Raw genomic sequence first — 57,671 nt, forward strand, 5'->3', positions numbered from 1 at the left:
GATTATATCGCTCGTTTGCAAATATAAATAGTTTATTTCATAATAACAAATATTCTCAACGAATTTAATGTGATTGTCCCATGATTCTTATTTGCATTGGATTACTTTTTCTTCGCTCAGCTTAATATTGAGTTATTAGAAGTCTCAGATTATCTTTTGGTAGCTATCAGTCTATTTCCACGGGATTGTAGAAAAGTCGACGCTCGCGTGGGGCAGAGGCATATGGCTGGCTGTAAGCGCTGTGAGGCGGATTTTTGAGGAATTCTCGAAAAATATGCTGATTTTTTCTTAAATTTGCATCAAAAGAAGAAAACAGCCTCATAGCACCGAGAATCATGATAAACAACGACGATATAGCTCCCGACAACGCAGGGTTCATTGCAGAAAGCAACGGCAGCGCCTTTGACAACGATAATAACAGCGAAACGCAGGCAGCCGCCGGCTACAGCGAGGACGACATCAAGACGCTCGACTGGAAGGAGCATATCCGCCGCCGCCCCGGTATGTATATCGGCAAACTCGGTGACGGCTCTAATTATGACGACGGCATCTATGTGCTCATCAAGGAAGTGCTCGACAATGCCATCGACGAATACATGATGGGCTTCGGCAAGCAGGTCACTGTCGATGTCGCCGACGGGACTGTCACCGTGCGCGACTACGGCCGCGGTGTCCCTCTGGGAAAACTTGTCGACGTTTCGTCGCGCATGAACACCGGCGGTAAATATGACTCCAAGGCTTTCAAGAAGTCGGTGGGGCTCAACGGTGTCGGCATCAAGGCCGTCAACGCCCTGTCGACAGAATTCTACATATCCAGTGTCCGCGACGGAATGGGCAAAAGTGTGCTCTACCGCTGCGGCGACATAGTCGAGGAGAGCGACATAGAGCCGACCGACGAGCCTAACGGCACACTCGTCCGCTTCACGCCCGACAACACGATATTCCGTGACTACCAGTATCGCGACGATTTCATCATTCCGCTGATTAAGAATTACACATTCCTCAACACCGGCCTTGCCATAATCTTCAACGGCAAGCGCTACATCTCGCGCAACGGACTGCTCGACCTTCTCAAAGACGCGATGACCACCGATCCGCTCTATCAGCCCATCCATCTCAAGGGCGAGGACATCGAGGTGGCCATCACCCATGCCAACCAGCGCGGCGAGGAATATTACTCGTTTGTCAACGGACAGCACACCACGCAGGGCGGCACTCACCTGACGGCGTTCAAGGAAGCCGTGTCGCGTACAATCAAGGAGTATTTCAAGAAAGATTTCGACTATTCCGACATCCGCAACGGCATGATTGCAGCGGTGTCGATCAAGGTTGAAGAACCTGTCTTCGAATCGCAGACCAAAACCAAGCTCGGCAGCCGCGACATGGGGCCTGACGGGCCTACCGTGGCGAAATTCATCGGCGATTTCATCAAGACCGAGCTCGACAACTATCTCCACCGCAACACCGACATCGCCGATATTATTCTCAAAAAAGTGCAGGAGAGCGAGCGCGACCGCAAGGCCATGGCCGGCATCACCAAACTCGCCCGCGAAAAGCAGAAGAAGGCCAATCTCCATAACAAAAAGCTGCTTGACTGCCGCGTGCATCTCAACGACATTCGCGGCGACGAGGAAAAGAAGCTTGCATCGTCGATATTCATCACCGAGGGTGATTCGGCAGCCGGCTCGATTACAAAAATCCGCGACGTGTGGACTCAGGCCGTGTTCTCGCTCCGTGGAAAGCCGAAAAACTCCTATGGAGTCCCGGCCAAGATTCTCTATGAGAACGAGGAGTTCAATCTGCTTCAGGCCGCACTCAACATCGAGGAGGGAATCGACGGCCTGCGCTACAACAAGGTGATTATCGCCACCGATGCCGATGTCGACGGCATGCACATACGCCTGCTGCTGCTGACGTTCTTCCTCCAGTTCTTCCCCGACATGATAAAGAAGGGGCATCTCTACGTGTTGCAGACCCCGCTCTTCCGTGTGCGCAACCACAAGACCACCAAACGCGGCGCGCGCGGTGCGTCGGGCAGCGGCGATGACACGTATTACTGCTACACCGATGAGGAGCGCATCGCAGCCATCGGGAAGCTCGGCGACAATGCCGAAATCACCCGATTCAAAGGTCTCGGAGAGATTTCGCCTGAGGAATTCCGCGGATTCATCGGCCCTGACATGAGGCTCGACCGCGTGACGCTGCGCAAGGAGGATGCCGTGGCCGAACTGCTTGAATTCTACATGGGAAAGAACACCATGGAGCGCCAGAACTTTATTATCGAGAATCTTGTTGTTGAAGATGATTCTGAAATCAGCTGACAGAGCCGAAATGAACACGATATTATTTCCCGGGTCGTTCGACCCGTTTACCGTCGGCCACCAGTCGCTTGTCGACCGTGTGCTGCCTCTTTTTGACCGGGTCGTAATCGCCGTAGGTGTCAATTCCGGGAAGCGTTCGGGCGAGAGCGTCGACAGCCGCATCGCGCAAATCGAACGCCTCTATGCCGGAGAGCCTAAGGTGAGGGTCATATCCTACGATGGGCTTACAGTCGATGCCTGCCGTCGCGAAGGCGCCCGCTGGATGTTGCGCGGAGTGCGCTCGGCCATTGATTTTGAATATGAGCGCAATCTCGCCGACATCAACCGTCGGATATCCGGAGTGGAAACCATGTTGCTCTTTACTCTGCCTGAATATGCGGCGGTGTCGTCGTCGGTTGTGCGCGAGCTCAGCTCCTACGGCTACGATGTCAGTGAATTCCTACCGAAAAAAACAAACACACTTTTAACCTAAGATATGAAGAAATTTTTAAGCGCCGTGACACTGGCCGTAGTGGCTGTCACGGGATGGGCGCAGATGCAGATTCAGTTCACGCCCGAACGTAAGCTCCGTTATGCCGAACAGATTATCGAAAACTACTACGTTGACAATGTGGACACGGCGAAAGTCGTGACGGAAGCCATCGTGGCAATGTTGAAAACCCTTGATCCGCATTCGACCTATTCCTCGCCCGAGGAGACGCGCGAACTTACCGAACCGCTTGAAGGAAATTTCTCCGGGATAGGAATCCGCTTCCAGATGGTCAACGATACGCTCTATGTGATAGAGTCGGTGGCCGGAGGTCCGTCGGAAAAGATGGGCATAGTGCCGGGCGACCGCATAATCGCATGTAACGATACGGTGATTGCAGGCGTCAAGATGAAAAATTCAGGAATCATGAAGGTGCTTCGCGGACCGAAAGGCACTGTCGCCAATCTCAAGGTGCTCCGCAAGGGAAGCAGTGAGCCGCTTGAATTCCGTGTGATCCGCGATGCGATACCTATCTACAGCGTTGACATGGCCTATATGGTGAACGATTCGGTCGGCTATATCGCGCTCAGCCGTTTCGCCGAGAAGACAACCGAAGAGGTCAAGGAGGCGATGCGTAAACTCCGCAAGCAGGGCATGAAGCATCTGGTGTTTGACCTTACCGACAATGGTGGCGGCTACATGCGTCCCGCTACCGAGCTTTCGGAAATGTTTTTAGGCAAAGGTGACATGATTGTCTATACCGAGTCTCCCAAAAACGGAGTGGCCGAATATATAGCCGAGGCCGACGGCGATTTTCGTGACGGCCGTGTCGTGGTGATGGTCAACCAATACTCGGCATCGGCATCAGAGATTCTCTCAGGAGCGCTTCAGGACAACGACCGTGGAGTTATCGTCGGGCGTCGTACTTTCGGCAAGGGGCTCGTGCAGCGTCCGTTCCCTTTCCCCGACGGCTCGATGATGCGTCTGACCGTCTCTCGCTACCACACGCCCTCAGGCCGTTGCATTCAGAAACCATATGTCGACGGTGACGACGAATCCTATCAGCGCGACATGATTGACCGCTATAATGCCGGCGAACTGACAAGCGCCGACAGCATCCATCATTTCGCCGATTCGCTGAAATATTATACAAAGCGGCTCAATCGCCCCGTTTATGGCGGTGGAGGCATCATGCCTGACCGTTTTGTGGCTATCGACACGACGATGTATTCCACATATTACCGCGATCTCATAGCCAAGGGTGTCATCAATAAATTCTGTGTCAACTATGTCGACACCCACCGTGCGGAACTTAAGAAACAGTTTAAGACGGATGACGATTATGTAAGGGAATTTGATGTCACACCTGAACTTATGGATTCACTCATCGAACTTGGCAAAAAGGAGGGTGTGGAGTTCAAGGAGGACGAATATAAGCGCTCTAAACCGATGATTGAAGCCATAGTCAAAGGGCTTATCGGACGCGATATCTTCGAGCAGGCAACCTATTCGAAAGTTGTGGCGCGCTTCGACCCGATATTCACTGAAGCTGTCGGTATCATCAATTCACCCGAGCGTTATAACTCCTATCTGACAGCGGGCCAAAAGTGATGGCTTACAAGATTGAAGAAATCGAGGGTATCGGTGAAGTATTAAAAAGTTGAAAAAAATCAATGCTCATTGTACGAGATTAGTCAAGTACAATGAGCATTGATTTTTACTCTGGCCTTAATGCAATTTGTAATGCAGTCAGCGATTTATTGTCCAAGAATGTCTTTAACCTTGTCAGCGCCTTTCTGGGCAGCGTCAGCGGTCTTTTCTTTTGCGGCGTCTATCGCGTTTTTAGTTGCATCCTTAGCTTCATTCACTTTGTCGGCTGCAGCCTCTTTTGCGTCCTTGATTTTGTCAGCGGCAGCATTTTTTGCGTCATTTACTGCTGCTTTAGTGGAGTCCGCGAGATTTTTTGCGGCATCCTTGGCTGCCTCTAATGTAGAATCAGCCTGAGCTTCGAGCTTGATGCCGGTGAGACCTATTGCAGCGCTTGCATCCTTGGCTTGTACGGCAGGAGTCACTTCATTGAGGAAATCGGTTGCGGCCTGATCCTTGCCTTCTTTGACGAGGCTGTTGGCATAATCCTTAGCCTGCTGTACATAGATTTTGAGACTGTCGGGATTGTTACAGTTCTCAATTTTAGCCTTGAGTTCAGCGCCTTTGTCCTCGGCTTTCTTCTCTGCGCTGCACGCCGCCATCATGACAGCGCCAACAATTGCGATGGATAGAAATAGCTTTTTCATAAATAAATATTAATAACAGATATTAATATAAAAGCTTAATCGCATCAAATGTTCACAGACACTTGTGTCCGGATCGCAATTTAACATTATCCGATAGATTGGAGCGTGATGGTGCTGCCATTTATTGTGGCGCTACCGCGAGCCGTTTTGTGAGTGACGAGGACTTGCCTCCTGATGAGATTGTCGCACGGTAGAGATAGATGCCGCGCGATACTCTCGAGCCTGATGCCGTGGTGAGATTCCATGTGACAGGAGCTGAGGCATACATGTCGGCGCGTCCGCTGGTTTCAGAGGTCCAGATGAGTGTGCCGTTGAAATCGAAAATCTCGATTTTGACTGTTAGCATGGCGTCAGGGCGGTTATGGTTTACATAGAAATTGGCTTCGGTGGTGGCTGGATTTGCGTCGGAATATATATCGAAAATTTTTGGCGCGAGGTCGGGATTGACAAAGAAATCAATCGAGGCCGATGTGGAATTTCCGCCGGTATCCCAGACTTTGAGGGTTGCGGTGTGGTTGCCGGCTGTAAGTTCAGGGAGCTGGTAGTGGATTGTTCCGGCGGGTGAGCCGTCGGAATCGGGAGTGTAGCGCGACGACACATCCGTAAAGCTCTGGTCTTTGTCGATTGATATGGACATCTGATGTCCGATGCCGGCGCTCGACATATTGAGACCGATATCGTCGCTTACACGTGCGATGAGCATTGGATTGGCATCGACGGCATCAGACGGTTTGAACGACTCATGGTTCAGATACAGATATTCAATCACCGGGGGCACATCGTCGGGCAGTGCGTTCTCGTCATGACCGTAGGCATAGAGGTCGCGGCATACGCCCGATGCTTCCTGTCCGTCGTCGGCTGCGGCGAACATCGATAAAGTGGCCGGACGATAGTTGTCGGCAATCTCAGAGGGCATTTTGATTGTGATTTCAAAAACACCGTCGGTCACCTGAGTGCGTCCTGCATAGAGGCGTTCGCCCTGTTCTTCGAAGGTATGTTTCTTACCTTCATCATCGCCGACTTTACGGCCTAAGCTCGTGACGCTGCGCTCTGCATCATAAAGAGAGAGCGACAGCCATCCGTTGAAATCTTCGATGCGGCTTCCGTCAGGAGCGCAGATTTCACCCCTTACGACGGCCTGCGAACGTGCGGCAATGACCGGCTGTGACTCTTCGCTTACTTCCTCTCCGTTGATTGAAATCAGGCGGATATGATTGGCCGGAGTTGCCAGTCGGAGAGCCGGGTCAGAGAATAGGATGTATCTTCTCACGTTGTCATCTCCTTTGCGGCTGTTTTTTGCGCGACGGAACACTTCGCCTACGGGCTGGAAGTTGCCGTCAGCTTCGCGTCGGGTGAATTCTATTCCGGATTCTTTTGAGAGCGGACCGTTGAGCGAAATGTAGACCGGACGTGTGGCACAGAAACCGCCTATTGCTCCTCCACCGTCGGTCATAATGAGTGATTCCATGCCTGAAGTAGCGTTTCCGTCGAGCTGTCCGAAAGTACATGTCGCACCGAAGAAAAAGAACGGGTGACGTGGATAGATGTTGTTGAGGTAGGTCGAGGTGAATATGCCGTCACCTGACAGGTTGTTGATTGCTCCGTGGCCGATATAGCTCCAGATTACTATTCCGTCATCGAAAAGAGACGAAACCTTCTTCTTGGCTTCCTCCGAAGTGCCGTTGCGGAGCTCATAGGCATCGATGTAGACCTTGTGATATGTAAAACCGCGTCCGGAAGAATTGGTGCGCATTGTATCCTCCATCGCGTCCGACTGTTCCATATGCTGGCCTCTGTTGCCGTCGTCGGCAAACATGAGTACACGGTTGCGCCATTCGCTTTTCGGTGGATTGTTTATATATGAAATCAGGCGGTCGACATAGTTCTTGGCGGAGCTTACACTACGGGCAGGTATACGCCCGACAGCTACACTGAGCCGGTCGGAAGCCATGCTCAGACCGGAGTTGTCTTCAAGAAAAGCCAGTGGGTCGTCTGAACAATATGAACTGCCTTCACCGTCGCAGAGTTCGCTTTGCCAGATCGGCAGTGTGATTGCCGAGCTTCCTGCCATGGCGCTTGTTAGACGGCGGTGGTCGTGATGTGCGCCACCCATAAGGAGCACATATTTCAGTGTGTGTTCCGAGCCGGCGGCATTGCCGCGGTCATAGAACATCTTCAGCATGCGTCGCAAGGCATTCAGGTCAGGCACTCCGGAGCCGAATTCATTATAGGCCTGCTCGTCGGATATCACGAGCACTTCAAGGTTGCGTGGCGCAGCCGAGTGGAGGTCTGCTATCCTTCGGCTCTGTTCGAGCAGCTGGGATGGCGAAATAATAATCATGTCGGGCGTTTGTACGGCATGCAGATTCTGATTTGCGACATTTCCCGCAAAACGAGGATTTGGAAGTCCGGCAGCCGTGGACCAAGCAGCGTAAGTGCGCATGCCGTTATAGTCGTTTGTCCATCCGCCTGTTCCGTCGGCGGCCGATGTCACAGGCATCGCTATCGGTGAGTTCGGATTGGTTACATCCCAGACTCTCGTATCCGCTCTGAATCCCTTGAGCTTTACTGAGCGTTTGGTCGTGGTGAAGACCAATGGTCCTGACGACGGCATTGCGATTTCGCGTGTATAGGTCAGTAATATCCGGTCGAGATTCGCAAGGCTGACAGGAGTGTTTATGTTGATTCCTATTCCGAGGGCGAGAGAATTGCCTGAGAAGGGAAAACGCTTGCGGATGGATGCTGTGCGTCCCCATTCGGCTGTCTTAGGGACATTGTCACCTGAGGCCGATGTCAGTTTCTGGCCGTTGGCTGTGAACGAGAGCTGAACAGGTGATGAGATGCTTCTGGCAAAAAAATCACACTGCATCCATACACTGTCGGCTGCATTTCCCGGCAATTGAAAATTGAATGTTCGGTTGGATGTGTAGCGGAAATCCTCGCCGACAAGCTGATGGCCGCTTTCTGCCGGTGTCACAAGGTCAAGTTCGTGGTAGATGCGTTCAGTGAACGTTGTCGCTGCGTCATTGGTCGGCTCACCTCCTTCGGTCGGTATCGAGTTGTCGGTTTCAGGGCGTGAGTCTGTCAGAAAATAATATCCTTTTGTGGAGTAGGGGTTGAGAGAATGGGTGAATGTATTGTCAAGTCCCTGTTTCCAGACTCCCGGTCCTTGGGCATAGAATACGATTCCGTTGGCCGTCAGTTCGCTTTTGACGGCAGGAAGGTCATCGATATAGTTGGCTCGTGAAAGCTGATCGGAGATGCGTGCCCCTCCATAGCCGAATATTCTTACAGCCGACGGGTCGCTGAATCCCCATGCACGAAGAGTCGAGGTAGGGATGAGGTGGAGTCCGCTTTCAGTCACGCTTACCTTTATCCAGCGTCCCGATGAAAGGACTGATGACTCGGCGTAGGTATCAAGAGTGAAGGCGTGTGTCGGGAAAGCTGATGCAAGAGATATGGTGAATAACGCAAAGATGTGTCGGATGAAACTTCTCATGTAGAATACCGGTGAATTTCGACCTTCGGATTATGGAACAGAGGCCGGATAAGTGGATAATGAAAATGGTTTATCTGATTATAAACGAGTGGATGAGGTGATTTATTGCATGTCGGAGGAAGAGGTCTCCCCTGTAGGTGACAGGAATTCCGCCCACTCAGCCTCCGTCCCGGCAAACGCGTTGATATCGACCGGGTGGTCGATTCCGTTTACACGCCCGTTGTGAGTCCCTTGCCATAGCTTCCATTCGATTCCATGTGGCTCGTCGATAAGAGAACATATCCAGAGCGGATATCCTTCAAGACGGCCTCTTACAAAACGGGCAAAGCCGTTTTTGTTTGTGTAGAGCATCACCCTGTGTCCGTGCGACTCGAGGTGGTCAATCATTTCGGTCAGACGGTTGAGCACCATCGGTGTCGGCTGGCTGTTTGGGTTTGCCCACTCTTCGATGTCGATTATCAGTGGCAGGTCAAGTTCTCGGGACTGTAATGAATTAAGAAAATTCAGCCCCTGCATGTAGCCGGGGGTGTCGAAGCGGAAGAAGTGGTATGCTCCGACTTTCAGACCGGCCTTTCGGGCCTCACGCAGATTGTCGATGAACCTGCGGTCCTTGAATGTCCCCCCTTCGGTAGCTTTTATGATTACAAAAGAGATGCCGTCGGCGGCTACCTTTCGAAAATCAATCTCGCCGTTGTGTGCGCTGATGTCAATCCCTATAATCTTGAATTTGCTCCTGTCCGGATAGCTTTGGGCCGGCGTGTCTCCTCCTTTACCGCAAGCGGTGAGCGTTGCGGTCAGAATCATGATAAAGAGGGTGTGGAGCAGAGGCTTCATGCCACAAATTTAGCAAATATTTCGTGAAAACGTAAGGAAAAGCGTAAATTTGCCATATAAATCTAATTAAAGTTAACATGAACAGACTTATTACCCTATTCGTATCCACGGTGCTGTCAGTAGCTGCATGCGCCCAGACCGCGGCTTTCGAGAAGCCTGCATTTGTCAGTGAAGTTGTCAATATGAAAGCTCCGTCGTTTCCGGACTATACAGTCAGCATAGCAAAGACCGGTGCAAAACCCGGAAAACTCTCGACAGCCGCTATTCAAAAGGCGATTGACCGTGTGGCTGCGAAAGGCGGGGGTACTGTGCTCGTCCCGGCTGGAGAATGGTTGTCAGGGCGGCTCATGCTTAAGAGCAATGTCAATCTGCATATATCTGAGGGTGCGACTCTTGAATTCACGGGCAATATAGCCGACTATCTTCCTCTGGTGGATTCGCGTTATGAAGGAGCTGATGTGAAGTCGCTCGGAGCGATGATATATGCCAACAACGCTGAGAATATAGCAGTTACCGGAAAAGGGCATCTGAAAGCTCCTTCGCGCGAGTGTGAGATTACCGGCAAGATGGATACCGGATTGTCCGTGACAGCTGAAAAGAGCATTGAATCAGGCGCGGCACGCGAGGCCACACTCGACAAGATTTACATGCCGACATTCATCGGTCCGGTCGGATGCAAGGGGATACTTATCGAGGATGTCACTCTTGACGGATCGATTTTCTGGAATATAGCTCCGGTCTATTGCGAGAATATAATTATAAGGGGCGTTACTGTCAACAGTCACGGACATCCGCGTACCGACGGCATCGACATTGATTCAAGTGTGAACGCTCTCATTGAGAATACTACTCTTGATTGCGGAGACGATTGTTTTACGCTGAAGTCGGGTCGTGGAGAAGAGGCTGTCGATCTCGCCCGTCCTACACAGAACATCGTAATCCGTAACTGCCGCGTGAAAAGGGGAGTGGGAGGTATTACGGTCGGTACTGAAACGGCAGGATTTATCCGAAACGTATATGCCGAGAATGTGATTATGGAAGAGCCGCGCATGCCCCTCTACTTCAAGACACGCCGTCCGCGAGGAGGTGGTGCTGAAAACATCTGGATCAGGAACGTGAAGGTTGCGAAAGCCAACGGCCCGGCTATCCAGATGGATATGCTCGGCAGCCCGTCGTGGATGGGTCAGCTGGCCGAACGTCTTCCGGCTCAGCCTGTCGGAAAGGTCACTCCGCGATTCAGCGACATACATGTCGACGACTTTACTGTCGGTGAATGCCGCCTGCTCATTCAGGCAAAGGGTCTGCCGGAAATGCCTGTCGAGAATATGACTGTTACCAACGTGAAATCGGATAACAAGAATATCAAACTTCAGGATGTAGGGACTATTGAGATAACTTTTGCCAAGTGATGAGCTATAAGAAGTTGTGAGATATGAAGATTCCAGATATTTTTGCCGCTGGGGCGCTTGGGCTGCTGGTCATGGCTCTCGGGTGTGCTGAAGCCGAGGCTTCAGTACACCGCATAACCGACTACGGAGCTGTGAGCGACACGACACAGCTCAGCACGGAGGCTGTACAGCGGGCTATTGATGCCTGTTCGTCAGCCGGGGGTGGCACTGTGTCAGTCCCTTCCGGAAGCTATAAAATCGGAAGCATCTTTCTGAAAAGCAACGTGACGTTGAATCTTGAAAACGGTGCGGTACTCTATGGCAGCACGGACATCGGTGACTATACTCCTGTCAGGACGGATTATGTTTCACTCCGTACGCATACGCCGACAATTCAGCTGATTTATGCCGACAAGGCTGATAATGTAGCCATCACAGGCGAAGGCACAATCGATGGCCGTGGCAAGGCTTTCCCTAAATTGTCGTGGAACGACGAGGGTATAACTCGTCCGCATCTTTTACGCTTTATCTGCTGTAAAGGTGTGAAGGTGTCGGGTGTGACGCTTAAAAATTCAGGGTGCTGGATGCAGCATTATCTTGCCTGCGACAAGGTGAGGATTGACGGTATCACGGTCATTAACCGTAATAATTACAATAATGATGCCCTTGACCTTGACGGATGTCACGACGTTACGGTTTCGAATATGATAGCTGACTCGGACGATGATGCTATTACGCTTAAGAGCACTTCGCCACGTCTCTGCGAGGACATTGTCATCAGCAACTGTGTCGTTTCGAGCCATTGCAATGCGATAAAACTCGGGACAGAGACCAACGGTGGTTTCCGAAACATCATAATCCGCGGAATCGCTGTCAAGCCGTCATCCGACCAGTCAAGTCAGTATTTCGGTTATCCCGGAGGCATCGGTCATGGAGCTATAGTGCTTGAGATTGTCGACGGCGGGGTGATGAGCAATATCGACATAGGCGATGTGACTATACGTGGTACGGAATCACCGATATTTATCCGTCTTGCCGACCGTGCACGGCCTTATTCACCCGATGTGCCTGTCAAGGGTGTCGGGATGATGGAGCGAATCTGCCTTCATGACATAATGATCGACGAGGCCGGACCGACGGGGTCGTCAATCACAGGCCTTGAAGGACATCCCGTCTGTGGTGTTGAATTGCGTAATATCCGCATCCGTCATCGTGGCGGACAGCCTGTGACTCCTGCTCCTGCCGATGAGAAAAAGGCTGAGTATCCCGAATCGACAATGTGGGGCATTCTTCCGGCCAAAGGATTTTGGCTTAATCACACCCGGGATATAACTTTTGAGAATGTCACTGTCGAGACTATAGAACCCGATGAGCGCGAGACCTATGTCGCCACAGATTCCGAGAATCTTGTAATACGATAGCGATAAAAAAATAGTGGATGGAAACCTCAGAATTTCCATCCACTATTTTTATTTATCGGGGGAGATTAAAGCTTGTAGACTTCCGAGCCGGCGAGGAGTACGCAGCCTGTGCCGTAGTCATCAAAGTCGGGTTTTGAATCATAGGCGACCGGCTGTCCGTCTTTAGGCTCTTTGCCTGTGCCCTGTACATATCCGATATATCCGTTAGGATGTATGGCTTCGTTGACAATCGCATTCCAAGCCTTGGTGACAACAGGAAAATATTTCTCACGGTCAAGAATGCCGTTGTTGATACCCCATGCCATTCCGTAGACAAAAAGGGCTGTTCCTGTGGTTTCTTTTCCGCCGAAATTACTTTCGTCATGGAGGCTGACATTCCAGAAACCGTCTGTGCGCTGACATTTGGCGGCTGCTTCACACATGGCCTTGAGGTCCTTGATATATACGTCGCGGTGGGGAGCGTCTTCAGGAAGTTCCTGCAACACTTTTACGAGCGCTGCGACTACCCATCCGTTTCCACGTGACCAGTAGCAGTTTTTTCCATTCGGTTCTTTGTAGGGGGGTACAAAGTCCTTGTCGCGCCACCAGAGGCCTTCTTTTTCGTTGTAGAGGCCGCCTGCAAGTGTGTTACGTGACCATTCATACATTTCCCATGCCTTTTCGTTGTAGCGCTGGTCGCCTGTGAGCGCGCTCATCTTGGCGAGGAGGGGCATGCCCATCTGGATTGCGTCGATCCATGTCCAGTCATCGACCTGAGGTGTGTTGATGAGCATGTTCATGCAGGCTTTTGTCTTGGTGAGCATCTTGGGCTCGGGAGTGAGTCTGTAGAGGTCGACGTATGTCTGGCCGCAGCAATAGTTGTCGGCGTTGCGGGTTGTGGTGTCGTCGCGTCTCATTCCCCACTTGAAACCGTCGCCCCATTGATAGGCATAATCATAATAGCGGTTGTCAGGATAAATCGAGTAGAGAGCCATCAGGCCTTCAAAGTAGACGGCACGAGTCCAGATATTGGCTTCATAGACCTTCTTGCGGGAATAGTAAGGTATGCCAAGCAGTGGATCGGGATGTTTTTTGAGATAATGATCGTTGATCTTGATGAGTGTCTCAAGAGTCTTTTTGCGTGGAGGCAGCTGCTCGGCGGCCATTGAAGGGAGCGCAAGCAGTGCGGCTAAGGCAAGTAACAATAATTTTTTCATAATGATTGGTTTTGAATTATCAGAGGGACTGGATTATTTTGAAAGCGTAACAGGTGTCAGTGTCACTTTTGAGTTAAGACCTGACGGTATTGTGGGCCACTCACCGAAACTGAATTTTTTGGCGTTGGTAACAGAGGCGATGTTTGCATCCTTGAATATACGCCAGTTGACACCACGACGTTCATAGTCGGCGATTCGGTTGGCCTGAAGATTGGTCACATCGATTTCGAGTGTGTTGACTCCGGGGCGGAGCAGATGGCCGATACGGAGTGTGAATGGTACGCTCCAGACCTTGCCGGCTGCCTGACCGTTGACTCTGATGTCTGCGCTTTCGCGGACATCCCCGAGGTCGAGTACCCAGTCGTCGGCTATCGACGGATTGTCAATCACGAATTCGACCCTATATCGTCCTGTTCCGAAACAGATGGATGCATCCGCTACCGGAATATTGCACCATTGGGTGAGCGTGTCGGTTTCAAATGTTCCGGCGATAGCCGGTTCGGTCTTCGGGAATGATATTGACCAGCCTTTGTCGATTGCAATCGGTTCGCCTTTGGCTTCGATATAGGCCCATTGCGGAGCGTCGGCGACGGCTGTCGGGAATGCCTTAAGCAACCGTGATTCGCCGGGTTGGAGCTGTAGGCGTAGTTGTGTGTCGCCGTTAGCTGCTTTGCGTGTCTGTGCCATGCCTCTGCGTCCGCTCACCGGGTCGAAGATTTCAACGGCTGCTGCCGTGTCGGTCAATGTGACCCATCCGTCGAGAGGGCGGTTCTGGAGAAGCGAGATGAAATAGTTGTGGCCTCCGCTTTCGTTGCGTCGGCGAATCATCGACAGACCGTTGTCGAGGCGCATGCTTTCAGGTCTGATACCTGTCAGCGTGAGGGCATCGGCAAAGCCGGGGGCGGTGATGATGCGTCCCTTTCCGTAGTGGGTGGAGACGGCCTTGTCGCCAATTGGCGGAAGGTCTGACGAGAGTCGGGCGAGGGCTTCGCGGCGCTCCTTGAGGCCCGACAGTCCGGGGACATCTGACGGCGTAGTGCCTACGAAGAGCACCGTGGCTCCCTGCCGTGCGAGTTCGAGAAGACGGCCGAGTGTCTCCGGCTGCATGAACCGGGCCGGCGGGACGATGATGGCGCTGTAGTTCGCACCTCCTTTGGCCTCTATGCGGCCGGTGGCGTTTACGTTGACAGCGTTGAGAAGATTGTCGGAAATATAGTCGGCATCATAGCCCGCCTTGATGATTTCGGCAATGGCTCGCTTGATGTCAGGCATGCGCTGGTGCATCTTATGGATGTCGAACATGAGATAGGGGTTTCCTCCCTGACGCTGCCAGATTTCCTCGATAGGGAAATAGAGCAGGAAATCATTGTCGGGGACACCTGCCGAGAGAAATGACTGGCAGCGTGCCACGTATCCGAAGAGCGAATCGGCATCCTGCCAGATGCTGTTGGTCGGCGACATGTTGATTGAGGCGTAGAACATCCATCCGGGAAACTCTGCCCCTTTTGGCGAATAGGGCGCTCCGTGGAAATAGACATGGTTCACACCTGAGCAGAACATCTGGTCAAGTTCCGGCTTGCAGCGGGAGAGTGAGGTGCGGAAATGCTCGGTGAGCCATGTCAGTGTCTCAGCCGATGTCAGCCGCTTGCCTGTCAGATGGGCTGCCGATGAGGCGAATTTAAGCACAGCCGGGTCGGCATCGCTCGGGCGTGTCGGACCGTCCTGATTAAGCCCGGGAATGGAGAAATCTGTCTGACCGAATGACTCGCATTCCGGAATGTCGACAGCCGCATAGAGGTCTATTATATTTGCCGGAGAGCCGTGGCTCTGGTTGCGTATGCGCGCACCGTTGCGGTGGGCGCGCGCCATCCACACGTCGGTGAAATTTTCGCGGAGCATGCGGGCAAGCGTTGCGCGGTAGTCGCGGACGAGGCGCGAGCGGAGATCGTCGTGATTCGTATTGTCAAGAAATTCCGGCAGATAGAGTTCGAGGCTATAGCCGTGGTCGCGGCGGAATTCGTCGAGTATGTTGTCGGCCCAGTCAGAACCGTAGACTTCATACGAGTCATTGAAAAATGTGTCGGGAATCGGGCATCCTGAACTTTTGAACGCCCGGTCGAAGCGGTCGAGATAATGGTTGACGGCAGTGCTGTCATAATGGTTGACCACCAAACCCTCACCACCGGGTGCTGCACGCTTAACTTTTTGGAATGTACGTCCCGAAAAGAGTGCGTAGACCGTCCAGTCTCCGTTGCCCTTCGGTGCTTTCCACGATAGGGTTGAATCTTTCTTTAATTTTGACGTTATGTCGAGCCGTTTGTCACCGTTGCAGGCTATTATGGTCTGGAGGGTGGCCACTTTGCTCTGTCTCGCATCTTTCGGTGCAATCTTGTCAGTGATTTTCTTTCCGGGTGCTACAGTCCATGACTCTACGACACGCTTGCGGGCACTGTAATCGGTGGTTACTTCCGGACCGCCGAAAGGCCAGCCTGTGCCGTTGTTCATGTCGATCTGAAGTCCGAGACGTTTGCCCTCGGCTATTGTATGGCCGAGCATTTCCATCCATTTCGGCGAAAGGTAGGAAATGTCGTTGGCTTCATTACCTTTCACACCGTAGATTGGTGTGATTTCCACTCCTCCGAGTCCTTTTTTAGCGAACTCTTCGAGGTTGAATGTCAGACCTTCGCGGTCAACGGCACTTCCGAGCCACCACCAGCGTACGAACGGGCGGTTCTCCACCGTCACAGGATACCAGTCGGTAGCCTGTGTGTTGCTCTTGGCCGGAGTTCCGGCATGTGATGCCGTTACCGACAGTAGGCCGATTGCTAAAAGGCTTTGAAATCGGTTCATATATGAATTTAGGATTGTCAGACAGTTTTTTTGATTGGTTATTCGGCACGCTGGATGGTCAGTCCCATCAGTCCGATGACTACATCACCTGAAAGAGTCTCAAGAGTCATGGATGAAAGTTCACGCGACGGATCGACAGGAAGGTCGAGTACGATTCCCGCACCACCTTCAATGAATCGGTCGCCGACACCTTTGATTCCGAGTTCATCGCCGAGAGTCCGGCTCATGCGTCCGGTCTTCAGATGAAGACGGTAGGGAGGCTGTGCTCCGGGCGCTTGGGCGAAGGCATAATCGTCGTGGTAGAAATCAAGTTCGATCGGAGCCCAGTTGTGAGGATTGATAAGAGGAGTGACATCCTCTGTCCCGTCGGTATATTTTACGCGTAGTCTTCCGTTTTCCATTCCCCACTGCATGTGGTTGGTCGAACCGGCCATGAGCAGATAGAGGTGCGATGCACGGCCTGAAAGCTTGATTTCCGCACTGTCAGGATAGTTGTCCCACAGGGATGTAAAAAGTATGTTGCTTCCCTCTGCGGGCATGGCGAAAGGTATTCCGCTTTCTGTTTTAAGAATTCCGCCTTCCTTCGCGAGACGAGAGCGCAGGCCGGAGTCATCGATTTCGGCCGTGAGTTTCGGATGACACCATTCGCCTATGCCTTGTTTCGGGAGCTGGAGTGTCGTTACATTTGGACGTGGTGACAGGTATTCGTTGCGGAATATATCGGTGACAGAGGCGTTGTATGACGCACTGAGGTCGGTCGGTTCGCAAAGTCCTGCGCGGATGTCGTCGAATCCGTTGGCCGGGACAGCGACAGGCGATGAGATTGGCTTTGCCTCCGGCATCCACCACGTCAGGTCTCCGGCACTCATTTCGCGGAAGCTTACAGGACCTTCCGTATGTAGGCGGCCGGTCGGAGACGGCGTGAAGACGTCGGCTTCGGTGATTTCAATCGTGACTTCAGGGGCAGTTCCGGCATTGACAGTGATACGCGGAGCGCCGATTGCATCAGGTTCTTTGACCCATGTGGTCTCATGGCCGTTGACCTTTACGCTTTTTATACCTTTTGCAGGAACAGAAAGGCTTAGAGACGAGTTTTTGCCGTAACGGTTGCTCACTTTGTAGACCGAACGTCGGCCGTCGCGTTTGAACGAATATGATATGTCGGGAAGTGTTACCGACGCTTCATTCCAATCCGATGGGAATCCCGGGATTAGTCTGACTGTCGGATTTTCGGATAACAGGTCGGGGCGTACGCCGAACAGACCTTCGGTCAAGGCGCGGCTCCAGACTCCTATAGGGTCGGCAAAGTCTCTGTAGCATTCACCGCGGGCTGCATCATAGTGGCTTATCTGTCCGAAATTCAGAGGCGATGCTCCGAGATACATGTTGTCCATCGCTACGGCTTTCATCAGTCTGTAGGCATCGTCGGCACGTCCGGCCTGCCAGTAGGCGAGGGCTGTGTGCATGACTTCTGCGATGGCAACGTTATTGATGCTCCAAGAGTAGGGTTTCCAGTTTGTGGTCGAGATTGTGGTGAGTCCTTTCTCCACACCTTCGCCTTCGACCGGTATGTGTGGAATCTCGCGGTCAATGTAGCATGTCGCTGCATAGTTTTTGAAATTGTCGGCGATTTCCGAGTCGATTGCATGGTAAATGGTCCATACGGCCGGTGATGGATGGAGACGCTGCCGTCCGCCCGCGTCGCGATATTCCGCCCAGTGTCCACGGTCAGACATCCACAGGTTCGAATCAATGGCTGAGGCTATGGCCTCTGCCTCGCGTCGGTATGGTTCGGGGTCTTCTCCGATAGCTTCGGCAACTTGTGCCGCCAGCCGGTTTGCAAACATATTGTAGGCTGACGAATGTGTGACAGCACCTCCGCTGTAGTAAAGAGCGTCGCTCGCCCAGATGCAGCAATATGCGTCATAGAGATGGTCGCCGTCAGGGTCGAAGTTCAGTTTTTCCCATTCGAGATGTCGTTTTATTACGGGGAACAACGATCGCATTGCATCCTTGTCGCCTGTATGACGGAAGTGGCGCAGCATAGCGTCGATATAGACGAGGTTCATGTCGTAGTGCGACATCTCGTCTTTCTTTCCGGGGCGTCGGCAGATGTAACCGTTGCTATACATCGGAGTGCCCCATTTCTTTTCGGCGCGTGCAAGGTTGAGCACTGAGTCCTGACGCGGGTGGGACAGGACTGGAGGTATGTCGGTGATTTGGTTTGAAGCGTATGTGTTGAGGTGGGTAAGTGCGCGGTCATGACGGCCGACGGCATTTCCTACATAAGCACCGCGCCATCCGAGGTGGGGGGTGCGCCATCCGATTGAGCCGTGAAGCCATGCCTGTCCGCTCCAGATTCCGTCGGCGGCCACTGCGAGCGCTCCGCCTATGGGGTTGAGCCACTGGTCGGGAGTATCGAATGTGACGCTTGATGCCAGCTGTTCACGCTCGCTTTCGGCCTTCTTGAAAAGAGATTCAAGTGAGGCTTTCGGTCGGTCGGCTTTAGGGAAAAGTGCGAGATAGACTTTCTTGCCGGGTTTTATGGACAGCACGCCTTCGTATGAAGGCATATCTGTGATTTTATAGCTTTTAGCAGGGATAATGAGGGTGAGATTTGAGCGTTGCTTCTTGCCATACTCGATGTTTATTTTATCACCCTTGACAGTATAGATATTTCCTGTGCAATACTCGGGTTTCAGGTCGAAACATGTCGGATCGTCCACGCCAAGGTCTCCTTCGCGATAGAATTTTTTTTCGGCGACTCCGCCGAAACGCACAGGAATGCTGACTGTCTTATTGGTTGTGTTTGTGATTGCCCAAAGAGCCATATCCTCGCTGCGCATCACCTGAGCTTCGACTTTCACGCCACCCTGTTCGTAGTCCATACGTCCGGGAGTGTAGCGTGCAGTGCACTTTCCTTCCGGAAGTGTCAGGCGCAGGTTGCCTCCCATACGCGGAAGATAGATGCCGAATTCAGGAGTGTCGGAGCAATCCATGCGGAAACCGGAATGTGCGCCGTAGAGGGCTCGGTTGAATTTTGACTTTCCGTTGACCGTGACGGCCGAATTGCCGTCGGCCACATAGTGTTGCTGACGCATTTCGCTTCTTGCAGCCATAGGCTGTATGGCTGCAAGAAGGATTGCGCTTGTCAGAAGCTGTTTAAAATTTATTGTAAATTTCAAGAGGCGTGGTTTTAGAGGCTGTTTAAGAATTATTGTTTGTTTTGAGTGGAGTGTTTTTGAGATAAAATGTTGGTTTTCAGAAGGAGCGATGCGGGCATCGTAACTGATGAACCACAATATTTTAACCAAAAAGACTCCATGAGGCACTCGGTGATATTTTCTAAGGCTGCAAGTATTAATTCTGTTGGCCAAAGTTACCTTTGCCTGACCGTGAATTTTAGATAATTTGGCCTTTTGATTCAGTCATGTAGCTCGCTACATCCCTTCATCCGCAAGGCCAAATTTATCTAAAAGCTCACGGCTCAAAATTTACAGGAATTTTTAAACAGCCTCTTAGATAAAATCATTTTGATTCGTGGAGAGAGTTGCGAAAATCGGTTTAAGGCAGAGGTTTGATGCCTTCCCAACGCACATCCCATGTTCCGTCCTTGGGGAATCCGGGGTTTTCTATCTCACATCCGTCCCATCCGGCACACATGAGGGCTACAGCTGTCAGCAGGCCTCCGTTGCCGGGGAGATAGCAGCGCAGACGGTTGTCCTGATAGTTGTGTCCGTTGGGGAGATAAGTGTTGGTGCGCTTGTCCATAAGCAGTGCGTTGATTGCTTTTTCAGGATGTCCGAGGCGCACTGCGTTCATTGCTGTCGTCGGATAGTCCCATCCCCAAGTCTTGTCCCAGTTCCAGTTGTCATATACCCAGTCGAAGGTGTTGTCCATGATGTCGGATTTTACAAGCGGAGAGTGGGGCAGGATGCCTACGGCTGCGAGCACGGCCATATGGTCGGAGGTCAGGCGGATGTCGCTATAGGTTTCGGGTGCAGTCTCAGCTGCGAGATAGAGGCTGTCTTTTGCTGCGAGTGGCGAAAGGTTTGCAATAATCTCATCCCATTCAGCTACGCGGGGCTGGCCTTTGCGTTCGCGCCATTGCTGCGCTGTGTTGAGGGCGAAGTGCCAGTAGGACAGCTCGAAAGGAGGATTGACAGTCTCGGCTGCGCGGAGTGTTTCCTGCGCGGGAATAATTCCCTTGAGCGTGTAGCGGCCGAGTGAATCCTTGTCGGCGAAGTCGGCCATGAATTCGGCAGTGCCTTGCACGAGGTCATAGTAGCGGTTGACAACAGCGGAGTCATTATCGGCGCGGTAGAGAAGTTCGGCGAGATAGATGAGGTGGGGCTGTTGCCAGATGAGGAATGAGCCAACTTTTGATGGAGCTTCGATGCCTGAAGGATCGGTCATCTTCATCCAGCGGAGACCCTTGAATCCTTGGCGTTCGGCTATGCTACGTGCGACATCCGCTGAACTTTCATACCAAGGAAGTGTGCGGTTGAGCAGATCTTCGTGTCCCCATAGAGCGAACTGTGCCTGATGCCACCAGATCATTTCCATGTGGAACTTTCCGAACCATGAATTGTAGGTGAGACCTGTTTCCTGCGGAGGGGTCGAGCCTGCACACTGGATTGCGAGGAGATACTGCGAAAGCACTACGCGGCGTTCGAGCTCCGATGCGCGGGGATCGGTACAGTTGCTGAAATCGACAACACCGCCGTTATTCCAGAATCCTGTCCAGTAGGCCGAAGCCGCATCGCGTGTCTCTGAAGCTGTCGGATTTGTCTTATCGGTAGCTTCCGGCGAGAAGGTCGCTGTGATTGTCCACTCGTCGGCGGTAGGGGTTATGGTGGCAGTGTTACGTCCGGTCATTACGGGTGCTTCAGCCCCTGTCCATGCGAGATTTATGTAATAGGATGTTGAATCGAGGCTGTGGCGCAGTAATGCGTGGTTGGCATCAGACTCTAAGATTTCTGTCAGATGGAGCGAATCGGCATCCCAGTTGCATGCGTCATCGCAGTGTCCTCCTGTCGGGTAGGGGAGACGGAGTGCGACGGGGAGACGTTTTTCCGACTTGATTGTTGCGGCCATCATGTCTTTTTCCGGATGGACGTAGGTGCGGACGCTCACCGGAGTTCCGTCGACCTTGAAATCGGAGCGAATTTCTCCGTTCCACATGTCAAGTGTCTGGTCGATGTCTGTGAGCTGATCGGGATTGAGGCCGGCGAATCCGATAGCACCGAGATGAAGGCGGTGTGGGTTGACACGATACCAGTTGGCAGCGTCGTTGTTGCGCCCTTTTTCCTTGAACTGGACTGAATAAGGTTCCTTGCGTCCGCGTCCGAAGTCGTAGTCTTTGAGGGTTTCCTCAAATTTCAGGTCTTTAGGATTGGGGAAGCTGTGCCATCCCCACTGACTCTGTGTCCCTAAAGGCACGCCTTTACTGTAGAGTTCGGGGAATGACTGTAGGCCGGTCACATCGACAGTGACTGCAAACTCACCGTTGCCCACAGAGAGCGAGGCCATAGTGTCGATTGCAGTGACATGTGGATTGTTTCGCTCTACAAGAGCTTGACGGTCAATGGCTGCCGAAGCGTTTTGGCATGCCACAAATCCCTGCAACGGAAGTGTGAGCGTTGCAGCATAGAGTAAGTTTTTGAATGTCATCGGTATTTAAGTCTGTGATGGTCTGTTTAAGGCAAAATTGCGATGCAATAATGATATTTTTCGCAAAGTTAACATTTTTCCAAAAAGAAATCAAATTACATGTCTGGATTGCTAAGCGGGTGAGAGCTGTATTATGACTGCTATGATTTATCAACAAATATGATTCTCTATGAAACAAATATGATTCTCTATGAAAAGCGGCAATGCCGATTTTTTTGACGTTAAATGTTAAAAAACGCTAATGAAAAGGCTCTGTCAGGCTTTATGATTAATCTTAAAACAGATATTATGCCTAAATTTGCAGATGCTTGCAACGAAATGATTGCCGTTGCGGCTTGAAAAGTGCTAATAGTTAATTAAAATACCTTAAACAATAATTTGCTATCATGAAATTTATTTCATCATTGCTTGTTGCATTGGCGCTGCCTGTCATGGCTCTTGCGCAAGTGCCCTCCGACACCATAACAGTCTTTATGATCGGAGATTCGACTATGGCTAACAAACCTCTCGACAAAGAGAATCAGGAGCGTGGATGGGGACAGATGCTGCCAATCTATCTCGAAGGCGCTATCAAGGTTGACAACCATGCTGTCAACGGTCGCAGCTCAAAGAGCTTTATCGACGAAGGTCGTTGGGAAAAAGTGCGCGAACAGATTCGTCCGGGAGACTATGTGATTATCCAGTTCGGTCATAACGACGAGAAGGCTAAAAGCCCTGACCGCTACACTGTGCCCGGTTCGACTTTCGATGCAAATCTCAAAAAGTTTGTAAACGAGACACGCGAGAAAGGCGGCACACCGATTCTGATGAATTCTATCGTGCGCCGTAATTTCCCGGCCAACGGTATTGCTGCCGCACAGACCGATGACCGCCAGAAGACTTGGAAAAAGGGTCTTGAAAACTATCCCGCCGAAGGCGATACGCTCGTGGACACTCATGGTGACTATCGCATAGCCCCCAGAAATGTGGCTGAGGAGATGGGTGTGGTATTTATCGACATGAATACTCTCACTCATGAGCTGGTGCAGGGTCTTGGTAAAGACAGCTCCAGAGATCTTTTCATGTGGATGCCTGTCGGGAAATATGAATTCGCTCCCAACGGACGCATAGACAATACTCATCTTAATGTGTATGGCGGTATCGTGGTTTCGCGCCTTGCTGTCAATGCGCTTGCCGAGAAAGTCCCGGCTCTTAAGCCATATATCCGTCGCACTGTCTACAACCTGAACAAGTAAGTCGCGCTCAGAAACGACTTAAGACATTAAGACCTGCTTCAGCCGGCACTCCGATAGTGGCGGTTGAGGCAGGTCTGTTTTTATTGGGTTTGATGGTATTCGTTATCTTTTTTCAAGCCATGCGGTCAAGGAATCTTTGTAGCCTCGCGACACACTGATTTTCGTGCCGGAAAGTGAAAGTATGTTGCCTTCGATACATGTAACTCGCTCCATATTCACAGCGAACGATTTGTGTACTTGCAGGAATGAGTCTTCAGGGAGTTCCGAAAGCAGATTTTTGAGTGGAGTCCTTGTGACCACAACGTCATTGTCTGTAACGACTTTGATGTAGTTTTCAACAGCTTCGATATAGAGGATTTCTGAGTATTTCACCCGGTGGAGTTTCTTGTCGGAGCGCAGGAATATAAAATCACGCTTTGTATCGGCTGTTTTCAGACTGAAATAGTCGCAGGCTTTATTGACTGCTTTCATGAAGCGTGCGAATGATATCGGTTTCAGCAGATAGTCGACTACATTTAGTTCATAGCTCTCAAGTGCGTATTGGCTGTAGGCTGTGGTCAATATGACCATCGGTGGATGTTCGAGTGTCGAGAGATAGTCGAGTCCTGAAATCACTGGCATTTCTATGTCCAGAAAAATCAGGTCGGCCATGTCGCCGGATTTCAATCTTCGGTCAAGTTCCAAGGCATCTTCACATTCGCCGATTAGTTCAAGGGAGTCGATGCGTCCGGCGTAACGCGCCAGCCCTTTGCGGGCAAGCGGTTCGTCGTCGACTATCAGGCATTTTATCTTTCTGTTCATGTCTTTATGGGACTGTCGCTGAGCGTTTTCAGATTTAGGGTGGCAGTGAAACGTTCGGAATCTCTGTCAATGGTGAGTTTATGATTGTTGCCCGGATAGAGAAGCCTGATGCGCCGGCGCAGGTTTTCGAGTCCGAGACCTGTTGTGCCTGTATGTGATACCGTTGCGACTGCCGGGACTGTGTTGCTTACACGCAATTGCATATCCTCGCCGGTTATTTCAAACGAGATGTCGATGCCGAAGTCTCCGCCGACGTGCTTGAACGCGTTCTCAATCAGCGGTATCAGCAGCAGGGGATATATTTTCATACCGTGTGGAATCTGGCCGATGCTGACGTTTAGCTTGAGTGAGCTCGATGCACGCAACCGGCAAAGCTCGATGTATTTTTCCATTGCTTCAAGCTCGCTTTCGACATCTATGGGTGTTTCGGGTGAGTAGAGCTGGTAGCGCAACACTTCCGACAGACATTCGATGGTGTGGCGCGGGGCTTCGTTGGCTTCGTCGATCTGCACGTAGATTGTGTTGAGCATATTGAACAGGAAGTGAGGATGATATTGTGCGCGCAGCAGCCTGAGTTCGGTGTCGAGCTGGATGTTGCGTGTCTTTTCAAGGTCAAGTGTCTGTTTGGCCAGTCTGCGTTTGCGTTCGGTTGCGGTGCAATATGAGTAGTAGAGACACGAAAGCAGAGCTGTGACGGTCAGAGGTGTGATGAACAGTCTTGAATTGACATCTTCGGTATCGATAGAGTGTGATACGGAAATGACAGCAAGCACACATGCGGTAGCGAAGGCTATTACAATAAGATATTCGACCGCCGGACTGATGCGGTGGCGGCTGGCGTAGCCGATGAATACAGGGGTCAATATAACAGCTATAAGCGAGTAGCACCATGTCATCAATATTTCGGCTACGATGAACAGGCTGGAATGGATTGACCAGTAATCTTCGCCAATAGTCACGTCGTATGATAGACGGATGACGGCAAAGAACAGAATAGCCATTATAATGGAGCTTGCGAAGCAGTGTAACAGTCGGTTCATTGACCAAAATTATGTTATTTTGCTGTATTTTCAAAGTCTGTCGAGTTCTTCAGGGGCTTTTTGCTCTCGGATTGCTGATGATTTACGGCCGGTGTGGAATTTGTAGTGAAACGACACTCCGGCTATCCGTCTGTATTCTGTCTCATCGAAGCGGGCAGAGCGACCTTCAAGTTTTATTTCGGTCTTGTTTGTGTTGGTGGCGAGTATGTCTTTGACGAATATTGTCAGTGATGCTTTTCCGCCTTTAAAACTTTTTCTGAGCCCGGCGTCGACATAGCCCGACGGCTTTACGGTCACTTGTCCATAGGCAATATAGCCGGTGTAGGATGCTTTAAGTTCTCCTGTCCATCCAGCCCCGAAGTCGAGTCTGCTGTCAATGCTGACTATCGGAGTGAACCGTCTGGTGCTTGTCTTTACCTTTCCGTCCATCCAGTCATATCGGTTGTGCATGCCGATGGCGGTCACGGTTGTGTGGCAGCGTCGGCCTATGGGTTGATTGGCTAACATGAGGCGGAAGCCGTATTGCATGTGGTGAGGGAAGTTTTCGGACGCGACATAGACGCTGCGGTCCGAAATCTCGTGGTAGCTTTTCATTATCGCGTCGTCGGAGTGAGTGAGGAACACAGCTCCCTGCCAGCGGCCTCCGTATGAGAATCCTAACTGCACATGGTCTGATGTCGATGTGTGGAGATTGATATTGCCTCCTGCATGCGTATATTCGTCAAAGATATATACGAATGGGTTGAGATCGGCGTAGTTCGGGCGTTCGATTCTTCGCGAGCAGTCGAGCATGATTCCGGCTCCGTTGTCGGCGAAATATTTCAGCTCGGCTGTGGGGACTACGTCGATTGTGTTCACACGATATGAAGTGTCGGCGGCAGCCTCGTTTCCCGAAAAACGTCCACGAAGTTTTTCGTGTTCGAGGCGTGCGCCGGCTGTGGCGGTCAGGTGGCCGCGTGTGAAAGAAATCTGTGTATATGCCGCGTTGGTGTTCGCCTTGTAGCGGAACGTTGAGCTGAGCGAACTGTTTGGTTTCCATTCCCCGGCTTTCAGGTTGGAATATGTCCCGGCGTTGCTTATGCTGACAATAGTGCTCTTGATGCCGGCCTGAAGTTTCCATGACGTGCCAAACATCTTGGAAAAATCTATCCGGCCGATGTACCATCTGATTCGTCCGCCGACCGCACCGCGCAGCGTGTCGGGCGACATCGGTTCGAGCAGTTGTCGCTCCGATGTGTTGTAGCGGAAGTGGTTTAAACCTCCGCTTAAGGTTGCTCCTGAACGGAATCGGTGGTCGAGATAGATGTCGGCCATGACGTTGCGCCACCTGCTGCGGTTATGATTGTCGGATCGGTCATTTTCGCCGAGCACGGGTATGAATGCGTCCATACGTCCGAATTCGTTCCGGCAGTTGCGGCTATATCTGAGGTTTGCGCCGAGCCATGTCTGCGATGAGAGCTTATAGCGCCATCCGGCTTTGACTGTGTTGGCATTGTCCGAACGTCGGCGCGTCGACTGTTGCAGCATCCGGTCGGTGTCGGTGATGAAGAAGCGGTCGATGTCGAGACGGATGCGCTGCCTTGCGGCGAAAAACGAGTATAGGAGCGTGAATTCCGACCGCCCCGTGTTATAGGCCATATTGACACTGCCGTTGCTGCGGGCGTTGCGCCATGCCGACGCTCCGCCGTTAAGGCCAAGTGTGAAGCCACGTTCACGTATGCGTCGGGTGGTGATTTCGATTACACCGGCTTTGTCAGAGGCATCGTCTTTGGCGGTGGCAGTTGTACGTAGTCCGATGGTGCTGACTGCCGTTGCCGGAAGCGACCGCAGATAGTTGGCGAGTTCAACGCCTTTGAGATATGTTTTCTGACCGTCGATGACGATCGCCGCGCCACGGTTGCCGTAGAGCGTGACCGCACCGTCACTACCGACACTCACACCGGGGATTGCCGAAAGCGCGTCGATTAGTGTTCCGCTTTGACCCATTACGGTCGATTTCAGGTCATAGACGGTTCTGTCGGGTGTGACCCTTACTGCCGGAGTCTTGGCCGTCACCACAACTTCGTTAAGAAATTGTTCGGCTATGCTGTCGGTTGCCTGACATTCCGTCTTTATGGCTGTTGAGTCGTTGACGTTCATGTCATCGGCCTTATGTGCCGATAGCGGTAATGCAGACATGGCTGTAAGCATGATGGCTGTGATGCGTCGTCCGATTGAAATTTGCCTGTGAATCTGTTTGATGGTCGTTTCTGATGTCTGATTTAATGCCACGTTGTAAAATCTGATTTATTATGCAGGCGAAATTACTTCTCCACCTGAACATGCGGAAATTAAAGTGACCACCTGCGATAATCCTTGCCTGAGATGCATGGATAAATAAAAAACCGGCGTGGATGAGGGTTTCACAACCATCGGCCACGCCGTTTTAAACAATAGCATCAATTTCAAAAATAGATTACAGAAGCCGGCTTTTTCGATTTTTTTTGCTGATTTTATCCTGTGGGATATACAGCATAATAATCTACATGAGTGTTGTAATGGCAATAAACAATGCAATAAGTTCCACAGTGATATAGCAGAAATACCAAAGGGTGTCGAGTAGAGTGTTCATTTCAAATTATCGTTATAGAATTGTTCAAATTTGTTTTTTATCTCATCGCGCACCCGGCGAAATTCTGTCATGACAAACTCGTCTGAACCGATTGCATCGGAAGGGTCATCAAAACCGATATGAAGGCGATGCTCCACGTTACCTACAAACACAGGGCAGCTTTCGTTTGCTCCTCCGCATACGGTTATCACATAATCCCACGGCTCGTTGATATATTCGGATACGTTGTGTGGTGTATGGTCAGAGATGTCAATCCCAGCCTCTTTCATGACTTCAACGGCTTTCGGATTTACCTTCTCGGCGGGTTTAGTCCCGGCTGAAAAAACGTCAATATTAGAACTGAACGACTGGAGAAATCCGTGTGCCATCTGACTACGGCAACTATTACCGGTGCATAATATCAGAACTTTCATACTTATTCTATTTTAGAAGAAATAGCCATATATCCAACCTGAGATTGTGGCCATTATTATTACAAGAGCGACATATATCACTGTTTTCTTCGTCCCCATCACACTGCGTATGACAAGCATATTCGGAAGCGACAGCGAGGGACCGGCGAGAAGCAGGGCAAGAGCAGGGCCTTTGCCCATGCCGGAAGCGAGCAATCCTTGAATAATCGGCACTTCGGTAAGAGTGGCGAAATACATGAACGCACCTGTGAAACTTGCAAAGAAATTTGACTGTAGCGAATTGCCGCCGACAGCCCATTCAACCCAACTGTTGGGAATAATCCCGGGCATCTCTATACCGTCGTGTGTTGAGCCGAGTAGGAATCCTGCTGTCAAGACTCCGACTGCAAGCAAGGGCAATATCAGCTTGGCAAATCCCCATGAAGACAACACCCATTCCCGGTTTTCATCATCGTTCTTGTCACATAACAATATGATGGCAAGCACTGCGACTGAAACAATCATCGGAACAAGTGGCGCCAGTTTTGCATCTGGAATGAAAACATTTGCGACGAAAGCTGAAATCGCGACGGCTATAGCTCCGAGGATAATCCATCGGGCTTTCAGGTGGAGTATCTTCACAAGCATCACACACAGGCCTATTGCGAGGGCCGATGTTATCCACCATTTTGCCCCGTAGATTGCAGCCCAGACACCACGGTCGATTGCTGCCGGTGCGCCCCAGTTGGCGAACACGAGGATTGCCACGAGAGTAAAGAATAACACTGCGGTCTGCCAAAGCGGACGTTTCTCCGGCGGTGGCACGATATTCATCTGTGCCGCCTCTTTATCCCGTTCTTCCTTTCGGAAGATGAACGACATCACAAGACCGATTACTACTGCAAACGAAACAGCTCCTATTATGCGGGCAAGACCCATTTCCAGTCCGAGGATACGGGCAGTGAGGATTATCGAAAGTATGCTGATGGCTGGACCGGAATATAGAAACGCTATTGCCGGACCAAGACCCGCTCCACGTTTGTAAATGCTGGTGAACAATGGGAGAATAGTGCATGAACACACGGCAAGGATGCCTCCCGATACTGAAGCTACGGTATATGACACCCACTTCTTTGCATTAGCACCGAAATATTTTAACACCGCTCCCTGACTTACGAACACCGCAATCACTCCGGCTATGAAGAAAGCCGGGAGAAGGCAGAGAACGATATGCTCACGGGCATACCACTTGGCAAGGTCAAGAGTTGAGTGTATGGCGGTCAACAGCGTTTCACTGTTGGCGGGCATGAAGAACGCTGTCAGAAATATGACAACAGTCCATACGAGAAATTTGACTTCCTTTCTTGTGTTCATGACAGTCACTGTTGTGTTCAAATTATATTCCGAGAGCCTTCTTAATTTCGTCAGCGGTCGGAACGTGTCCTTTGATTTTTATCGTCCCGTCAACGACTACTGCCGGTGTCGTTATAATGTTATAGCTCATTATCTCTGCTATATCTTCGATTTTGGAGAGCTTGACATCAAGACGATTTTCTGCGATTACGCGCTCGACCACCCTGTATGTTTCCTTGCACTTGGAACAGCCCGGACCAAGCACGATAACCTCTTTAGCATTCCCCCCGGCAGTAGCAGTACGGCAGGAAGAAGTCTCTGAGCCACACTCGCAAGAGGACTGCGGTTTGTTATCATTTTCGATGATGATATTGTCGCCACACGAACATTTGGGCTTTGAGGAGAAGAGATTAGCCCAAAATCCTTTTTTTGTTTCTTTGTTATTTCCCATTTGTTTTATTATTTGTTTTTCGCCTTTCAACGAACATGGTTTGCAAAAATTTTTTAGAAGAACATTGTAACGCAGTAATACACTCCGACACCTATGAACAGAAGTCCGACAATAGTATTGAGCCATTTCTGAATGGTACGCAGTTTGCCATAGAATTCTCCGACCTTTTCAACGCTGAACGCGAGAATCCATGCTACTGCAAGCACCGGGAGAGCGGTGGCGACAGCAAACAACACAGGCAAAAGCCATCCCGCACTTGCTGTAACCGACATCGGTATAAGCATCCCGAAATAGAGGACACCGCTTGACGGACAGAAAGCCATCGCAAATAGAACACCAAGCAATACTGCACCCCAGCCACCTTTGCGGGCAAGTCCTTCTCCATTACCGCCGAAACCGAACTGCGGAATATTGAGCTTGTGTCCGAACAGCATAAACAGTCCGATAACCAGCAGGAGCGGTCCGAGCAGCAGCTCGCCCAATTTCCCGATGGTCTTTTGTATGCAGAACACGCTTGCGCCCTCTTTAAGAATTGAGATAAGGATAATGCCCAAAACAGTGTAAGCGATTACGCGACCAATGGTGTAAAGGACACCATTTCGGAAAATACGTCTGCGGTTCTCTATATCCTTGCTGATGTAGCCGATCGCGGCTATATTGGTAGCAAGCGGACACGGCGAAATCGCGGTGAGTAATCCGAGGAGGAAGGCCGTCAGAGCCGGAGTGGTGCTGTTGTCAAGTAAAGTCTGTAACCAGTCCATTATTTCAACGATTGTCGGATTTTGTCAGCAATACCTTTCTTGAAACCGTCCGGATTATTACGGGCATTCCCGAAACCAAACTCAGTGAGGTTATTACGGCTCTCTTTTCCGTCTTTCCATTTGTTGACAAAAAGAGAGGACCATGTCACCTCGTACTTATCGGCAATTTTTTCTCCTTTCGGGGTAGAGATATCGACTGTCTTGAATACGACAGTACCGTTTTTCAGCTCGTTTGCAAAAAGAGTATTCACCACCTCTTTAGCGTTTTTCTCGATGGCCATGCAGGTGGCACAGCGTTGTTTGCCGTGGAAATATATCACTTCCACTCTATTCTTTTCAGGAGATTTCGCAGAGGCGGTATTCTCTCCGCTTGCGCATGACATCAGCCCTATCATAAGGGCGAAGATTATCAGTAACTTTTTCATGTGCTTGAATGTATTTAATTAAATTGTTATTTGCCGAATTACGAACATTGAAAATAAAAAAATAGTGCTTACGAGCAGCAGCTATTCTTTTTTGAGGGACAGCAGTCGTCAAGCATCTGCGAAAACAGTTGCTTAGCCAGTTTCCAGTTTTCCGAATTGATACAATATTTTACTTTCGGAGGCTCGATAGTACCTTGTATCAGACCAGCCTCTTTCAATTCGCTCAGATGTTGTGACACTGTGGCTTTCGCAATAGGAAGCACCTCGTGTATATCGCCAAAGAAACATTCGTTTCTCTGCGCGAGGAAATGCAAGATAGCAATGCGGGTGGGATGCCCCATCGCTTTTGCAAACCTCGCAAGACGCTCCTGTTCAGGTGTTATCTCCAATTTTGACATATCATTCTTTGTTTGGTGTTCGCAAAATTACAAACAAAAATTAAGCTGACCAAATTTTTATGAAATTGAGTATGGTTCAGTCTGATGGTATATATCTATACATTATCTACTCTATATTATATGCTTAAAGATATAATAAGGATATGTAGTGAGACATGGTATATAATGGCTTTTTTCTGATAAATAAAAAACCGACGTGGATGAGGGTTTCACAACCATCGGCCACGCCGTTTTAAACAATAGCATCAATTTCAAAAATAGATTACAGAAGCCGGCTTTTCAGCAGATATCGTTCTGCCTGAGCATGCCTTGTATTGTCCAAGTGTTTTTTATCAAATTTCGTATAAATTATCTAACAGTTGAAGAAGGGACGCTGAAGCGTCTCATTTTCATAATGCAAAATTACTATCTGATTTAATGTTTTGCCATACCTAAATTTAAGTAATTTCATTGTCATTTTGCAGCCTTGCTTAATTAAAAACAATTATAAACCGGCTTCCGACCCCTTCCCGGAGGCTATTATCTCCTTTATTTTCGGCAGAAAACCGGGCTTGCCGTCGCGCTGGATTGCTGCGATTTTTCCATCCGGGTCAATCAGGACCGTCACCGGAATGGAGTTTATGCCAAGAGCCTTTACCGGGTTTGATTCTCCATGATCTGTCGGGTCGTTGAGCAGATTGATCCAAGGCATATCGAGTTTGGCTATGAACGGACGCCATATTTCCTCGCGGTCATCGATGTCGATGGTCAGGACGGTGCACCGCTCACCGCACTCTTCGGAAAATTTGCGGAGTTCGGGGAATCCACGCAGGCAGACTCCACACCATGTGGCCCAGAAATCAATCACAACCCATCTTCCGCGCAACGATTCGAGCGAGACTCGCCGTCCCGTGGAGTCGGGGAGCGCGAAGTCAGGCATGGTTTTGCCCACGGTCATATTTGCGCGTGCGTTTATGCGCGCTTTTGTTTTATGTGCTCTGTAGCGCAGTGCGACATATTGGTTGGCGACAATGCTGTTTTCAAGCTCAGGTGAAAGTTCGTCGAAATATCTTGCCTGAATCGAGTCGGATGCATGGATGAGTGCGATCACTCCAATCGGGGAATCTCGGTGGGACAGGGCGAATGTCGTCAGGAAGCTGTCGCGGGCACTGCTGTTCTTAAGCCGATTGTATGAGGGCTGGTTGTTTTTAGCCAAGAACTCATGTTGCTGCCGTGAAAATGAATCGAGACTGTCAACAAACTGTGTCCCGCTATATCTTCCGTGTTCCAATATTGAGTCAACGGTCAGGGTCATTTCATCGTCGATGCCGAGTGTGACCGGTTTCGAACCTGTGCATAATGATGCGGGATTTTTAACTGAAATGATATATGGCTGGCTTATGTTGAGACGTAGTTTCACTATTGAGTCAGTGACGCTGACCGTATCGCGAAAGAAGTAGCTCGACTGCGGATGGACTCGGTCGGTGAGTCTGCGCTCGACAATAATTTTTTCAGGACGTTCATTCTTGAATACCACACGCAGCACTGCCGCACCGGCGACAGATGTCCCGGCGATTGTTGCAATGGTCATGGCCATTAGCAATCGAAAGTTGAGAAGGAGGTTCATAATTGATTTATTGTTGATTTTGACTGAAGGATGGCCGATATGGTTGCGGTCAATCGTTAAATGTGATTGAAAGAGGTTTGATTGCTTTAAGTGATGTAATTTATAATTAAATGCAAATGTAGTATATTTTAGTTATAAATAAAAAGAATTAAGAGAGAAAATCGTGATTCTAACTGCTGTCTTATGAAAATTAGTATGCGAACTTAAATGGTGTTGTTATTAAACACCCTCTTGGCCGAAAAACAGTATAATGAAAAAAATTTTCATCAAAAATTTGCATAATTCAAAAATAGAGTCTACTTTTGCAGTGTACTATTATACTAATACACCATTATGCTTAAAATAGATAATCTGACATTCTCCTACCGTCGCAAATCCCGTCCGGTGCTCAACGACTTCTCGCTTGACGTCGAGGCCGGGGGAGTCTACGGGTTGCTCGGACGCAACGGTGCAGGTAAATCAACGCTTCTATATCTGATTGCCGGCCTTCTGACTCCAAAATCGGGTAGTGTGCTTTTCCGCGGGTTAAATACACGCCTGCGTCTCCCCTCTGTACTGTCCGATATTTTTATCGTTCCCGAAGAGTTCACTCTTCCCGGCATATCGCTCGGCGACTACGTAAAGGCTAACGCAAGATTCTATCCCAACTACTCCGATGAGGATTTGCACCGTCATCTCGATATATTCGGAATGTCGGCCGACCTCAATCTCGGTGCTCTCTCGATGGGGCAGAAAAAGAAAGCCTTCATGAGTTTCGCGCTTGCATGCAACACCTCTCTGCTGCTTATGGATGAGCCGACCAACGGCTTGGACATCCCCGGCAAGAGTGCGTTCCGCCGCTTCATTGCAGGCAATATGACCGATGAACGCGCCATTATCATTTCGACACATCAGGTGAGGGACGTAGACCGTCTGCTCGACCGTGTGATTATAATGGATGATTCACAGGTGCTTCTCAACCGTCGTGTCGACGAGATTACGTCCCGTCTGAAATTTTTCAACACTGATTCCCGTGAGATTATTAAGTCTGCTCTCTACGCCCAGCCATCGCTTGAAGGAACTAATGTTGTTCTTGTCAACGACGATGACTCCGAGACCGAACTGAATCTTGAATCGCTTTTCGAACTTTCGCTTTTGAAGGGTTCTCTCCTTAAAGAAATGTTTAACCGTTAAAATTCCCGCTATACATGGATACAAATCAGTTTTTTAGTTTCGACCGCATGTCATTGCTGGTCAGAAAAAATCTACAGGAGAACTGGCGACAGATTGCGCTTTCATGGGCCGGAATTTTCGGGTTGCTTGTGATAATCGCTCTGCTTGTCGCCCGAGCAAGCCATTATGATGGGATTCAGCCTGAATACTATTCGTCGCGTAGCATCGCAAATTTTTTAGGATGGACTACTGCGGTGTTTTCAATCTGTGGCGTTTATGTCGCTTCCTGCTCGTTCAAGCGCATGGCCACTCCTCCCGGCGCTCTTTCAACACTCATGACACCTGCGTCGCAGTTTGAGAAATTTGCTTTAAAGTGGCTGGCAGCTGTCCCGGTCTACATCCTTGTTTTCTTTGTCATTGCATATCTTGCCGATTGGATTCGCGTATATGCCTCATATTGGATGTATGATATTGAGGTGAGGCCGGTGAACGTTACGAAGATTCTTTTTCACCCGACTGACATGGGACTCGTCAAAGGGATTGCATGGCGCTCGTTGCTCTATTTCCTTGCCATGCAGTCATTTTTCCTGCTCGGTTCGATTGTATGGCCCAAAAATTCAGCGCTGAAGACGTTTGTATGCATGATTGCAATCAGTTTTATCTATGCCTGGGTTGGAATATGGATTGCCTCGCTGTTAGACATGTCGGATGGAGATTCACATTTATACTATGGCGGACCTGAATTCCTCAACGAAGACAGTGTATTATATGTGGTCGACGTATTTACTGCGATTATTGCGGTGATTAACTACTGGCTTACCTATCGACGCTTCCGTGAGGCTGAAACAATCAGCCGCTGGTAGGCCAAAAATCGAATGCCTATGAAATTCAAGGAAAACAACAAGGCCATATATCTACAGATTGCCGATAAGATTTGCGACGATATTCTGCTCGGTACGACTCTTCCGGGCTCACGCATCCCGTCGGTGCGCGAATGTGCCGCGACTCTTGAAGTAAATGCCAATACAATCATGAGAAGTTACGAATATCTCGAACGCCAAGGCGTGATTTTCAACCGTCGCGGAATCGGATTCTTTATCTCCGACGATGCCCCCGCGGTAATCTCGGCGCTACGCAAGGAGACGTTTATCGAAGGCGAAATGCCGTCGTTCTTCCATCAGCTCAATCTGCTCGGGGTTTCTCCCGACGAGCTAAAGTCAATGTTTGAACAATATTTAGCCACTCTATTAAGGAAAAATTAGAAAATGAAAAAGACTACATATATATTTATAGGGCTTTTCATAGCCGGGCTTATTCTGACGGTGGTGGAGATTTGCCTCGTTCGGGCGTTTCGGAAGCCCTATGAAGAGATTCCTGTGGGCAATGATGAATACTGCACCTTGCCTTTGCAGGAGAGATTCTCGACAATCATAATTGACCGTAATATCGAGAGAAACATATTGCTGACAGGCGAATTGAGCACTCTCGTCATCAAGGAATGTGATTCTGTCGCAGAACCGAGTTTAAAGACCTATCAAAAGCTTGGAGATATTTTCGTGTGTGATTTAGCCAACGACACACTGCGTCTCACTGTCGATTTCAGTCGGCTTGTAGACTCCGATTCTGTTAAGAAATGTGTCAGGTTGGATTTTGACGATAGGAATCTCGCAACCATAATCGTGCCTGAAGGCATGCTCAGGAATGTGAACGACAATAGATCTGAAATAGTGATTGAAGATTTCAAAACATCCTGTCTGAACACAAAGAGCAGCGGCGAGATTATATTGAAATCATGTATGATTGACACCTTGCGCTGCTCTGGCCGCAAGATGAATGAACTCCGGCTTAAGGACACGCAGGTGGGCAGTGCCTACATCACTCAGCCGTCAGGCGCGTTGGATGTAGTGACAGACAAAGTGAGCAGAATCGGACAGATAGAGATTAGTGGCAAGGGTGATACCTACCGTAGTATGCTCGACATTGAGCGTGCAAATGTCGGGGAAGTTCTCTGGATTCCCAAAGATTCGGCTGCAAGAATCGACGTGCGCCTCAGTAGATCTACGGAGCTGAGAAACGTCGTGGATAAGTAAGTGCCGACCAATTACTGAAGATTGACATCGCGGACCGGTTGCGGACCTGTGGATGAAAAACATATATAAACTGCGATAAAACTAACCTTTTTCTCCACACATACATGATACCGCCTGAAGAGTCAGGCATGGCAAAGGTCCGGGCCGGTCCGCTTCTTTCGGCCTATTTCCAAATGTAATATAAGTGTCTGTATCGGTAACAGTCGTTTCCGGTAAGGCAATACAATGTGACCCTGTCAACGTTCAATAGTCGAATGTTGACAGGGTCACATTATTTCTGTAAAGCTTATTCGTCCCACAAGGGCCTATTTTCGTCCGAAGTCTGCGGGAATCTCACCCCACTGGGGTGTGTCCCATGTGAGTATGGGGTTGGTGATTTCGTGGGTCTGTATCCATGCGGTGGCGCGCTGGAGCAGTTCAAAAAGTTTAGCGTTTTTTGCTGTCGGTTTCAGTGTGGTTTTTGGCTGACGGTTGCGCACCCATGAGCGGGCTGTGCGGGAATCTGTGTAGATAGGTGTATAGTATTTGCCTTGCTTGTGCAGGAGTGCAAGGCCATGAACGAGCGCGAGGTATTCACCTATATTATTTGTCCCGTCCTCAATCGGGCCGACATGAAAAATCCGTTCGCCGGTGCGCACCCATACACCCTGATATTCCATCGGGCCGGGATTTTTGGAGCATGCGGCATCTACCGCAAGCGAGTCGAGCTGGATTTCGGGGAACGCTTCGTAATTTACGCTCTCTTTTCTCCCCTTGGCTATCGCCTTGAGCAGTTCAAGTTGCTCTGCAGGATCGCCGCGATAGGCTTCGATTGCCGCCTCCTGCGAATCGAAACTTTTGAATTTTGCATCGGGATAGCCTTTTATCTGTAACTGGCATTCCTCCCAAGAGTCGAACACACCTGTTGCAAAGCCGTTCCACACGACATAAAATTTTCTTCTCGGTGACATCTGCGATACGTTATGATAGAGTGAGGTAAATGCTTATATCGACACTGCGCATTCCGATTGCGCGTGCGATCTGCGGGTTTACAATCCGCCCGAAGAAGGTGAAAGTTGCCTTCTGCATACCCGGCAGTAGTTTCAGGGCGTTGCTGACACCTTCGCAGCTGACAATCGAGCTCATCAGTGTCAGGAAAGTGTTGCTGAGAGCCATTGCAGCCGTGCGCGCCACGGCACATCCTGCGTGAGTGAAACACACCCGTTCGCGGATGGATGCTGAATTCCTTATGGCAAACACTCCGGCAAGGTCGATTGACATCATTGCCGGGAAAGCCGCTCCGGTGTCTGACGACAGGTCAAAGGCGAGCACTCCGCGCTTCATGATGTCGGTCAGTTCGCGCGTCACGGCAAAAGGTTCGCGCGTAGGAGTCACGACAACAACGTCTGCACTTCGCAGGGCATTTTCGAGTGTATGTGGATGAAGGGCCGATGTTATTATCCAAGGGCCGAGTTCCTGCTGTGCACGGCGCAGGGAGTAGACATCGTTGTCATACATTCTCACTGTAGCGCCAAGTCCCATTGCCGAGCGGGCGGCTGCACAGGCCGCTATGCCCGAACCGATAATCAGCACTTCGCAGGGGATTATTCCTGCCACACCTCCCAGAAGGATGCCTTTTCCGCGTGTCGAGTCGGCCAGCAGTGACGACGCCATCGCAATTGAAGCCCGGCCGTCGATTTCGGCCAGAATGTCGGCGAAAGGTGTGCATCCACAGGAATCCTCGACGAGATCCACGGCAATCGAGATGATATGTCTGTGAAGCAGCTCCCGGATTGCGTCTTTGTTCTGGTCCGACGGCTTAAGCAGGGTCAGTAGCATCGCTCCGCGTCTCATCTTCTTGACATCGGTGGATGTCATTGGTGCGAGATGGATGACAATGTCGCTGCGCAGAGCTTCATCGCGAGTGACGATTTCCACACCTACACGCATGTAGCTGTTGTCAGCATAGTTGATGCAATGGGCGGCGTTCTCCTGCATTTTCACACGGAAACCGCGTTCAATCAGCTGCTCCGCCGCTTCAGGGGTCAGTGGAAACCTGCGTTCGCAAGGATAGTCGCATGCAGGCAGCCCGATAGTGAAACCGCGGTGTGAGGTGCATGTTTCCTGCGGTTGTTCCTGTGGTGTTGGGATGTCCTGAAGCATGGTTGTTATTGGTTGGTGGTTTCTGTTTTACGAGGTAGATTGAAACGCTTGATGAATGCGTTGCATTTTTCCTCTATCTGGTTTTCATCTTCGAGCAGTGTGGAGTCGAATATCTCGGCCGATTTGCTGTAGTGGGGCATTCGTTTCTCAAGTTGCTCGTCAATGAATACGTCAAGCTGCTCGTCGGTGAGTGATGCTATCAGCGGGCGCTTGTGTCGTCCGCGTTTCAGCCGTTCGAACAAGCGTTGGTGGGATGTCTGGAGCAATACGGTGATGCCACGGCTGTTCATGAGCGACATATTGTCGCCGAAACAGGGAGTCCCTCCTCCACACGCCACAAGCACATTGTCTTTTTCGCTGACTTCAAGCAGCATGCGGCGTTCGAGGTCACGGAAGGCGGCTTCGCCTTCCTCGGCGAAAATTTCGCGTATTTTTTTGCCTGCGCGGGCTTCGATATAGTCGTCGAGGTCAATGAAATCGACATCGCAGCGCTGCGACAGTGCCCGTCCGAGAGTCGACTTCCCGCTGCCCATGTATCCTATTAGAAATATTGCTTTCATTTTTAACCGGTGTCTAAAAAACGGTTTCTGAGTTATCTGTGGATTGCAAAGTTAAAGATTTTTTTCGGCTCAATTTGCATTATCGCACCAAAAGCGTTTGTTTTCCACTCTAACTTTGCATCGGATTATAATTTGGATATTTTATTGACAACGTAAATTTTAAACAACCCTTTAAACAAATTATTTTTATGAGTGACGATAGTTCAGACCTGAAATAAGAAGCCTGAAAACTTCGGGCAGCCGGATGAATCAGCTCCTGCGGGGGATGAGGTCTCGGAAATTGATTTTTTCGAGCTTCATCGCCATGATGATGTAGCCGATGAGGAGCGGTGTGCGGATTATCATGTTGAGCCACGGACGGTGGCCGAATGCAATCAGTTCGGCAAAGAACCAGAGGACAATGGCGCTGACGAAATAGAACGACAGACGGCCTACGTTGTATCTGATCGGATATTTTATCTGTCCGACCACATAGCTGACTGCCATCATTGTCCCGTAGCAGGCAAACGATGCCCATGCGCATCCCATATATCCGTAGTGTGGGACGAGCAGGATGTTGAGTGCTACTGTGATGGCAAGTCCCATCAACGAGAACCACATGCCCCATGCCGTCTTGTCGGTGAGTTTATACCACAGCGAGAGGTTGAAGAATATTCCGAAGAAGAATTCGGCGATCATCACTATCGGGACGACTTTGAGTCCGCTGAAATAGCTCGCGGCGATGAAGTGACGTAGGATGTCGAGATAGAACATCACTCCGAGGAATATCACCATTGCAAAGATGACAAAATATTTCATCGCGTCGCTGTAGCTTTGCAGCTTATCATCGCCTCTTTCTTTTGAACGTGCGAATATGAACGGCTCGTAAGCGAAGCGGAATGCCTGCGTGAACATCACCATTACGATGGCTATTTTCAGATTCGCTCCATAGATACCGAGCTGCGACATAGCCTCGGATTTGTCAGGAAACAGAATGGGAAACAGTATTGAGTATAGTGTCTGGTTCATCACTCCTGCTATGCCGAGCACAAGAAGTGGAGCGGAATAGACCAGCATCTCTCTCCAGAGTTTTGGATTGAATTTGTAAGGGAAGCCCCGGAGCTCGGGGAGGAGAAGCACCACATTTATGACCGATGTGATCATATTGGCAAGGAATATATAGCCGATTCCGAAGTCAGGGTCATAGAACCATGCTACCAAGCCGGGGGCTTGTTTCCACAGCCACGGGCAGATGAGGATAAAGAAGAGGTTGAGCCCGATGTTGAGCCCGATGTTCACGAGTCTCAGGAATGCGAATCGCATGGGGCGTTTCCGGAATCGCAGATACGAGAATGGAAGGGCCGTAAAGGCATCGCAGGCCACAGCAATGGCCATCATGACCACGTATGACTCATGTAGCGATGAGTGCATCGCGGCAGAAATCGGATTGATGAATATAAGCACCAGCGCGAGAAAAGCCGTAGAGCTGAGCCCGAGAGATATAAGGGAAGTCGAGTAAACCTCCATCGGGTCTTTATAGCGCTCATGGTTGGCGAAACGGAAAAATCCGGTCTCCATTCCATAGGTAAGGATAATCAGGGCGAGGGCTACGATTGCATAGATATAGCTTACAATTCCATATTCCGACGAGGGAAACATCTGGGTGTAGAGCGGGACGAGACACCAGTTGAGGAAACGTCCGATGATGCTGCTCAGGCCATATATGGCCGTGTCTTTGGCGAGTGATTTTATTCCTGCCATAAAATTTAGTAATAGACTAAACGTGAAATGCTTTTTTTAGAAGAGGCTGGCCATTGGTGCAGGCGGATTTATCTTAAGATGTGTGTAGGCGAGCGATGTCACCTCACGTCCGCGCGGTGTACGGCGCATGAAGCCTTCCATAATCAGGAATGGCTCGTAGACCTCCTCGATTGTATCCTGTTCCTCTCCGATGGCAGTGGCGATAGTCGACAGTCCGACCGGGCCCCCTTCGAATTTGTTGATCATTGTCAACAGCAGCTTATGGTCCATTTCATCGAGTCCGTAGCGGTCGATGTTGAGGGCTTCAAGGGCGAATCGTGCGATATTAGGCTCGATGTCTCCGTTGCCTTTGACCTGAGCGAAATCGCGGACACGCCTCAGGAGTGAGTTTGCTATTCGCGGAGTCCCGCGGCTTCGCAGCGCAATCTCGTGGGCGGCTTCCGGTGTGCATTTTACTCCCAACAGGGCTGCCGAACGCATGATGATGCGTTCCAGAACCTCGTGGCTGTAATATTCAAGATGGCAGTTGATGCCGAAACGCGCGCGCATCGGGGCTGTCAGCATTCCTGAGCGGGTTGTCGCGCCGACAAGTGTGAAAGGCGAGAGCGACAGCTGTACGGAGCGCGCTCCCGGGCCTTTGTCAATCATGATGTCGATTTTGTAGTCCTCCATTGCCGAATAGAGGTATTCCTCGACCACTCGTGAAAGGCGATGGATCTCATCGATGAACAGGACATCGTTTTCTTCAAGTGATGTGAGGATTCCGGCGAGGTCGCCGGGTTTGTCTAGCACAGGGCCTGATGTAACTTTGAAGTTTACTCCGAGTTCATTGGCGATGATGCCTGCCAGAGTAGTCTTTCCGAGTCCCGGAGGGCCGAAAAGCAGCAGATGGTCGAGTGCTTCGCCTCGCATCCGTGCGGCCTGCACGAATACCTTCAGATTCTCCACCACCTTTTCCTGACCGTTGAATGAGTCGAAATATGATGGACGGAGAGCCCGTTCAAAATCCTTGTCCGCACTGACGCGGTCATGTATGTCGAAATCTGATTCCATTAATTCTTTAGGGGTAATACAGCCACAGGCGTCTCAGGCCTGATGATGTCAAATGACAAAATTAGCAAATTTATCTGAAAGCATCCCTCTCGCGCCTGAATTTTTCGGTGGCTTCGGATTGAATTTTGGAGATATATCCGATTTTGGTTAACTTTGTCGGAATGTAAATTGAAATTTTACTGACATTGTATGATGACTTGTCAGCAAAGAACTTATTCTTGACAATGAATAGAAAAGATTTTGAAATCATGGCTCCTGTGGGGAGCTACGAGTCATTGCATGCTGCAATCGAAGCCGGGACAGATGCTATATATTTCGGAGTCGAGGGGCTTAACATGCGTTCCCGCTCATCGGTCAATTTTACGCTTGATGATTTGCGCAACATCGCTTCGATATGCGATCAGGCCGGTGTCAAGACCTATCTTACCGTAAATACCATTATATATGATGGCGAGCTTGACAAGATGCGTGCGGTCATTGACGCGGTGAAGGAGAGCGGGATATCGGCAATCATCGCGAGCGATATCGCTGCCATAAGCTATGCCCGTTCAATCGGTGTCGAGGTTCATATCTCTACGCAGCTTAATGTGACCAATATCGAGGCGGTAAGGTTTTTTGCTCAGTTTGCCGATGTCGTGGTGCTCGCACGCGAGCTTAATCTTGAGCAGGTCAAGAGTATTGCCGATGCCATCGAACGCGACGACATACGCGGCCCCAAGGGTGAGCTGATACGCATCGAGATGTTCTGTCACGGTGCTTTGTGCATGGCTGTCTCAGGCAAATGCTATCTCAGTCTTCATGAGATGAACTCGAGTGCCAACCGTGGCGCATGCACCCAGATATGCCGCAGGGGCTACACGGTCACAGACAAGGAGACCGGTGATCAGCTCGACATTGAAAACAAGTATATCATGTCGCCAAAGGATCTGAAAACAATTCATTTCCTCAACAAGATGATTGATGCGGGAGTGAAGGTATTTAAGATCGAAGGTCGCGCACGTGGGCCGGAATATGTCAAAATCGCTGTTCAGGCCTATTCAGAGGCCATAACGGCTATCTGTGATGGTGTGTTTACCGATGACAGGATTGCCCGTTGGGATTCGGAACTTGAGAAGATATTCAACCGTGGTTTCTGGGATGGATATTATCTTGGCCAGCGTCTTGGCGAATGGTCGGCGAAATACGGTTCGTCGGCCACCCGTGTGAAGCGCTATCTTGCAAAGGGTGTGCGCTATTTCCCGAAACTTGGTGTGGGTGAGTTCGTCATGGAAGCCGGCGAGCTTCATGTCGGCGATGAGGTGGTCATCACCGGGACAGACACCGGGGCTATAATTCTAAAGGTGGAAGAATTGCGCCTTGAATATGATCCTGTCCCGATGGTAAAGAAGGGGGATAACTTCTCAATCAAAGTCCCGAGGAAGATACGTCCGTCTGACCGTCTGTATGTATGGGATAAGACAGAATAGCGGCGTCGTATATTTCAGACAAATATCAGGATTACCCCCCAGCGAGGGAATCACATTTCATAGGTTACATAACGGATTGGTTGACCGTTTGGTCGCTAATCCGTTATGTTATTTATAGGCTAAGGAAAAAATTGACCAAAATTCGTCGAATCGGGATTAAAAACATTAAGTTAAAATAAACTTTTAATCTTCAAAAGAGGTTATATTTGCAAGCCCGTTTGTCAATCATCCTGATATATGGGCGATTTGACGTTTCAACTAAGTTTCCAAATAAATTATGGTAATAAGAAGATTTTTCCTGTCGCTATTTGGCCTGTATGCTCTCGGCGCTGCTGCCCAGACAACAGCAGTGCCCGACGGTAGTGTTGTGACACTTGAGCAATGCCGGGAGATGGCTCTTTCCAATAACAAGAATCTGAGGAAGTCGGCCCAGCAAATCAAGGTGGCCGGCTACGAGAAGGATCAGGCTTTTGCCGCCTATCTGCCTGCGATTGATTTTGCCGGCGGCTATATGTACAATCAGAAAGGCGTGTCGGTTTTTGGTTCTGACCAGCTGCTCCCTGTCAAGACATTCAATATTGAAAAACAGGACTATGAGTTCGGTCTTGTCAAGAACCCTGTGACCGGCGAGCCGGTATTGGTCAATGGCAAGCCTATTCCCGAACAGATGGCCTATCTGCCAAAAGAGGCGCTTAGCTACGACTTGCACAATGTGTTTTTTGGTGCTGTCACGCTGACACAGCCGATTTTCATGGGCGGAAAGATTGTGGCTATGAACAAGATTACAGGCTATGCGGAAAATCTTGCACGTGCGATGCACGACAATGCCGCTCAAGATGTGGTCTATGCGGTCGACGCCGCCTATTGGCAGGTGGTTTCGCTGAAAGCGAAGCATAAACTTGCGGTGAGCTTCGTCAATCTTCTCGATACCCTGAGCCATAACGTATCGCTCATGGTAGAGCAGGGTGTGGCCACCAAGCGCGACCAGCTCACTGTCGATGTCAAGCTGAATTCAGCTCAGGTTGACTTGACAAAGGTTGAAAACGGACTTGTGCTTTCACGCATGGCGCTTGCTCAGGTGTGCGGTCTGCCGGTTCATACGATGCTGACTCTTGCCGATGAGGACGCGGAGACAATCAGTGCGACAGCCCCGATTGCCAAGTCATACAATATGCAGGATGTCTATTCTGCGCGCGAAGATCTCCGCGCGCTCGAGCTGGGTGTGAAGATATATAAGGAGAAGGAGAATCTGGCACGTGCCTCGATGATGCCTAACCTTGCGCTGGTAGGGTCATATTCTTTTTCCAACCCAAATATGTTTGACGGTTTCGAGAAGAAATTCTCCGGAATGTTTTCTGTCGGCGCGATGCTGACAGTGCCCATCTGGCACTGGGGTGGCAATTATAATAAAGTGCGCGCGGCAAAGGCACAGACCGTTGCCGCACGTCTGGAGCTTGATAACGCCAAGGATATGATAGACCTTCAGGTCAATCAGGCTTCTTTCAAGGCTCAGGAGGCGGTGAAGACATTCAACATGACGGAAGCTAATCTTGAAAAGGCTGACGAGAATCTGCGTTGTGCCGAAGTGGGTTTCCGTGACGGAGTGATGACGGTCGACAATGTGATGGAAGCGCAGACCGCTTGGCTTAAGGCTCATTCCGAGAATGTCGATGCACGGATAGACGTATATCTGTGTGACGTATATCTCAACAAGGTGCTCGGTCGGCTCGATGTCAGTGCGCCGGCTGTCGAATGAATCCGAAAAAATAAAAATGAAACATCAACCTCATAACATTTCCTGAAATCATGTCAGATATAAAAAACAGTCCCGCTGCTACACCCGAACAGCGCGAAAACAAAATCCTCATGGTGGCCATGGGCATAATGGTGGTCATCTGTATAGTGCTTGCGATAATCGGTTTCTGTTTCCTTAATAAGCCTAAGGACATTGTCGAAGGACAGGCCGACGCAACATCCATCCGCATCTCCGGCAAGCTCCCCGGACGCGTAGTGAAAATCTATGCCCACGAAGGAGATCTTGTCAAGGCCGGTGATACTCTTGTCCATATCCATTCGTCGCTTGCCGATGCCAAGCTTATGCAGGCGGAAGGAATGGAGACCGTAGCCCGTACGCAGAACCAGAAGGTCGATGCCGGTACACGCAAGCAGATCGTGCAGGCTGCCCGCGATTTGGTCAGTCAGGCTGAGGCGGCTGTCGGTATTACCCAGAAGACCTACACGAGAATGCAGAATCTGTTTAACGAGGGTGTGGTGTCCGAACAGAAGCGTGATGAGGCCAAGGCTGCCTACGATGCTGCCGTTGCTGCCCACAAGGCAGCCCAGAGCCAGCTCGATCTTGCGGTTTCCGGCGCTCAGAAGGAAGATAAGGAAAGCGCTGCGGCTATGGTCAATGTCGCAAAAGGCGGAGTGGCCGAAGTGCAGAGTCTTCTCGAAGACCAGTATCTTCTTGCTCCGTGCGACGGACAGATTGATGCCGTCTATCCGGAGGAAAGTGAACTCGTGTCGCTTGGCGCTCCTATCATGAGCCTATTGAAACTTAGCGACAAATGGGTTACGTTCAATGTCCGCGAGGAGCTGCTCAACGACATGCCTATGGGCGGAGAAATCGAGATTATGATTCCTGCTCTTGACCAGAAAAAGACAAAGGCCAAAATCTACTATATCCGTGACCTCGGTACGTATGCCACATGGCAGGCCACAAAGGCTACCGGACAATGGGACAGCAAGACCTTCGAGGTGAAGGCCCGCACTCTTGACACGATTCCGGCCTTACGTCCGGGCATGAGTGTCGTATATTTCAAATAGTCAACCACTGTCCGTCAGTCCTTTCTCCTCAGAGTTGTTTCTAATCAGAAGTTCCCCATGTTGCTACAGATAATAAAACGCGAACTACGTCGGCTCACATCGAGGAAGATTTATATCTTCATGATGCTGATTGTCCCTGTCGGTTTCACCTTCTTCTTCCTTAACCTTATGGGCGAGGGGCTGCCGTTGAAAATCCCGGTAGGAGTGGTCGATCTCGACCGCACTTCGCTCTCACGCAAGGTGTGTCGTTCGCTCAACGCGAGCGAACTCATCGACATCACAGCTGATGCCGAGAGTTTCCACGATGCCATTGAGAAGGTGAAGGGTGGCGAAATATACGGTTTCTTTTATATCCCGTCCGATTTCCAGAAAAAGGCTATCGGGGGGGAGACTCCTACATTGTCGTTTTATTCAAACATGACGATTTTCGTTCCCGGCTCGCTTTCGTTCAAGGGGTTCAAGACCATTGCCGTATCGACGAGCGGCGGTATTGTTAAGACCACGCTTGTCGGCATGGGTGCAAATGAACAGACTGTCGGGGCGATGTTGCAGCCGGTGGTGATACGCAGTCATCCGCTCAATAATCCGTGGCTGAACTATGCGATTTATCTCAGCCCGTCGTTTATCCCTTGTCTTCTGGCGCTCATTGTGTTGCTGATGACAGTATTCAGCATCTGTCAGGAAAACAAGACCGGTACGTCGGTCGAATGGCTGAGGATGGCTCGCGGAAATATGGCTGTGGCGCTTGCCGGAAAACTGTTGCCGCAGACTGTGATTTTCACTTCAGTGGGAGTGGCCATGCAGGCTGTGATGTTCGGTTTTCTCGGATTTCCGCTTAACTGTCATCCTCTCAACATGATTTTCGCGATGCTGTTGCTCGTGATGGCCTGTCAGGCGTTCGCTACTTTTATAGCCGAGATGCTTCCGAATCTGCGTATAGCGATGAGCATTGTCTCGCTGACCGGCATTCTGTGCTTCTCGATTGCAGGATTTTCGTTCCCGGTCGAAAAGATGTATGGCGGAGTCGCTATTTTTTCATATCTTGTCCCCATACGCTATTATTTCCTGATTTACATCGATCAGGCTCTTAATGGCATTCCTCTCTATTATTCCCGCTTTTACTACATTGCTCTTCTTGCCTTCCTTCTGTTGCCTGCATTGGGATTGCGAAGGCTTGCCAAGCGGCTTGAAAATCCTGTTTACGTGCCTTAGTCACAAGTCGTTTAAAGATAGATAAATAATATGAACTGGATAAAAAGATTATTCCGGGTATGGCGTCGGGAGACTCGTCTTGTGTTTACCGATATAGGTGTGCTGTTGTTCTTCTTCGGACTTCCAATCGCATATCCTATCGTCTACACCCTGATATATAATCCGGAAGTGGTCAAGAAGATGGACACCGTTGTCGTCGATAACTCACGTAGCGCCGAGAGCCGGGAGCTTGTGAGGGAACTTGGGGCGACGCAGTCAATCAATGTTATCGGTTATGCTTCGGACATAAACGAGGCCAAACGTGCATGGCATGAGAAGAAGTGTTACGGTGTAATCGAGATTCCGGCTGACTATGCCCGCAAGTTGGGCCGTGGCGAGCAGGCTGTCGCTTCGTTCTACTGCGACATGTCGCTATTGTTGCGCTATCGTCAGTATCTGTTTTCCATCACCGACGTGCAGATGAATGAGACATTGCGCATCACATCTCAGCGCCTTTCACAAGGAGGGCTGATAACCAGCACGATAGAAGGTCTGCCGGTCAACTCACAGGCCAATTTCCTTGGTGATGTCACTCAAGGTTTTGCATCGTTTGTCATGCCGGGTATCGTCGTGCTTATTCTGCAGCAGAGCATGCTTCTCGGCATCACAATGATTGCCGGTACTTCTCGTGACCGCCGCCGTCGTAACGGAGGTGTCGACCCTCTCGACTACAATGCCGGGCCTCTTGCCACGGTGCTTGGCAAGTCGCTGTGTTACATGATGGTCTATATCCCGTTGGCCTACTATATACTTGAGATAATCCCTTATATGTTCGCGCTGCCCCATGTGGGGACGTTCTGGAATTTCATGCCTGTGGTGTTCGTGTTTCTTCTTGCCACGACCTTCCTTGGACAGACTTTGCAGATTTTTGTCAGAGAGAGGGAGTCGAGTCTTCTTGTCATCGTCTTCACCTCTGTCGTTTTCCTGTTCCTATCGGGACTCACATGGCCTCGATATGCGTTCAATAAGTTCTGGTATATGATTTCGGAGCTAATCCCGTCGACACTTGGCATGGAAGCTTTGATACGTATCAACAGCAACGGTTCGACCATCTCGCACCTCGGCCATTACTATTGGGGGCTTTGGGCTCTGACCGGATTGTATTTTGTCACTGCTGTGGCGCTCCGTTATTTCGCTCAGGGACGCAGGTCGCAGGGAGATGCCGTCGTGCCTGTTTCAGAATCGCATCCCGACAATGAGTGTCAGCGAAGAGAAGGTGCTGAAATGGGTGAAATTTGAATTGTAATAAAGAGAACCGTGTGATCTTGCCTGTGCGGAGGCGAAAAGCGCTCCGTGGTTATAGACACAGCTTAGCGACAGCCGGTAGCTATTCGCAACCATATTGCGGACGCCGTCTGTCGCATCTTCATATGTGCGCTTGTAGCCTAAAGCGCCCATAGCGGTGAGATTGAGAAGCCATTTGCGTGGTTTCAGCGCCCAGTTCCGGGCATAACCGCCGAGCACTGCTATGTCGCGATAGTGGAATGTATATCTCGGGGTGTCAAGCGGTAGGGCATCAAGCATATCTTGTGGAAGGTTCTCGAAATTCATGTGGATGTTCTGTTCGCCACATGTGATGCCTGCTATGGCAGTTCCCGATGTGCGCAGCTGATATTTGGAGAATGTATAGGCTGCTGCGTGTGAGTATTTGTAGTGGTTGAAGAAATAGTATGCGTCGAGGTTGGCAGTGGTGATGTTGACATCATCGAAATCATACCGGAAATTTTTACCGTCGTTATAGTCGCCGAGTCGGGTGAGAATCATTCCGCCTTCAGATGATACCTTGCTGTAGTTTATGAAAAACCGGGAGCATGTGAAGTCGAAGTTGAAAGTGTGGCGTTGGGTATTTCGGTCAAAAAGTTTGTCGATGTTCCACATGTATCCGACGCTCACAGCCATGAAGCTGAGATATGCACCGGCATCGGAATAGAGGTTGGAGTGCATCGAAATGAATGAATTTTTAGGAAAAAGCAAGGTCTGTGTCTCGATCCATCCGTAGTTTTTGCCTTGGAGTTTCCAGTTTTTCCCTGTCCCGACGACATAGTTCTTGTCGTAGGAGTTGAAAGTCTTGTCGCCCCAGTTGTAGACGTTGAGGGCAAAACGCGGAAATGCCGGATAGCAGATGGAAGAGTCGTTGATATGGAAACCGTTTTCGATAAGCTGGTTAATCCAGCGCGTGGAACTGCGCGGAAGTGAATCGCAAGGTGTTGACTGGGCGTGAAGAATGTGTCCTGATGTGAAAATCAGGATTGTAGCTAATATGTATCGCACTGAATTTCTAAGCATGATATTGCTCAAACCGAAAATTGAAGTGTATTTCCATCTGCAAAAATACGTAAATTCTTTGCAAATTTGGTTATATAGTCGTAAATTTACTATTTCTATGGTAGATATGTCCAATATTCATCTACTGTAATTTCAGGATGTTTAATAAAATTAAAATGTTTACATAAAAGTATGTGACTTATGAATTTAGTGTTTAATATAATATGGATTGTGTTTGGCGGGCTTATGGTCGCCGTTGAATACGCTGTTTCGAGTGTGGCAATGATGATTACTATTATAGGTATTCCGTTCGGTTTGCAGACGTTTAAGCTTGCACGAGTGGCGTTGTGGCCTTTCGGGACGGAGATTACCGATGATGGCTGGCCGTCGGGTTGTCTCGCCGGGGTGATGAACGTGGTCTGGTGGTTTGTCGGAGGAATCCCTATTGCCCTGACCCATCTTCTGTGGGGGATAATCTTCTGTGTGACTGTTGTCGGTATCCCGTTCGGCATGCAGCATTTCAAGCTTATGAAACTCGCGCTTTTCCCCTTCGGGACAAAGGTCGGCTGAAGCCACCGCATGACACGCAGATGTTTTCGGGATGTTTTTGAAGAAAAGTTGGAAACTTGCTGAAAAAATCCGTCGGGTAAATGCTTGTAGATTGGAATATTATTGCTAACTTTGCAGCGCTCCGCGGACATCTGCCCGCGGGCATAGAATTAACCTTATTTATTAACCCCATTTTTTAATGACTGAAGAAGTAAAAAACTCCCCGATCGCTGACTTCGATTGGGAAGCGTATGCAAACGGTGAGACCAAGGGTGAAAAGACCCGCGAGGAGCTTACCAAAACCTATGATGAATCGCTCAATACCGTGCGTGACAAGGACGTAATCGAAGGTACCATCATCGCGCTCAACAAGCGTGAGGCTGTGGTTAACATCGGCTACAAGAGCGACGGCATCATCCCCATGAGCGAATTCCGCTACAACCCCGACATCAAGGTGGGCGACACTGTAGAGGTCTTCATTGAAAATCAGGAAGACAAGAAGGGTCAGCTCATTCTTTCTCACCGCAAGGCTCGTGCTGCCCGTTCTTGGGACCGCATCAACGAGGCTCTCGAGAAGGACGAAGTCATCAAGGGCTACATCAAGTGCCGCACAAAGGGTGGCATGATTGTCGATGTTTTCGGCATCGAAGCCTTCCTCCCCGGCTCACAGATCGACGTGAAGCCCATCCGCGACTACGATATCTTCGTTGGCAAGACAATGGAGTTCAAGGTCGTGAAGATCAATCAAGAATTCAAGAACGTGGTTGTCAGCCACAAGGCACTCATCGAGGCCGAACTCGAACAGCAGAAGCGCGAAATCATCGCCAAGCTCGAAAAGGGTCAGGTGCTCGAGGGTTCTGTCAAGAACATCACCAGCTACGGTGTGTTCATCGACCTCGGCGGCGTAGACGGCCTCATCCACATTACTGACCTCTCTTGGGGCCGCGTAAGCCATCCCGAAGAAGTGGTTCAGCTCGACCAGAAGCTCAATGTCGTTATCCTCGACTTCGACGACGAGAAGAAGCGCATCGCTCTCGGTCTCAAGCAGCTCCAGCCCCATCCCTGGGATGCCCTCGACGCAAACCTCAAGGTTGGCGACAAGGTTAAGGGCCGCGTAGTTGTCATGGCTGACTACGGTGCATTCGTAGAAATCGCTCCCGGCGTTGAAGGTCTCATCCACGTGAGCGAAATGTCTTGGAGCCAGCACCTCCGTTCAGCTCAGGACTTCCTCAAGGTTGGCGACGAAATCGAAGCTGTCATCCTCACCCTCGACCGCGAGGACCGCAAGATGTCGCTCGGTCTCAAGCAGCTTAAGAACGATCCTTGGGAAAATATCGAAACCAAATATCCCGTCGGAAGCAAGCACACTGCAAAGGTGCGCAACTTCACTAACTTCGGCGTATTCGTTGAAATCGAAGAAGGCGTTGACGGTCTTATCCACATCAGCGACCTCTCTTGGACCAAGAAGGTTAAGCACCCCAGCGAGTTCACTCAGATCGGTGCTGACATCGACGTTCAGGTTCTCGAAATCGACAAGGACAACCGTCGTCTCTCACTCGGCCACAAGCAGCTCGAAGAGAATCCCTGGGATGTATTTGAAACAGTCTTCACCGTTGGTTCAATCCACGAAGGAACTATCATCGAGATGGTTGAAAAGGGTGCGGTCATCGCTCTCCCCTACGGTGTAGAAGGCTTCGCAACTCCCAAGCACCTCGTTAAGGAAGACGGCTCTAAGGCTCAGGTTGACGAGAAGCTCAACTTCAAGGTTATCGAATTCAACAAGGACAGCAAGCGCATCATCCTCTCACACAGCCGCATCTTCGAAGATGAGCAGAAGGGCGAACGCGCAGAAGCTCCCAAGAAGGCAGCAGGCAACCGTCGCGGTGGCAACCGTCGTCAGGAAGAGGCTCCCGCCCTCAACACTCCTCTCGAAAAGACCACTCTCGGTGACCTCTCAGCTCTCGCTGAACTCAAGCAGAAACTTGCAGGCAAGTAATATTTGCTGAAAGTTTCAGAGATAAATAATCAGGCAGGAATCGCAATCAGTGCGGTTCCTGCTTTTGTTTTGTCTGTGCGGTCAGGGCTCATCGTGGATGTAGCCTTCTGTCGGATATTCATGGTATGCGAGGACGCAACAGGATAGTAAGATAAGCAATAAAAAGCTTTGTGGGCAAGGTTTCAAACTTTGCGTGCAAAGTTTTTCAATTAAAATACGTATCTTTGCGAATAAAGATTCGTTTTTTCATTATGAAAAAGAGTATAATTACAATTATAACAGTAGTTTGCTGTCTGGCTACGATAGGCTGTGGACGGTCGGATAAGGCTGTCTCTGTCACGGACGCCGGTGAAGTGGTTGAAGTGCAGCAGTCGCAGCTCGAAGAGGCTCTGTCGGCAGGCAATCTGAAGCAGGCTTCAGTGATGGCCGACAGCATGTCGCTTTTCGTCGACGATTTTACACCTGAACAGACCGTGCAGGTGCTGACTGCGTTTGTGTCAATCCACAATGATGCGTCGAAGAGACGCGAAACGCGCCGTGACCTCGAAACGTTGCGCAAGTACGTGGATGTCTATGACATTGCGCTGAGTGTCAACCCCAAAGATACGCGTGCGGCCTTCAAAAAGGCAATGAGCCGGAATCCCGAGCTTGATTTCGATTCGATAGCCAAGACGTTCAGGGAGAAACTCAACCAGTATGATTCCATGCAGGATGGCTCTCTTGTAGGCGCGAAGCCGGCCGAATCCGACACGGTTGCGAAAACCGACAGTAGCGCAGCCGCACCAAAGGGACTACCGTTGGAGCTTCGTCCCGCGGAATGAGACCGGGGCTTGGCCATCTCGGTTAAATAACCGGACGGGATGCCTTAAGCAATAAGTTTAGTGCAAGATTTTAACGCTCAATTCATATAACAGATTCCGATGCAGGATTTTATAAAAAAATATCGTTCGATACTCACATTTCTCGGCGGATTGGCAGTGATTGCCATCATCGCATTCGCATTTTTCTATCCCGATGCTTCCGAAGGCAACCAGCTCCGTCAGCATGACATGCAGCAGGGCATAGCTATCGGTCAGGAAGCCAAGGCCTATGCCGAACAGACAGGTGAAGTCTCACGGTGGACCAACTCGCTTTTCTCCGGTATGCCTACTTTCCAGATTTCTCCATCCTATCCGTCGAGCAATCTCTACAAGTGGATCAACAGTGTCATGAGTCTTGGACTTCCGTCGCCGTCGTCGCTGATAGCCATGATGATGGTCGGATTTTTCATCCTGCTTCTCGCTATGAAAATGCGGTGGTATGTGGCGCTTATCGGTGCTATAGCCTATGGCTTTTCATCTTACTTCATAATAATAATAGGTGCGGGGCATATATGGAAATTCGTTACCCTTGCCTATATTCCGCCGACAATCGCCGGAGTGATACTCTGCTATCGCGGACGTTATCTGAGCGGAGGTGCGTTGGCCGCACTTTTTGCAATGATGCAGATTGCGTCAAACCATGTCCAGATGACATACTATTTCCTGTTTGTGATTCTCGGCATAGTGATTGCATGTCTGATTGAGGCTGTCAGAAAAAGCCAGTTGCGCCAGTGGGCCGTCGCTACCGTTGTGCTTGCCGTTGCAGGCGGACTGGCGGTCGCCGCTAATGCTCCGAGCCTATATCTGACATATGAATATGCCAAGGAGACAATGAGAGGACGGCACAGCGAACTGTCGTCGCCTGCTCAGGGTGGCGCAAACGCAACGGCTGCCGGTCTTGACAAGGACTATATAACCCAATACAGCTACCAGCCATCCGAGACATTCTCGTTGGTAATTCCCAACGTAAAGGGTGGAGCTTCGGCCAAGCCGGAGAAAGGTCGCATGGTGGCGATGAGTCTATCGGAGCTGCCCGACGCGCAAAAAATGATTTCGGAAGGGAAGATTGACGCGATGCAGCAGCAATATCTCAGCTATATGAGCCAATATTTCGGTGATCCGGAAGGAACTAACGGCCCTGTGTATGTCGGCGCGCTCATATTTGCTTTCTTCCTTCTGGCATGTTTTATAGTCAAAGGACCGATGAAGTGGGCGTTGCTTGTCCTGACGGTATTTTCGATAGTGCTTGCATGGGGACGGCATGCAATGGTGTTTACCGACATTATGCTTTCGGTTGTCCCGATGTATTCAAAATTCCGAACAGTCGAAAGCATACTCGTCATAGCCGAATTCACTATCCCGCTTCTCGCTGTCATGGGCTTGCAGAAGCTTCTGAGCGAAAAAGAGGCATGGGAGCGCTACCGCAAGCCGGTGATGTGGAGCTTCGGAGTGACGCTTGCTATATGCGCATTGGGCTTCTGCGTTCCGGAGATATATGGCGGTGCGATTTCAGAAAATGACAGGGAAATTGATAATTATATCACAAGTTCTCTCATGCAGCAGGGCTACGATGCGGCTACGGCCCGTCAGTTCAGTCTCCAGAATCCGTCGATTTACTCGGCTGTCGAGAGTCTTCGTCTCGGGCTCGTCAGTTCCGATGCACTCCGTAGCTTCCTCATTGTAGCGCTTGGCGGTTGCATGCTTGTCGCTTATCTGCGACGTAAAGTCAGCACAGGTGTCACGGTGGCGGTCCTTGGGCTGCTCGTGCTTGGCGATCTCTATATGGTCAACAAGCGTTATGTCAGCCATGAGAGTTTTGTCCCGAAACAGCTTACAGTCGGAGCGCCTATCGCAAAGACTCCTGTCGACGAGGCCATACTTCAGGATACGTCAATGAACTACAGGGTGATGGACATCCCCCGCTTCAACAGTGCCGATCCGTCATACTACCATAAGATGATCGGCGGATATCATGCAGCCAAACTGACCCGCTATCAGGATCTCATCGACCGTCATCTCTCGCATTTCCAGAGGGGCACGGAGACGGATGCCGACTGGAATGTGCTCAACATGCTGAATGCCCGCTATATAGTCGGGATGGACGGACAAGTGTTGCGTAATCCTGAGGCCTACGGTAACGCATGGTTTGTTGAACATGTCGACTACGTGGCTACTCCCGACGAGGAGATGGCCTTGCTTTCTCAGATAGATCCGCGTCTCACAGCGGTCGCCGACAAGAAATTTGAGTCGATACTCGGTCAGTCCGTTGCCGGTTCGCCCGCCGATACGATTGTCGAGACATCTTATGCCCCCAACCGTCTGACCTACCGGGCACACAGTGTCAACGGCGGTGTGGCGGTGTTCTCGGAAGTGTTCTTCCCGTGGGGCTGGACTGCCACTGTCGATGGCAAACCTGTCGAGCTTGGACGTGTCGACTATGTGCTGAGGGCTATGCGTGTGCCGGCCGGTGATCATGAGATTGTCATGTCTTTCGATCCGCCGTCGCTCCATACGACCGATACACTTGCCACAGTTTCAATCGTGATAATCTATCTTGCGCTGTTGGGTGCAATCGTCATCGGTGCAGGAAAGTTTATTGGCCGGAAGCCGGATGAAAAGAAGGCTTAAACGTCTGATTCCGGGGTTCAGGCGCATCAAAAGGGCGTGGCGAAGCCGTGGATTCGGAATCCATTCGCCATTTGCCTTTAGGTTCGTCACGTGTGTGCTTCGGGAAAGCGGAGAGTATTATGCCTATCGTGAGTTAAGGAGCATCGCCGGCAGCCGGAGGAGATTCGGCCGCCTTGCGCTTGCGTTTCGCCTCGTGTGTGAGTTCCGGCCGACAGATGTGTCCGTGTCCGGCGATATGGATTTTATCGAGGCCATAGCCCGCACGGTAAGGCTTGCTGATTCGCGGATTAATGTCAACCGTGTCGCGGAGGCTGATTTCACCGTGGAGCGCAAAACGCCGATGCTCTGCATAATCCAGTCGGCTGATAGCTTTGACGATGTGGATTTCATAGAAAGTGTATTCCGGAGAGAAGGAGCGGTGGCTTTTATGAACGCGTCAGGGAAAGAGGCTGACAGGCTAAGAGGCTTGTTGCTGTCGGGCATGAGTTTCTATAATCGCCGTGCGATAATATTGGTAAGTCGCCATGACCTTCCGCGTCAGAATTTTGAAGTAAATTTCTGAGGGATATAATAATACATGTAAAGGCCAGTATGCGTCCGATTGCAGACATCGACAGACTGTTGAAAGAATATGAGTTTTACCTGCGTATGGAGAAAGGAGTTTCCGACAATACGCGGGAAGCCTACCTCTCGGACGTGGGCCGTCTGCTCGGCTATCTTTCGGATTCAGGCTGTAAGCTGCGTGATGTGACTCCTGACACTTTACGCTTTTTTATCGGAGAGCTTCATGATCTTGGCATCGCAGAGCGTTCGCAGGCTCGTGTCATCTCCGGCATGCGTTCCTTTTTCAGATTTCTGAGCATCGAAGACTATCTGAATCCGAACCCGACCGAACTGCTTGAGTCACCGAAAATCGGGCTTCATTTGCCCGAGGTGCTGACTGTCGAGGAAATCAATGCCATGATTTCGGCCATTGATCCCAACAAGGCAGAGGCGCAGCGCGACAGAGCCATGATGGAAACCCTTTACGGGTGCGGACTCCGTGTCAGCGAGCTTATAAATGTGGAGATTTCAAAAGTCTATGCGGATGAAGGCTATCTCGTCGTGAGGGGTAAAGGCAACAAGGAGCGGATGGTCCCGATGTCGGATGTGTCGGTCTACGAAATCAGCGAGTATCTTCATGACCGTGAGTGTCTGCCGATAAAGCCTGACTGTGCGAATATCCTTTTTCTGAACCGGCGCGGGGGAAAGCTCACGCGTGAGCGCATATTCCAGATTGTCAAGTCGCTTGCCGAAGCCGCCGGTATCCGTAAGAACATCTCGCCTCACACCCTCCGCCATTCATTTGCGACCCATCTGCTTGAGGGTGGGGCCAATCTCCGCGCCATCCAGCAGATGCTTGGCCATGAAACCATTGCCACCACGCAGATTTATATCCATCTTGACCGTTCGACGCTGCGGTCGGATATACTGACCTTCCATCCACGCAATCATCGCCGATGATTCAGGCATGAGAATCCGGGGCGCTTGAACGCTCCCTTGGCCGGTGTCGCTGATGGCATCTATTAGCCAATTAATGTTAAATGGACTGTCGGCAGGTTGGGGGATTGGATTATTGTCCTTATCTTTGCAACGGTCAAACGATAGCGTTTGACCATTATTACATACAGATTTTATTACTGTAATTATACAGGAAGCTGTAAATCAACCGTATCCGTTAGGGTCTCGTTGCCATAAGAAGCGTCGGGATTCCTTATTTTTTAATCGTCCCTGAGATTTTGGAATCTCTCTTCATCACCTTTCCGACGCTCTCTGGAGTTGTCGGATTGACTATGCTTTAATAATAACTAAAATAAATATAACCAAAACGTTTACACTACCATGGCTATTACTTACATGACCAAGGAAGGTTACAAGAAAAAAATGGAAGAAATCGCGTTTCTCGAGTCTGTGGAACGCCCCCGCATATCTGCCGCAATCGCTGAAGCCCGTGACAAGGGCGACCTTTCGGAGAATTCCGAATATGACGCCGCAAAGGAGGCTCAGGGTATGCTTGAAATGAAAATCGCCCAGCT

The 57,671-nt window shown here is 50.2% G+C and carries 44 protein-coding genes and 1 pseudogene (1 of these 45 only partly in view); 22 read left to right on the forward strand and 23 right to left on the reverse strand.

Features of this window, described 5'->3' with window-relative positions; all coding sequences use genetic code 11:
- Positions 1–335 precede the first annotated feature (335 nt).
- Genes QZ311_RS01915 through QZ311_RS01925 form a run of 3 tightly spaced genes read left to right on the forward strand, consistent with a single transcriptional unit; the run spans position 336 to position 4,401 of the window.
- A complete protein-coding gene (locus QZ311_RS01915) occupies positions 336–2,321 on the forward strand; it encodes a toprim domain-containing protein (protein ID WP_297063299.1) in 1,986 nt (661 codons plus the stop codon).
- Between the two features lie 10 nt (positions 2,322–2,331).
- Positions 2,332–2,793: a pantetheine-phosphate adenylyltransferase gene (gene coaD / locus QZ311_RS01920; RefSeq protein WP_297063301.1), complete on the forward strand. Its 462-nt coding sequence runs from the start codon at positions 2,332–2,334 to the stop codon at positions 2,791–2,793.
- A gap of 3 nt (positions 2,794–2,796) precedes the next feature.
- Positions 2,797–4,401 (forward strand): S41 family peptidase, encoded by a 1,605-nt coding sequence (locus QZ311_RS01925; protein WP_297063303.1) that lies wholly within the window; start codon positions 2,797–2,799, stop codon positions 4,399–4,401.
- A 146-nt stretch (positions 4,402–4,547) separates the two neighbouring features.
- Here the strand turns inward: QZ311_RS01925 and QZ311_RS01930 are convergent, their stop codons facing one another.
- The 3 genes from QZ311_RS01930 to QZ311_RS01940 form a co-directional block, all read right to left on the reverse strand.
- Positions 4,548–5,084 carry a hypothetical protein gene (locus QZ311_RS01930; protein WP_297063305.1) on the reverse strand — a complete coding sequence of 179 codons (537 nt, stop codon included), beginning with the start codon at positions 5,082–5,084 and terminating at the stop codon, positions 4,548–4,550.
- A gap of 121 nt (positions 5,085–5,205) precedes the next feature.
- Positions 5,206–8,583 (reverse strand): type IX secretion system sortase PorU, encoded by a 3,378-nt coding sequence (gene porU, locus QZ311_RS01935; protein ID WP_297063307.1) that lies wholly within the window; start codon positions 8,581–8,583, stop codon positions 5,206–5,208.
- A 102-nt stretch (positions 8,584–8,685) separates the two neighbouring features.
- Positions 8,686–9,417: a GH25 family lysozyme gene (locus QZ311_RS01940; RefSeq protein ID WP_297063309.1), complete on the reverse strand. Its 732-nt coding sequence runs from the start codon at positions 9,415–9,417 to the stop codon at positions 8,686–8,688.
- Positions 9,418–9,494: 77 nt separating this feature from the next.
- Between QZ311_RS01940 and QZ311_RS01945 the strand changes: the two genes are divergently transcribed.
- On the forward strand, positions 9,495–10,826 hold the full coding sequence (locus tag QZ311_RS01945) for a glycoside hydrolase family 28 protein (protein ID WP_297063311.1): 1,332 nt from the start codon (positions 9,495–9,497) through the stop codon (positions 10,824–10,826).
- A 23-nt stretch (positions 10,827–10,849) separates the two neighbouring features.
- Complete coding sequence (locus QZ311_RS01950; RefSeq protein ID WP_297063313.1) at positions 10,850–12,226, forward strand: glycosyl hydrolase family 28 protein; 1,377 nt, start codon at positions 10,850–10,852, stop codon at positions 12,224–12,226.
- Positions 12,227–12,291: 65 nt separating this feature from the next.
- On the opposite strand, the gene QZ311_RS01955 is transcribed toward QZ311_RS01950, so the two are convergent.
- The 4 genes from QZ311_RS01955 to QZ311_RS01970 all read right to left on the reverse strand — a co-directional run bounded on the left by QZ311_RS01955 (position 12,292) and on the right by QZ311_RS01970 (position 21,945).
- On the reverse strand, positions 12,292–13,422 hold the full coding sequence (locus QZ311_RS01955) for a glycoside hydrolase family 88 protein (RefSeq protein ID WP_297063315.1): 1,131 nt from the start codon (positions 13,420–13,422) through the stop codon (positions 12,292–12,294).
- A gap of 33 nt (positions 13,423–13,455) precedes the next feature.
- Positions 13,456–16,272 (reverse strand): glycosyl hydrolase, encoded by a 2,817-nt coding sequence (locus QZ311_RS01960; RefSeq protein WP_297063317.1) that lies wholly within the window; start codon positions 16,270–16,272, stop codon positions 13,456–13,458.
- Between the two features lie 38 nt (positions 16,273–16,310).
- Positions 16,311–19,457 (reverse strand): DUF4450 domain-containing protein, encoded by a 3,147-nt coding sequence (locus tag QZ311_RS01965; protein ID WP_297063319.1) that lies wholly within the window; start codon positions 19,455–19,457, stop codon positions 16,311–16,313.
- 379 nt (positions 19,458–19,836) lie between these two features.
- The gene (locus QZ311_RS01970) at positions 19,837–21,945 is read right to left on the reverse strand and encodes a hypothetical protein (protein ID WP_297063321.1); all 2,109 of its coding nucleotides are present in this window, start codon (positions 21,943–21,945) and stop codon (positions 19,837–19,839) included.
- 431 nt (positions 21,946–22,376) lie between these two features.
- Here QZ311_RS01970 and QZ311_RS01975 point away from each other — a divergent pair.
- Positions 22,377–23,156 (forward strand): annotated as a pseudogene (locus QZ311_RS01975) (rhamnogalacturonan acetylesterase); the annotation flags it as partial.
- A 126-nt stretch (positions 23,157–23,282) separates the two neighbouring features.
- Here the strand turns inward: QZ311_RS01975 and QZ311_RS01980 are convergent.
- From QZ311_RS01980 to QZ311_RS02025, 10 genes are all read right to left on the reverse strand, one after another.
- Positions 23,283–23,981, reverse strand: coding sequence for a LytTR family DNA-binding domain-containing protein (locus tag QZ311_RS01980; protein ID WP_297063324.1), 699 nt, complete (start codon positions 23,979–23,981; stop codon positions 23,283–23,285).
- Positions 23,978–25,021: a histidine kinase gene (locus QZ311_RS01985; RefSeq protein WP_297063326.1), complete on the reverse strand. Its 1,044-nt coding sequence runs from the start codon at positions 25,019–25,021 to the stop codon at positions 23,978–23,980. Before QZ311_RS01985 ends, QZ311_RS01980 begins: the two co-directional genes overlap by 4 nt.
- A gap of 30 nt (positions 25,022–25,051) precedes the next feature.
- Positions 25,052–27,292 (reverse strand): outer membrane beta-barrel protein, encoded by a 2,241-nt coding sequence (locus QZ311_RS01990; RefSeq protein WP_297063328.1) that lies wholly within the window; start codon positions 27,290–27,292, stop codon positions 25,052–25,054.
- Between the two features lie 336 nt (positions 27,293–27,628).
- The gene (locus QZ311_RS01995) at positions 27,629–28,045 is read right to left on the reverse strand and encodes an arsenate reductase ArsC (protein ID WP_297063330.1); all 417 of its coding nucleotides are present in this window, start codon (positions 28,043–28,045) and stop codon (positions 27,629–27,631) included.
- 12 nt (positions 28,046–28,057) lie between these two features.
- Positions 28,058–29,398 carry a permease gene (locus QZ311_RS02000; RefSeq protein ID WP_297063332.1) on the reverse strand — a complete coding sequence of 447 codons (1,341 nt, stop codon included), beginning with the start codon at positions 29,396–29,398 and terminating at the stop codon, positions 28,058–28,060.
- A gap of 22 nt (positions 29,399–29,420) precedes the next feature.
- Positions 29,421–29,645, reverse strand: coding sequence for a thioredoxin family protein (locus QZ311_RS02005; RefSeq protein WP_297063525.1), 225 nt, complete (start codon positions 29,643–29,645; stop codon positions 29,421–29,423).
- Between the two features lie 236 nt (positions 29,646–29,881).
- Positions 29,882–30,589, reverse strand: coding sequence for an aromatic aminobenezylarsenical efflux permease ArsG family transporter (locus QZ311_RS02010; RefSeq protein ID WP_297063334.1), 708 nt, complete (start codon positions 30,587–30,589; stop codon positions 29,882–29,884).
- Positions 30,589–31,014, reverse strand: coding sequence for a nitrophenyl compound nitroreductase subunit ArsF family protein (locus QZ311_RS02015; protein ID WP_297063336.1), 426 nt, complete (start codon positions 31,012–31,014; stop codon positions 30,589–30,591). The genes QZ311_RS02010 and QZ311_RS02015 overlap by 1 nt, the downstream gene beginning before the upstream one ends.
- A 68-nt stretch (positions 31,015–31,082) precedes the next feature.
- Positions 31,083–31,412 (reverse strand): metalloregulator ArsR/SmtB family transcription factor, encoded by a 330-nt coding sequence (locus tag QZ311_RS02020; RefSeq protein WP_297063338.1) that lies wholly within the window; start codon positions 31,410–31,412, stop codon positions 31,083–31,085.
- Between the two features lie 484 nt (positions 31,413–31,896).
- The gene (locus QZ311_RS02025) at positions 31,897–33,018 is read right to left on the reverse strand and encodes a TlpA disulfide reductase family protein (protein WP_297063340.1); all 1,122 of its coding nucleotides are present in this window, start codon (positions 33,016–33,018) and stop codon (positions 31,897–31,899) included.
- Positions 33,019–33,351: 333 nt separating this feature from the next.
- Here QZ311_RS02025 and QZ311_RS02030 point away from each other — a divergent pair, with 333 nt between their 5' ends.
- Genes QZ311_RS02030 through QZ311_RS02045 form a run of 4 tightly spaced genes read left to right on the forward strand, consistent with a single transcriptional unit; the run spans position 33,352 to position 36,260 of the window.
- Positions 33,352–34,191, forward strand: coding sequence for an ABC transporter ATP-binding protein (locus QZ311_RS02030; RefSeq protein ID WP_297063342.1), 840 nt, complete (start codon positions 33,352–33,354; stop codon positions 34,189–34,191).
- 14 nt (positions 34,192–34,205) lie between these two features.
- A complete protein-coding gene (locus QZ311_RS02035) occupies positions 34,206–35,033 on the forward strand; it encodes a hypothetical protein (protein WP_297063344.1) in 828 nt (275 codons plus the stop codon).
- An 18-nt stretch (positions 35,034–35,051) separates the two neighbouring features.
- The gene (locus QZ311_RS02040; RefSeq protein ID WP_297063346.1) at positions 35,052–35,432 is read left to right on the forward strand and encodes a GntR family transcriptional regulator; all 381 of its coding nucleotides are present in this window, start codon (positions 35,052–35,054) and stop codon (positions 35,430–35,432) included.
- Positions 35,433–35,435: 3 nt separating this feature from the next.
- Positions 35,436–36,260: a hypothetical protein gene (locus tag QZ311_RS02045; RefSeq protein ID WP_297063348.1), complete on the forward strand. Its 825-nt coding sequence runs from the start codon at positions 35,436–35,438 to the stop codon at positions 36,258–36,260.
- 305 nt (positions 36,261–36,565) lie between these two features.
- On the opposite strand, the gene QZ311_RS02050 is transcribed toward QZ311_RS02045, so the two are convergent.
- The 5 genes from QZ311_RS02050 to ruvB form a co-directional block, all read right to left on the reverse strand.
- The gene (locus QZ311_RS02050; protein WP_297063351.1) at positions 36,566–37,210 is read right to left on the reverse strand and encodes a ribonuclease H family protein; all 645 of its coding nucleotides are present in this window, start codon (positions 37,208–37,210) and stop codon (positions 36,566–36,568) included.
- 10 nt (positions 37,211–37,220) lie between these two features.
- Positions 37,221–38,402, reverse strand: a complete 1,182-nt coding sequence (locus tag QZ311_RS02055) for a hypothetical protein (RefSeq protein WP_297063352.1) — start codon at positions 38,400–38,402, stop codon at positions 37,221–37,223.
- A 5-nt stretch (positions 38,403–38,407) separates the two neighbouring features.
- Positions 38,408–38,962 (reverse strand): shikimate kinase, encoded by a 555-nt coding sequence (locus QZ311_RS02060; protein ID WP_297063354.1) that lies wholly within the window; start codon positions 38,960–38,962, stop codon positions 38,408–38,410.
- A gap of 249 nt (positions 38,963–39,211) precedes the next feature.
- Positions 39,212–40,702: an oligosaccharide flippase family protein gene (locus QZ311_RS02065; RefSeq protein ID WP_297063357.1), complete on the reverse strand. Its 1,491-nt coding sequence runs from the start codon at positions 40,700–40,702 to the stop codon at positions 39,212–39,214.
- A 36-nt stretch (positions 40,703–40,738) separates the two neighbouring features.
- Positions 40,739–41,755, reverse strand: a complete 1,017-nt coding sequence (ruvB, locus tag QZ311_RS02070; protein WP_297063359.1) for a Holliday junction branch migration DNA helicase RuvB — start codon at positions 41,753–41,755, stop codon at positions 40,739–40,741.
- A 224-nt stretch (positions 41,756–41,979) separates the two neighbouring features.
- Between ruvB and QZ311_RS02075 the strand changes: the two genes are divergently transcribed.
- From QZ311_RS02075 to QZ311_RS02095, 5 genes are all read left to right on the forward strand, one after another.
- Positions 41,980–43,221, forward strand: coding sequence for a peptidase U32 family protein (locus QZ311_RS02075; RefSeq protein ID WP_297063362.1), 1,242 nt, complete (start codon positions 41,980–41,982; stop codon positions 43,219–43,221).
- A 277-nt stretch (positions 43,222–43,498) separates the two neighbouring features.
- Positions 43,499–44,977, forward strand: a complete 1,479-nt coding sequence (locus QZ311_RS02080; RefSeq protein WP_297063364.1) for a TolC family protein — start codon at positions 43,499–43,501, stop codon at positions 44,975–44,977.
- 50 nt (positions 44,978–45,027) lie between these two features.
- Positions 45,028–46,047: an efflux RND transporter periplasmic adaptor subunit gene (locus QZ311_RS02085; protein WP_297063366.1), complete on the forward strand. Its 1,020-nt coding sequence runs from the start codon at positions 45,028–45,030 to the stop codon at positions 46,045–46,047.
- Between the two features lie 57 nt (positions 46,048–46,104).
- On the forward strand, positions 46,105–47,259 hold the full coding sequence (locus QZ311_RS02090; protein WP_297063368.1) for an ABC transporter permease: 1,155 nt from the start codon (positions 46,105–46,107) through the stop codon (positions 47,257–47,259).
- A 30-nt stretch (positions 47,260–47,289) separates the two neighbouring features.
- Positions 47,290–48,537: an ABC transporter permease gene (locus tag QZ311_RS02095; protein ID WP_297063371.1), complete on the forward strand. Its 1,248-nt coding sequence runs from the start codon at positions 47,290–47,292 to the stop codon at positions 48,535–48,537.
- On the opposite strand, the gene QZ311_RS02100 is transcribed toward QZ311_RS02095, so the two are convergent.
- Entirely contained in the window at positions 48,475–49,584 is a 1,110-nt protein-coding gene (locus tag QZ311_RS02100; protein WP_297063373.1) for a DUF4421 domain-containing protein, read from the reverse strand. The two genes, QZ311_RS02095 and QZ311_RS02100, sit on opposite strands and share 63 nt — an antisense overlap.
- A gap of 180 nt (positions 49,585–49,764) precedes the next feature.
- Between QZ311_RS02100 and QZ311_RS02105 the strand changes: the two genes are divergently transcribed.
- The 7 genes from QZ311_RS02105 to greA form a co-directional block, all read left to right on the forward strand.
- Complete coding sequence (locus tag QZ311_RS02105; RefSeq protein ID WP_297063375.1) at positions 49,765–50,133, forward strand: YccF domain-containing protein; 369 nt, start codon at positions 49,765–49,767, stop codon at positions 50,131–50,133.
- A 178-nt stretch (positions 50,134–50,311) separates the two neighbouring features.
- On the forward strand, positions 50,312–52,108 hold the full coding sequence (gene rpsA / locus QZ311_RS02110; RefSeq protein ID WP_297063377.1) for a 30S ribosomal protein S1: 1,797 nt from the start codon (positions 50,312–50,314) through the stop codon (positions 52,106–52,108).
- 251 nt (positions 52,109–52,359) lie between these two features.
- Positions 52,360–52,929 (forward strand): hypothetical protein, encoded by a 570-nt coding sequence (locus QZ311_RS02115; RefSeq protein ID WP_297063380.1) that lies wholly within the window; start codon positions 52,360–52,362, stop codon positions 52,927–52,929.
- A gap of 99 nt (positions 52,930–53,028) precedes the next feature.
- A complete protein-coding gene (locus QZ311_RS02120) occupies positions 53,029–55,596 on the forward strand; it encodes a YfhO family protein (protein ID WP_297063382.1) in 2,568 nt (855 codons plus the stop codon).
- Positions 55,580–56,158: a hypothetical protein gene (locus tag QZ311_RS02125; RefSeq protein WP_297063385.1), complete on the forward strand. Its 579-nt coding sequence runs from the start codon at positions 55,580–55,582 to the stop codon at positions 56,156–56,158. The genes QZ311_RS02120 and QZ311_RS02125 overlap by 17 nt, the downstream gene beginning before the upstream one ends.
- Positions 56,159–56,187: 29 nt before the next feature.
- Positions 56,188–57,099: a site-specific tyrosine recombinase XerD gene (gene xerD, locus QZ311_RS02130; protein ID WP_297063387.1), complete on the forward strand. Its 912-nt coding sequence runs from the start codon at positions 56,188–56,190 to the stop codon at positions 57,097–57,099.
- Positions 57,100–57,477: 378 nt separating this feature from the next.
- Positions 57,478–57,671: the beginning of a transcription elongation factor GreA gene (gene greA, locus QZ311_RS02135; RefSeq protein WP_297063389.1), read on the forward strand. It continues 277 nt past the right edge of the window; 194 of the gene's 471 nt are visible here — the first part of the coding sequence; its start codon is at positions 57,478–57,480; its stop codon lies off the right edge, out of view.

The organism is uncultured Duncaniella sp. (assembly GCF_910578445.1).
Lineage (GTDB): Bacteria > Bacteroidota > Bacteroidia > Bacteroidales > Muribaculaceae > Duncaniella.

Excerpts from the sequence above, each read along its gene's own strand:
- QZ311_RS01915 (WP_297063299.1), top strand. The coding sequence starts at position 336 with ATGATAAACAACGACGATATAGCTCCCGACAACGCAGGGTTCATTGCA.
- coaD (WP_297063301.1), top strand. The coding sequence starts at position 2,332 with ATGAACACGATATTATTTCCCGGGTCGTTCGACCCGTTTACCGTCGGC.
- QZ311_RS01925 (WP_297063303.1), top strand. The coding sequence starts at position 2,797 with ATGAAGAAATTTTTAAGCGCCGTGACACTGGCCGTAGTGGCTGTCACG.
- QZ311_RS01930 (WP_297063305.1), bottom strand. The coding sequence starts at position 5,084 with ATGAAAAAGCTATTTCTATCCATCGCAATTGTTGGCGCTGTCATGATG.
- porU (WP_297063307.1), bottom strand. The coding sequence starts at position 8,583 with ATGAGAAGTTTCATCCGACACATCTTTGCGTTATTCACCATATCTCTT.
- QZ311_RS01940 (WP_297063309.1), bottom strand. The coding sequence starts at position 9,417 with ATGAAGCCTCTGCTCCACACCCTCTTTATCATGATTCTGACCGCAACG.
- QZ311_RS01945 (WP_297063311.1), top strand. The coding sequence starts at position 9,495 with ATGAACAGACTTATTACCCTATTCGTATCCACGGTGCTGTCAGTAGCT.
- QZ311_RS01950 (WP_297063313.1), top strand. The coding sequence starts at position 10,850 with ATGAAGATTCCAGATATTTTTGCCGCTGGGGCGCTTGGGCTGCTGGTC.
- QZ311_RS01955 (WP_297063315.1), bottom strand. The coding sequence starts at position 13,422 with ATGAAAAAATTATTGTTACTTGCCTTAGCCGCACTGCTTGCGCTCCCT.
- QZ311_RS01960 (WP_297063317.1), bottom strand. The coding sequence starts at position 16,272 with ATGAACCGATTTCAAAGCCTTTTAGCAATCGGCCTACTGTCGGTAACG.
- QZ311_RS01970 (WP_297063321.1), bottom strand. The coding sequence starts at position 21,945 with ATGACATTCAAAAACTTACTCTATGCTGCAACGCTCACACTTCCGTTG.
- QZ311_RS01980 (WP_297063324.1), bottom strand. The coding sequence starts at position 23,981 with ATGAACAGAAAGATAAAATGCCTGATAGTCGACGACGAACCGCTTGCC.
- QZ311_RS01985 (WP_297063326.1), bottom strand. The coding sequence starts at position 25,021 with ATGAACCGACTGTTACACTGCTTCGCAAGCTCCATTATAATGGCTATT.
- QZ311_RS01995 (WP_297063330.1), bottom strand. The coding sequence starts at position 28,045 with ATGAAAGTTCTGATATTATGCACCGGTAATAGTTGCCGTAGTCAGATG.
- QZ311_RS02000 (WP_297063332.1), bottom strand. The coding sequence starts at position 29,398 with ATGAACACAAGAAAGGAAGTCAAATTTCTCGTATGGACTGTTGTCATA.
- QZ311_RS02010 (WP_297063334.1), bottom strand. The coding sequence starts at position 30,589 with ATGGACTGGTTACAGACTTTACTTGACAACAGCACCACTCCGGCTCTG.
- QZ311_RS02015 (WP_297063336.1), bottom strand. The coding sequence starts at position 31,014 with ATGAAAAAGTTACTGATAATCTTCGCCCTTATGATAGGGCTGATGTCA.
- QZ311_RS02020 (WP_297063338.1), bottom strand. The coding sequence starts at position 31,412 with ATGTCAAAATTGGAGATAACACCTGAACAGGAGCGTCTTGCGAGGTTT.
- QZ311_RS02025 (WP_297063340.1), bottom strand. The coding sequence starts at position 33,018 with ATGAACCTCCTTCTCAACTTTCGATTGCTAATGGCCATGACCATTGCA.
- QZ311_RS02030 (WP_297063342.1), top strand. The coding sequence starts at position 33,352 with ATGCTTAAAATAGATAATCTGACATTCTCCTACCGTCGCAAATCCCGT.
- QZ311_RS02035 (WP_297063344.1), top strand. The coding sequence starts at position 34,206 with ATGGATACAAATCAGTTTTTTAGTTTCGACCGCATGTCATTGCTGGTC.
- QZ311_RS02040 (WP_297063346.1), top strand. The coding sequence starts at position 35,052 with ATGAAATTCAAGGAAAACAACAAGGCCATATATCTACAGATTGCCGAT.
- QZ311_RS02045 (WP_297063348.1), top strand. The coding sequence starts at position 35,436 with ATGAAAAAGACTACATATATATTTATAGGGCTTTTCATAGCCGGGCTT.
- QZ311_RS02050 (WP_297063351.1), bottom strand. The coding sequence starts at position 37,210 with ATGTCACCGAGAAGAAAATTTTATGTCGTGTGGAACGGCTTTGCAACA.
- QZ311_RS02055 (WP_297063352.1), bottom strand. The coding sequence starts at position 38,402 with ATGCTTCAGGACATCCCAACACCACAGGAACAACCGCAGGAAACATGC.
- QZ311_RS02060 (WP_297063354.1), bottom strand. The coding sequence starts at position 38,962 with ATGAAAGCAATATTTCTAATAGGATACATGGGCAGCGGGAAGTCGACT.
- QZ311_RS02065 (WP_297063357.1), bottom strand. The coding sequence starts at position 40,702 with ATGGCAGGAATAAAATCACTCGCCAAAGACACGGCCATATATGGCCTG.
- ruvB (WP_297063359.1), bottom strand. The coding sequence starts at position 41,755 with ATGGAATCAGATTTCGACATACATGACCGCGTCAGTGCGGACAAGGAT.
- QZ311_RS02075 (WP_297063362.1), top strand. The coding sequence starts at position 41,980 with ATGAATAGAAAAGATTTTGAAATCATGGCTCCTGTGGGGAGCTACGAG.
- QZ311_RS02080 (WP_297063364.1), top strand. The coding sequence starts at position 43,499 with ATGGTAATAAGAAGATTTTTCCTGTCGCTATTTGGCCTGTATGCTCTC.
- QZ311_RS02085 (WP_297063366.1), top strand. The coding sequence starts at position 45,028 with ATGTCAGATATAAAAAACAGTCCCGCTGCTACACCCGAACAGCGCGAA.
- QZ311_RS02090 (WP_297063368.1), top strand. The coding sequence starts at position 46,105 with ATGTTGCTACAGATAATAAAACGCGAACTACGTCGGCTCACATCGAGG.
- QZ311_RS02095 (WP_297063371.1), top strand. The coding sequence starts at position 47,290 with ATGAACTGGATAAAAAGATTATTCCGGGTATGGCGTCGGGAGACTCGT.
- QZ311_RS02100 (WP_297063373.1), bottom strand. The coding sequence starts at position 49,584 with ATGCTTAGAAATTCAGTGCGATACATATTAGCTACAATCCTGATTTTC.
- QZ311_RS02105 (WP_297063375.1), top strand. The coding sequence starts at position 49,765 with ATGAATTTAGTGTTTAATATAATATGGATTGTGTTTGGCGGGCTTATG.
- rpsA (WP_297063377.1), top strand. The coding sequence starts at position 50,312 with ATGACTGAAGAAGTAAAAAACTCCCCGATCGCTGACTTCGATTGGGAA.
- QZ311_RS02115 (WP_297063380.1), top strand. The coding sequence starts at position 52,360 with ATGAAAAAGAGTATAATTACAATTATAACAGTAGTTTGCTGTCTGGCT.
- QZ311_RS02120 (WP_297063382.1), top strand. The coding sequence starts at position 53,029 with ATGCAGGATTTTATAAAAAAATATCGTTCGATACTCACATTTCTCGGC.
- QZ311_RS02125 (WP_297063385.1), top strand. The coding sequence starts at position 55,580 with ATGAAAAGAAGGCTTAAACGTCTGATTCCGGGGTTCAGGCGCATCAAA.
- xerD (WP_297063387.1), top strand. The coding sequence starts at position 56,188 with ATGCGTCCGATTGCAGACATCGACAGACTGTTGAAAGAATATGAGTTT.